Raw genomic sequence first — 43,368 nt, forward strand, 5'->3', positions numbered from 1 at the left:
GATGCCTACAAATCGCTGGCCGAGGCCTTGGCGCATGGCGGAATCGCCAATCGGGTCAGTGTCAATCTCGATTGGATCGAATCGGAGATATTCGAGGATGGTGGTGCCGTCCATCAGCTCGACGGTGTCCACGGGATCTTGGTGCCAGGTGGATTTGGTGAACGCGGCGCCGAAGGGAAGGTCGAGGCGGCCCGATTCGCGCGGGAGAAAAAGGTGCCATATTTCGGAATCTGCTTCGGCATGCAGATGGCGGTAATAGAAGCGGCACGAAACCTGGCCGGGCTTCCGGCCGCCAGTTCGACGGAATTCGGCAAGACCAACGAACCGGTCGTCGCGCTGATGACCGAGTGGATGCGCGGCAACGCGCTCGAAAAACGGTCCGCCGACGGCAATCTCGGCGGTACGATGCGGCTCGGAGCCTACGAGGCGGTTTTGACGCCGGATAGCAAGGTCAGCGAGATCTATGGCGGCGCGCCTACGATCAGCGAGCGGCACCGTCATCGCTGGGAAGTCAACAACACCTATGCCGAACGCCTCGAGCAGGCCGGACTACGGTTTTCCGGCATGTCGCCGGATGGCGAGTTGCCTGAAATCGTCGAGCTGCCCGATCATCCTTGGTATGTGGGTGTGCAATTCCATCCCGAGCTCAAATCAAAGCCGTTTGAGCCGCACCCGCTTTTTGCGTCCTTCGTCGAAGCCGCCGTCAAGCAATCTAGGCTCGTCTAGCGCCATGAGCGCACTGCACCACGTTGCCGTTGGCGGCCTCGAAATCGGTAACGATCTGCCGTTGACGTTGATCGCCGGTCCCTGTGCATTGGAGAGCCGGGCCCATGCCTTGGAAACGTCGTCTGCACTTCGCGAGATCGCCGGCAAGCTCGGCATCGGTCTGATATACAAAACCTCGTTCGACAAGGCCAATCGAACCAGTTTGCAGAGTCCTCGTGGCCTCGGCTTGGCCGAATCCCTTCCGATCCTGGCGGAAATTAGGGACAGCGTCGGCGTCCCGGTGTTGACCGATGTGCACGAGTCCGGCCAGTGCGCGGCGACCGCAGAAGCGGTCGATGTTCTGCAAATACCCGCCTTCCTCTGCCGTCAGACCGATCTTCTGGTCGCCGCCGGCGAAACCGGCAGCGCCATAAACGTCAAAAAGGGTCAGTTTCTTGCGCCCTGGGATATGACGAATGTGGTGTCGAAGATCGAAGCAACCGGAAATCGCCGCATTTTGCTGACCGAACGCGGCGCCAGTTTCGGCTACAACACGTTGGTTTCGGATCTGCGGTCGCTACCGATCATGTCGGCGACCGGCTACCCGGTCGTGTTCGACGCGACACACAGCGTGCAACAGCCAGGCGGACAAGGCGCCAGGAGCGGTGGCGAGCGTGAATTTGTACCGGTTTTGGCGCGAGCCGCGGTCGCCGTCGGCGTTGCCGCCGTTTTTCTCGAAACCCACCAAGATCCCGATGCCGCGCCAAGTGACGGGCCGAACATGATCCCGCTGTCGGCACTCCAGACGCTACTCGAGAAGTTGATCGCTTTCGATCGCGTGGCCAAGATTTAGAGAACCTCCCGCACGGGCAAGAATTGACGCGGAATACAGGGGCCGGTCATTTCTCCCGGTAAATTTACCGAATCTAAAAACTTGAACGGCAGGATCGCCTGACGACGGCGCACGCGAGCGTTCATTGTTCCGAACCTTGTGGAAGGCGCCTAGCGAGAAGGTGGATCGGGGTCGCGGCGAATCGCCGCCTCCTTACCTTCGTTGAAGGTGAGGATTCCCGGATCGACTTGATTATTGGAGGCATCGGGCGCGGACCACGCGGCGACCCGACTGCCGCCCGGCGACCTCAAGAGTTGCGGGGCCGGGTACTGACGCATGGAGCGGTCGAGTGCGGCTAAGTGATGTTCTGCTCGCAAAGGGTATTGTAACTACCGAAGAGGTCGCAAGCGCGATTGCGCGCCAGCGCAGTCATGGTGGGCCCCTTACCGATAACTTGCTGGCATTGGGATTAATCTCGATCGTCGATCTCGATGCGATCCTGAAGCAGGTGCCGATCGCGCCGTCGACGATCGCCGATACCGGCCTCAAAACAGAATATTTGATCACCTTGTTGGCGAAATCCATTCGCGTCCTCAATCTGACCGCGATTGGCGAAATCCGGGATGCGATGAAACTTCCGACCTCGGTTCTGGAGAACGTGCTGCAGGAAGGCGTCACGCGCGGACTTTGGGAAGTATCCGGACACGAGGGCGGAGACGGAAGTTCCGGTGCGCGTTACCGTCTTACACAATCGGGCAGGAAGTTCGCCGACGAGGTTTTCGACCAGAATCAGTATGTCGGGCCGGCGCCAGTTTCGCTAGGTGCGTATCATGCCCAGGTCCGCAAACAGGCCATCGGCGGCGAGCGCGTTGCGCCGGAGCGGGTGGCGAAGGTGTTTTCGGATCTTGTGGTTTCGGAAAAGTGCCTGCGACGACTTGGACCCGCGCTCAATTCCGGCAAATCATTGCTCCTCTACGGGCCGCCCGGAAACGGAAAGACCACAATCGCCCAGCAGATCGGAAAAGTGTTCGAGGACATCATCTTCATTCCCTACTGCATCGAAGTGGGCGGGGAGATCATCCGGGTGCTCGATCCCAGTCTCCACGAAATCGTGGCGACCGACGATGCCAGTGCCCACGCGACTCTGGTTCGCCGCGAGGGGATAGATGCGCGCTGGATCGCGTGTCACCGTCCTTTCATCGTCACCGGTGGCGAGTTGAGCCTGGAAATGCTCGATCTGAGCTTCAACAGCATTTCCAAGTTTTACGAGATGCCGGTGCACCTCAAGGCCCAGGGCGGCACGTTCGTCGTTGACGATTTCGGCCGCCAGTTGGTCAAGCCCGAAGAGCTTCTTAACCGTTGGATCGTGCCGCTCGAGCAGGGCGTGGATTACCTCAAATTACATACCGGTAAGACGTTGCAGGTGCCGTTCGATCAGCTGACGATTTTCTCGACCAACCTGACGCCTGAGAATCTGATGGATGCGGCGTTCTTGCGTCGGATCCCCTACAAAATGCTGATCGGAGAACCGAGCGTGGATGAGTTCAAGGAAATATTCCGCCGTGTTTGCCAAGGCCGCGATATCGCCTGGTCGGACGAGGATGCGGACAGGATTATCGCGCATATGAACGCAATCCCCGGGCATCAATTGGCCCGCTACCAGGCCAAGTTCCTCACCGATCAAATCGCGACCGCGGCACGCTTCGCTGGCGCGCCAATAGAATTCCATCCGGATATGATCGACGATGCCATTTCGAATCTGTACGCGCAGGATTCCGAGGGTTCATGAGCGTGCTGATTTCCCGGGATCGTGTTCAAATGTCTGTACTCCTGCCCGTGGTGAATTTCGGGACTCGATCCGATCGACGGGGTTTTGAAAACGATCGATCGAAGTTGACACGAAAGGTGTGATTGCGATGCCTAGAACACTGTTAGTCTATGACGACGAACCCAATGTATTGCAAATGGTGTCGATGGTCGCGCGGCAGGAGGGATTCGAGACCGTCGAAGCTCAGAACGACGAAGACTTTTGGAGCTGTTACGACGACAGGCAGCCTTCGGCAATTTTGCTCGATATCGTGGTCCCGGGGACCAGCGGCATTGAAATGCTTGGCCAGCTGGCGGGCAAAAAATGCTCCACGCCGATATTGATGATGAGCGGGTATCACCGCGAGATCCTGGGCAGCGCGCGGCGACTCGGAGGGTCTTACGGCCTCGACGTCCGGGATATCCTGGTCAAGCCCTTCTCTGTGGACGACCTCAAGTCAAAGCTGCGCGAGATCGAATAAACGGTCATCCGCGCGGTCCGCCCCGCACTGTCCAAGCCTTCGCTTGAGCCTCGCGTCGTTGAGTTTCTTGGACGTTTTTTCTTTGTCGGGGTCGCCGCATCCGGCCAAAACGACTAGCATGACCGCGACGCGGTGGGCGGATCGCCATTCACGGCGGCATAGTGATTTCGATAGGCCGGGCGACGGGCGAAGTGCTACCGGGTGAACCCCGAAGTTGTCGGCGTCTTATGCCATGTCCCGATCTGGTTCTTGCACCGCGCCCCCGGCACCGCTAAATCTCGCGACCGCAGCGAGAAGGAAACCGTCATGACCACGATCGCCGATATAAGAGCCCGCGAGATTCTGGACAGTCGCGGCAATCCGACCGTGGAGGTCGATGTCACGCTGGATACGGGCGCCTTCGGCCGCGCGGCGGTCCCCTCCGGCGCCTCGACGGGTGCCCACGAGGCGGTCGAACTCCGCGACCAAGACCCCAAGCGGTATAGCGGCAAGGGCGTGTTGAAAGCGGTCGACGCGGTCAACGGTGAGATCTTCGACACTGTCATCGGTCTGGATGCTCACGAACAGATCGCGCTCGACGGGGCACTGATCAGCCTCGATGGTACGGAGAACAAGGGCCGTCTCGGCGCCAACGCGACGCTTGGCGTCAGTCTCGCCGTGGCGCGGGCCGCTGCCGCCGATATTGGTTTGCCGTTATACCGGTACGTCGGTGGGACGCAGGCAAGGGTCATGCCGGTGCCGATGATGAACATCATCAATGGCGGCGCCCATGCCGACAATCCGATCGATTTTCAGGAATTCATGATAATGCCGGTTTCGGCGCCGACGATGGCGGATGCGGTTCGCGCCGGTGCGGAAGTGTTTCACGCGCTGCGCGGTCAATTGTCCGACGCCGGCTACAGCACTGCGGTCGGCGACGAAGGCGGATTCGCGCCGGCTCTCGGTTCGACGACGGAGGCGATCGACTTCATCGTTCGTGCTATCGAGAGCGCCGGATATGATCTGGGCGACGACATCGTCATGGCGCTTGACTCGGCGTCGACCGAGTTCTTCGCCGACGGTAGGTATGAGCTTGCCGGGGAAGGAAAGAGCCTCGACGCGGCGGGAATGGTCGCCTATTACGAAAAACTGGTTGGCGGCTATCCGATCGTCTCGATCGAAGACGGCATGGCGGAGGACGATTGGGACGGGTGGTTGGCCCTTACCGACGCGCTCGGTGATCGTGTCCAACTTGTCGGCGACGATCTTTTCGTCACCAATCCGATCCGTCTCGCCCGTGGCATTGACGCCGGCGTGGCAAATTCCATCCTCGTCAAGGTCAATCAGATCGGCACCCTGACGGAGACCCTCGATGCGGTCGAGTTGGCCCATCGTGTCGGCTACACGGCAGTAATTTCCCACCGTTCGGGGGAAACCGAGGATGCCACCATCGCCGATCTCGCCGTCGCCACCAACGCCGGCCAGATCAAGACCGGCTCGCTGTCACGGTCGGATCGGCTGGCGAAGTACAATCAGCTGATCCGCATCGAGGAATCGCTTGGACCATCGGCGGTCTATGCGGGCCGAGACGTACTTCGCCGTCCGGACAGCCCTTAGGTATCTCGGATTCAAAGTTAGGACTCATTGTTAACATACAGATTCTCAATAATTATATTGACGATCTACATATTTGGTGATTCCATCGGGCCATGACGCTTGTACGCGAAATACGGGCGCGGGGACGCCATATCGCAACGCCGGTAATTGCCGTCACGGTGTTGTTCTATTTTGCCTACCACGCCATCCAGGGCGAGCGCGGCCTGGTCACGCGGTGGCATTTGAGCCAGCAGCTGTCAGCGGCCGATGCTCAGGTTACGGCGCTCAAGGCCGAACACGATGCGCTGCAGCACAAGGTTCGCCTGTTGCGGCCCGAATCCCTCGACCGCGATCTGCTCGACGAGAGAGCGCGCGAAATGCTCGGACTGATTGGCCAGGACGAAGTTGTTATTCGCGATTGAGCGCCGAGGATCTGTTCCATCGCGAGAGTTCACCGCGATTAACCATTTTTAGGTTAATCATATAATTACGTAATCATTTCATAAGCTTATCGATGATCACGAAATGCGCAATTTTGTTGCGTGGGCCGATCATTCCGGATACATCTAACGCCTTCCGGCCACCATGGGATGCACGCACCCAGGCTTGTCAATTGCGATGGGGGAGGGAGGAGTGCCAGCCAAGAAAACCGCGACCCGGCGAAAATCGCGCCGCGCTGCCCGTTCACCCAAAATTTCACCTGAGACTTTGCTGCAACATTATCGCGACATGCTGTTGATTCGGCGTTTCGAGGAGAAGGCCGGTCAACTCTATGGCATGGGACTCATCGGCGGATTCTGCCACCTCTATATCGGCCAGGAAGCTGTTATCGTCGGCATTCAGTCCGTGCTTCGCGAGGGCGATACCGTCATAACCAGCTATCGCGATCATGGCCATATGCTGGCCGCCGGCATGGACCCGCGCGGCGTCATGGCGGAGCTGACCGGCCGCTCCGGCGGATATTCGCGGGGTAAGGGCGGTTCGATGCACATGTTCAGCAAGGAGAAGGGATTCTATGGCGGTCATGGGATCGTCGGCGCCCAAGTTCCGTTGGGCACCGGCATCGCCTTCGCCCACAAGTACAAGGGCCAGGGTGACGTCAGCGTGACGTTTCTCGGCGATGGCGCCGTAAACCAGGGCCAGGTCTACGAATCCTTCAACATGGCGTCGCTGTGGAAGTTGCCGGTGGTCTATGTCATCGAGAACAACCGTTACGGCATGGGGACATCGATCGAACGCGCCTCCGCGACGACCGACCTTCATCAGCGCGGCGCCGCCTACGGCATACCCGGCGAGCAGGTGGACGGTATGGACGTGCTCGCGGTTCAGGAGGCCGCCGGCCGCGCTATCGATCATGCGCGCGGCGGCGCAGGGCCTTACATCCTCGAAAAGAAGACCTATCGCTATCGTGGCCATTCGATGTCCGACCCGGCGAAGTACCGCACCAAGGAGGAGGTCAATCGGATGCGGCAGGAACATGATCCCATCGACCACGTCAAGGATCGCCTGATGAAGGAAAAGATCGTCGACGAGGCTCAGCTGAAGGAGATCGACCGGGAGGTCAAATCCGTCATCACCGAGGCGGCGGAATTTGCCCAGAACAGCCCCGAGCCGGATCCCTCCGAGCTTTACACCGATATCCTCATTGAAGCCTAAGGTGAGATACGCGATGGGAAACCGGTCATGACTATTCAGGTCTTGATGCCCGCGCTCTCGCCGACCATGACCGAGGGGACGGTGGCCAAATGGCTGAAGGCGGAGGGCGACGCGGTCACTGCCGGCGATGTCCTGGCCGAGATCGAGACCGATAAAGCCACCATGGAGATTGAGGCCGTCGACGAAGGCGTGCTCGGCAAGATCCTGGTCCCCGCCGGAGCCGAAAATGTGGCAATCAACACGCCGATCGCGGTCCTTCTTGAAGACGGCGAGGAGCCATCGGCCATTGCCGATGTCACCGCAGAGCCGGCGCCGTTGCCACCTTCCGCGGATCAAGCGACCGCCGCACCACCCCCTGCGGCAGCCGTGACGCCGTCCGCGCCATCCACGGTCGTTCCCGCTGCGACCTCCGTCGAGGCCTATGATGGAGAAACCCAATCGCTGACGGTGCGCGAGGCGCTGCGGGACGCCATGGCAGAAGAAATGCGCCGCGACCCGGCGGTTTTCCTGATGGGCGAGGAGGTCGCTCAGTATCAGGGCGCCTACAAGGTCAGCCAGGGCCTGTTGGACGAATTCGGTGACAAACGGGTCATCGACACCCCGATTACCGAGCACGGTTTCGCCGGTCTCGGTGTAGGTGCTGCGTTTGTCGGATTGCGGCCCATCGTCGAGTTCATGACGTTCAACTTCGCCATGCAGGCGATCGACCAGATCATCAACTCGGCCGCGAAGACGCTCTATATGTCCGGCGGCCAAATGGGCGCGCCGATCGTGTTTCGCGGACCCAACGGGGCGGCAGCCCGCGTCGCCGCTCAGCATTCTCAGTGCTACGCCAGCTGGTACGGCCATTGTCCCGGCCTGAAGGTGATATCGCCCTATACCGCCGCCGATGCGAAGGGCCTTTTGAAATCCGCCATTCGCGACCCGAATCCGGTCGTTTTTCTCGAGAATGAAATCCTCTATGGGCAAAGTTTCGATGTGCCAACCGATCCCGACTTTACGGTCTCGATCGGCCGTGCGCGTATCTGCCGGAATGGCGACGATGTCACGCTGGTGGCCTTTTCGCTGATGGTCGGTAAGGCGATTGAAGCGGCCAACCTGCTGGCGGCCGAGGGCATCGAGGCCGAAGTGATCGATCTGCGCACGATTCGCCCGCTGGACACCGCCACCATCGTCGCATCGGTAAAAAGAACCAATCGTCTCGTCAGCATCGAGGAAGGTTGGCCGTTTGCCGGCATTGGATCGGAAATGGCGGCGCTGATGATGGAGCAGGCGTTCGACTATCTTGACGCACCTGTGGCGCGGGTCAGCGGCGAGGATGTGCCGATGCCATACGCGGCCAACCTTGAGCAGTTGGCAATCCCGCAGGTTGATCGCATCGTCGCGGCCGCCAAGGCCGTCTGTTACCGGTCCTAGGGGGACGGCACATGACAATCCAGATTCTGATGCCGGCGCTGTCGCCCACGATGACCGAAGGATCGGTGTCGGCTTGGCTCAAATCGGTGGGCGATTCGGTCACCGCGGGCGACGTCATAGCTGAAATCGAGACCGACAAGGCAACGATGGAGATCGAGGCGGTCGATGAAGGTGTCCTCGGCAGGATCTTGATTCCGGCCGGAACCGAGGGCATCGCCGTCAATACGCCAATCGCTGTATTGCTGGAGGAGGGAGAGGACGAATCGGCGCTGGCCGCAAGCGCGGCACCTGCCGCACCAGTGTCACCGGGCCCGACGCCGGCCGCCGTGCCTCCAATCCCGCCCGCCGCACTCACAGCGCCACCAACCGGGGCGGCGACCACGGTTCAAAAAGCCATGCCGACTGAGGAGGGTCGTATTTTCGCCAGTCCATTGGCCCGCCGCATGGCGGCGCAAGCCGGTCTCGATCTGTCGGCGATCGCCGGATCGGGCCCCCACGGGCGCATTGTCAGGGCGGATATCGAAGCGGCGATTTCCGGTGGCGTCGCCGCGCCGGCGGCGAAATCGGCTGCCGCGCTATCCGCCGCGCCCGCGGCAACCGTTGAAATCCCTGGTTTGCCTGAATTCGAGCTGCAACCGCTCAACAATATGCGCAAGACAATCGCCCGCCGCCTCGTCGAGGCCAAGCAGACGATTCCGCATTTCTATCTTTCGATCGACTGCGAGGTGGATCGTCTGTTGCAAATCCGCGAGGACCTCAACGAACGGTCACCGGATGGCGGCGGCGCCTACAAGCTGTCGGTAAACGACTTCGTCATTCGCGCGGCGGCGCTGGCGCTGCGGCAGGTGCCCGGCGCCAATGCGTCTTTCGCGGAAGACGGAATACGGCTCTATCGATGGGTGGACATCTCGGTCGCCGTCGCGATCGATGGCGGCCTGATTACGCCCATTATTCACCGCGCCGACGGTAAGGGTTTGGCACAGATTTCGAACGAGATGAAGGATCTGGCGGCCAAGGCACGCGACGGCAAACTGATGCCAGAGGAATACCAGGGTGGAACGTTTTCCGTGTCCAACCTCGGCATGTTCGGAATCAAGCACTTCGAGGCGGTCATCAACTCGCCCCAAGGATGTATCCTCGCCGTCGGGGCCGGTGAGCAGCGACCGGTCGTCAAGGATGGCGCGCTCGCCGTCGCGACCGTAATGACCTGCACGCTGTCGGTCGATCATCGCGTGGTCGACGGTGCGCTCGGCGCACAGTTTCTCGCCGCGTTCAAGCAATTGATCGAAGATCCTGTGCGGATGCTGTTGTGATCGGATGCGGCGTCGACGAGGTCGGCGAAAAACACTTGGGGGCAAGAATGCGATGAACGCGCGCACCGGAATCATAGCAATTGCCTTGCTCGCGGTCACCGTTCTGGTCATTGCCGGCATCCTAATGCTCGGTGACAGCGAACCCCAGGTCGAACCGGGAACTGAGCTCGATCAGAGCAGCGCGTTTCGAAAAGGTGACACGATCTACACGAAAGAAACCTATATCGGCATGTATGACAGCTGCATGACGGTCGCCATCCGGACCGCGAGCGAAAAACTCGGCGAAGCCACCCTGCCGGATCAAATCACCGGCAAGATCGGCTCGTATTGCAAATGCGCGACCGACGGTGCGCGAGACAAGCTGACCGAGGTCAACCTCGCGGCCTTTTCGCGCGATCAGGCGGCGGAACCGGCGGCCTCGGTCTTGAAGCAGTTGATCGCCGATTGCACGGCCAAGTGGCTGAAATAGTGTCATCCAAACTGGGCGCACAGCGCTAGAACAAACCGGAGACCCCCGGATGGTTGAGACCAACTTCGATCTTGTCGTCATCGGCGCCGGACCCGGCGGGTATGTGGCGGCTATTCGATCGGCGCAGCTCGGCATGAAGACCGCCGTGGTCGAGGACGAGCATCTCGGCGGTATCTGCCTCAATTGGGGCTGTATCCCGACCAAGGCGTTGTTGCGGTCATCGGAAATCTACCACCTGCTCCATCACCTCGATGAATTCGGCTTCGCCGCCAAAGACATCACCATCGACATGAAGAAATTGGTCAAGCGCTCGCGCACCATTGCCGGACAATTGTCCAAAGGCGTGGCCCATTTGCTCAAGAAGAACAAGGTCACGGTGTTCGACGGACGGGGACGTCTCGCCGGTAAAGGCAACGTCCATGTCGAGAAGGATGGCGATAGCGTCGCGGACCTTGCGGCCAAGCACATCATCCTCGCCACCGGTGCACGGGCCCGGACCCTGCCCGGCCTCGAGCCTGACGGCAAATTGATCTGGACTTACAAGGAAGCCATGGTTCCGGACCTGCTGCCGAAGTCGCTTCTGGTCGTCGGATCGGGTGCCATCGGCATCGAGTTCGCCAGCTTCTATCGGACGCTCGGCGCTGAAGTTACCGTGGTCGAAGTTCTCGACCGTATCCTCCCTGTCGAGGACGAGGAGATCTCGGCGCTGGCCCAAAAGGCCTTCGAGCGCCAGGGAATGAAGATCATCACCGGTGCCCAGGTCAAGGCGTTGACCAAGGGCAAGAATGATGTCACGGCGACGATCGAACGCGACGGCAAGACTGTCAATCTCGGGGTCGAGCGTGTGATTCTTGCCGTGGGTATCGCCGGAAATGTCGAGAACCTCGGACTCGAGGGAACAAAGATCGTCGTCGATCGGACGCATGTCGCGGTCAACGAATGGCTCGAAACCGGCGAGCCCGGCGTTTACGCAATCGGAGATCTGGTCGGACCGCCGTGGCTCGCGCACAAGGCCAGTCACGAGGGCGTCATTTGCGTCGAGCGGATCGCCAAGGTCGAAGGCGTGCATCCGCTCGACACGACGAACATCCCGGGCTGCACCTATTGCACGCCGCAGGTCGCCAGTGTCGGCCTGACCGAGGCGCGGGCAAAGGAAATCGGGCACAAAGTTCGCGTCGGTCGATTCCCTTACATCGGCAATGGCAAGGCGATTGCGCTCGGTGAGCCGGAGGGCTTGGTCAAGACGGTCTTCGACGCCGATAGCGGAGAATTGCTCGGAGCCCACATGATCGGCGCCGAGGTCACAGAACTGATCCAGGGCTATATGGTGGCGCGCACCCTGGAAACGACGGAGGCGGAGTTGATGCGCGCCGTCTTCCCGCACCCGACCTTGTCCGAGATGATGCATGAATCGGTGCTTGACGCGTACGGGCGCGCCATTCACTTCTAGGGGGCCAATCAGGAACGGGCCAATGGTTGCCGCCGAGAAATCCATGACAAAATCGGGCCTGCCGCGCAAACCGAAATGGATTCGCGTCAAAGCACCGACGTCGAGCACCTATCAAGAAACCCGCAAATTGATGCGCCGGCTCGACCTCAACACCGTGTGCGAGGAGGCGGCGTGCCCCAATATCGGTGAGTGTTGGTCGAAGAAGCATGCCACCGTGATGATCATGGGCGACACCTGCACGCGGGCCTGCGCGTTCTGCAATGTGAAGACCGGACTGCCAGGCGCGCTCGATGCGCTCGAACCCGACAACGTGGCGATCGCGGTCGCTGAGATGGGGCTGAGCCATGTCGTGATCACGTCGGTGGATCGGGACGACTTGGACGACGGCGGCGGTGCTCATTTCGCCAAGGTCATTCGCGCCATTCGCCGCGAATCTCCGACCACGACGATCGAAGTTCTGACGCCGGATTTCTTGCGCAAGCCAGGGGCTGCCGAGGCGGTGATCGACGCCAAACCGGATGTCTACAATCACAACCTCGAAACCGTGCCCAGGCTCTATGCGACCATTCGGCCGGGCGCGCGATACTTCCACTCGCTTCGCCTTTTGTCCCGGGTCAAGGAGCGCGATCCGTCGAATTTCACGAAATCGGGCATCATGGTCGGTTTGGGCGAGACCAAGGAGGAGGTCTATCAGGTCATGGACGACCTGCGCGCCGCCGAAGTCGATTTCCTGACCATCGGCCAGTATTTGCAGCCGACTCCGCGCCACGCGGCGATTGACCGGTTCGTGACGCCGGAGGAATTCGAGTCCTATGCCGCCATGGCCAAGGGCAAGGGATTTCTCCTTGTTTCCGCATCGCCGTTGACGCGCTCATCCTATCATGCCGGCGACGACTTCGCCCGTCTCCGCGCGGCGCGGCAGGCGCAGTTGGCCACCGCCTAGACGAAGGTCCAATGCCGACCCATGCGGAAAAACGGATGCTGCCGTACACGCCGGAGCAGATGTTCGACCTCGTCGCCGACGTGGAAAAATATCCGGATTTCTTGCCCTGGTGTATCGGTGCGCGCATTCGAAAGCGCGACGGCAATATTATCCATGCCGATCTGATCATCGGCTTCAAGATGTTCCGCGAACGCTATACGTCGCGGATCACGCTCAATCAGCCGCGGCGGATCGACGTTCAGTATGTCCAAGGACCGCTCAAATATCTGAACAATCATTGGGTCTTCGACCCGCATCCCGACGGCTGTCAAATCGATTTCTTTGTCGATTTCGAATTTCGCTCGCGGCTCTTGGAAAAATTGATCGGGACGCTCTTCAACGAGGCGTTTCGCCGGATGGTCGGGGCATTCGAAAGGCGTGCGCAGGTCCTTTACGGCAAGACCCGATAATCACCCACCTTGCGCGCTTCAAATCGCGCGGATGTCCTCGCCGGCGGCCAGCAATCCGAACATGATCGTGAACATCGCCGTATTATGAATCGAATGAAACAGTATCGGCGCCCATAGAGATTCGCTCCATTCGCGCAGAAGCGCCATCATGATGCCGAGCGCGAGGATCGGAGCGAGAATGGCCGGATGCAGATGGAGCAGGCTGAATAGTATCGAGCTGCCGATCAGACCGGTCAGGAAGCCCCACCGTGATTTGAGCCACGGGTAGAGAAGCCCGCGAAACAAGAACTCTTCGGAAATCGGAACCAGGACACCGCCGAGGATGATGATGGTGATCACGAGCCCCGGCGTAACCGGCCCCAGCGCCTCGAAGGTATCGGCATAGGGGTTGGAACCCGGCGTGCCGAGCAGGAAATCGGATATCCATTTCAATACGCGGATAACCGGAAGAAAAAGAAGCCAGATCAGCGGTACCAATCCAACCCACCTCCACTTCATGGCGACGAAACCGAAGTCGCGCCAGTCGAGCCCCCAGAGCCGGATTGCCAACAAGTATCCGACGCCGATGAACACGATCGGTTGGGCCGCCATGAGCAAAACGAAAGTCGTTCCGGAGGTCGGATCCTCGGTGGCGCCGGGGCCTTGGGCAAGAAACGAGACAATCATCGCGCCGATGAGGATGACGACAAACAGGGCCACCGTCACCGCCAGCAACAGAACGACCCGGCCTCCGGACAAACTCGCCACACCGGTCCGGCTGGACGATCGAATTGCTACGGGCGGGGCACTTTCGCCGGGGCCCTGGGACTCAAGGTAAGGCATCTGTAGCCAGTATTTCGATCTGATTCAGCGCCGCCACCAGGGCTTGTTCACGAACCGCGTTGCGATCGCCGGCAAACCGATGGCCAATCGCCGCCGCTGTCCCGCCGCTTCGCGCTCCGCCGACAAAAACAAGGCCGACCGGCTTGGTTGGTGTCGCCCCGCCGGGACCCGCGACGCCGGTCACCGAGACGGCAATATCCGCCGCGGAATTGGCCAGTGCGCCGGCCGCCATGGCCTCTGCCACCTCGCGGCTGACAGCGCCGTGCCGACTGATGAGGTCGGCGGGCACGCCAAGCATCTCGCTCTTGGCCTCGTTGGAGTAGGTGACGAAACCTCGGTCGACGACGTCCGACGATCCGGCGATCTCGGTCAACGTCGCGGCGATCAGTCCGCCGGTGCAGGATTCCGCCGTGGCGAGGCGGAGACCGGACTGGCGGCAGGTTATCAAGGCCCCGGTTGCTTTTTCGATTAATGTATTAGAAAGAGAATATAACATAATATAAATAAACAATAAGTGCGAGTGAAATGAATGCGTAGAGACCCGCGAATACGTCGTCCAGCATCACACCCAGGCCGGCCGCGAAACGACGTTCCGCCCAATCCACCGGCCACGGTTTGAGAATGTCGAAGACGCGGAACAGCAGGAAGGCAAGGACGAATTCCCACCACGCGCCGGTATGTATCGCCATCAGGCAGAGCCACTGGCCAACGACCTCGTCGACGACGACCGGTCCCGGGTCCTCGTCGCCGGATAGCCTCACGTAAACATCGGCCGCCCATTTGCCGACGAAGAAAAGCACCACGGCGGCGGCGAACAATCCGGCGGCGCCTGTATACACCAACAGCAGGATGCCGAATGGAAGGGCGGCCAGCGACCCCCAAGTCCCTGGAATGCCCGGCAGGAGACCGGCGCCGAACCATGTCGCAATCAGCGCCGAAGGGTCACGAAATCGCATTCCCGGAGGCAGAGGGGTCAGCACCGTTCGTTATCCGCCGAGGGCAACGGTGGCGATGGCTTGTGCTGCGAGGCCTTCGCCGCGGCCGGTGAAGCCAAGCCTTTCGGTCGTCGTCGCCTTGACGCTGATACGATCGGCCGCAAGGCTCAGAATTTCACCGACTCGGGCCGCCATGGCGTCGGCGTGCGGCCGAATCCGGGGCGCTTCACAGATCAATGTAAGGTCGAGGTTGAGAATATGTCCGCCTCGCCGGCGCACCAATTCGCCGGCGTGTTGAAGAAAGATCGACGACGGCGCGTTCGCCCATTTCTCGTCGGAGGGAGGAAAATGGGCGCCGATGTCGCCGGCGCCGATGGCTCCGAGAAGAGCATCGGTCAACGCATGAAGGCCGGCATCGGCGTCGGAATGACCGACGAGGCCCTGATCGTGCGGGATTTCGACCCCGCAGAGCCAAATCCGGTCCCCGGGGCCGAAGCGGTGGACGTCGAAACCCATACCTGTCCGTATTTCCATCGAACCCGAAATCATTCGGGCGGCGCGATCAAGATCATCGTCGGTCGTTACCTTAAAATTATCGTCGACCGACTCGATAAGCGTAACGGCAAGCCCAGCGCATTCGGCTACCGCCGCGTCATCGGTCAGATCCTGACCGGCGGCGGCTTCGTGCGCGCGGAGGATCGCCTCGTAATGAAATCCCTGCGGGGTCTGGGCCCGCCACAGGGCCGAGCGATCGACGGTGTCGGCGATCGCGCCGTCCCGTTCCCGCTTCAGGGTATCGACGACCGGCACCGCGGCAATGGCGCCCGGAAACTCATCGAGACCGGCGACGACCGCTGAAATCGTCGCCGTGGAAACGAACGGGCGCGCCGCATCGTGGATCAGTACCGTATCCGGCTGGAAATCGCGGAGGCTGCGGAGTCCGAACAATACCGATTCCTGGCGGGTGCGGCCCCCCGATACCGGCGGCAGAAGATCGACCCGCCGTGTCGCCCTATGGTATCGGTCCAGATCGTCGTCGTGGATCACGACCCTGACGCCGTCTATTTCGGCATGGGTTACGAAAGCGCCGGCACTGCGCGCCAGTAACGAGCGTCCCCCGATTTCACGATATTGCTTTGGTACGTCACCGCCGAGCCGGGTCCCGCGGCCGGCCGCAACCACGATCGCAAAACACCCGCCCATGCGCTCCCACAACTGATTTTCGTGCTTCGAATTGGCGGCCAACCTAGACCGCGTGACGCGCCCTGCCAAGGCCTTTGGAAGCAATGGTTGGGCGAGGCAATGCCTGATATATAGGGCTCATGATTGTGGTTCTCGGCATCGGCTTGGCGTCCCTGGTGGCGCTGTTTCCGGCAGCGGTATATGTCGCCGGCGGAAAGGCGCGCCGAGACGACGGGCTCTATTTGCTGCTCCTCGCGGTGGCGGTAATCGGACCGGTGGGTTGGGCCTACATGTTGTTCCGCGATGGTTGGCACAGCGGCATCGCGGCCGCGCTTTGGATTACGGTCGCCGCCACCATCGTATTGTTCGCGGTTCTTGTCGTAACCACGCGGATGGCTTGGCGGCTTACGCCACTGCTTCTACCCTATCTCGCGGTCGTAGGTGTGATGGCGCTCGTTCTGCAGATGGCCCTTGGACGGCCGTTAGTGAGTTCGATCTCGGGCACTTGGCTGATCGCCCATATCGGTATTTCGGTTGCCGCCTATGGCCTCCTCACCGTCGCCGCGGTGGCCGGACTCAGTGTGATCCTGCAGGAGCGGGCGCTGAAACGTAAGCGGCCAAACGCTTTGACTCACGTTTTGCCCTCGGTGGCCGACGGCGAGGCGCTGCAGGTGGGGCTGTTGATCGGCTGCGAAGTTATTCTTTTCCTTGGCATTCTGAGCGGCATCGCCGCCGAGTACCAGGGCTCGGGCGGGCTGCTCGCGTTCGACCACAAGACCCTGCTTTCTCTCCTCGCTTTCTTTGTCGTCGGGTTGTTGCTGGCGATGCATTACCGCGCCGGAATTCACGGGCGCGGCGCGGCGCGATGGGCACTTATGGCCTACCTGCTGCTTAGCTTGGCCTATCCCGGCGTTAAATTCGTCACCGACGTTCTGTTGGTATAGAGCCCACACTTTACAGTAGCGGTAAATTGGTCTATCGCCTCGACCGCGGGCGCATTTTGATGAAATTTCGTGCAGCGAAGTTGGAGTGCCTGAACTTTGGGCATTTGTATCGGCAACATCGTTCTGGATGATCCGGTCATTCTGGCACCGATGTCGGGAGTGACGGACATGCCGTTCCGTCGCCTGGTCAAAAAGATGGGTGCCAGCTTGGTGGTTTCCGAAATGATCGCCAGCCAGGCGATGATTCGTCAGACCCGTCAATCGATGAAGATGTCGACGAATTGTGCCGAGGAATTTCCCATGTCGGTGCAGCTTGCGGGCTGCGATCCGGAGGTGATGGCGGACGCGGCACGGCTGAACGCGGACCGCGGTGCGGCGATCATCGACATCAATTTTGGCTGTCCGGTCAAGAAAGTGGTCAAAGGCTACGCCGGCTCGGCACTGATGCGGGACGAGCGCCTGGCATCGCGGATACTCGAAGCAACGGTCGAGGCGGTCGACTTGCCGGTAACCCTCAAGATGCGGACCGGCTGGGACGAAACCAACCGCAATGCGCCGCAATTGGCTCGGATCGCCGAATCCTGCGGCATCGAGATGATCACGATCCACGGCCGCACCCGCTGCCAGATGTACACTGGACGCGCCGACTGGTCATTCATCGGGGAGGTCAAGGCGGCGGTCGGGATTCCGGTTGTCGCCAACGGCGACATTACGACGCTTGACGAGGCCAGCGATGCCCTCGACCTGTCCGGCGCCGACGGTATCATGATCGGACGGGGGTGCTATGGCCGGCCATGGTTCATTAGCCAGGTTGCGGAGTTTCTCCGCAGCGGCGTGCGGCGGCCGGATCCCTCGTTGCCGGAGCAAATGGCGATCGTTCTCGCCCATCTCGACGCCTTGCTTAGCCATTATGGCGTGCGGACCGGCGTTCGCATCGGCCGGAAACATCTCGCGTGGTATTCTCGCGGGTGGCCGGGTTCGGCGGAGTTCAGGTCGTCGATCAACAAGCTCTGCGACCCCGATCAGGTGCGCGACCGGGTGCGGTGGTTCTATGAGCCGATCATCGATGATTTGGCTGCTTGATGGCGAGAGCCGCAATCAGTGAAGCGGTCACGGCGCCGATCCAAGAACAGGCCACGAGAGCTATCCTTGACGCATTACCGTTACCGGTCGTTGTCGTGGCGCCGGCGGCTGAAATCGCCTTTGTCAACATGGCGGCGGAGCAATTCTTCGGCGTTGGCGCAAACCACCTCGACGGGCGCGGCCTGAGCGAGTTCATCCCCCAAGACAGTCCCATATTCGACTTGATCGATCACGTTCGTGCAACCGGAGCCACGGTTGCCGAGTATGAAATCACCTTGGAAAGTCCGCGCATCAAAGGGCGGCCCGTGACGATACAAGTCGCGCCGATGGGAGATTCCGCCAACAATATTGTCTTCGTCATTCAAGAGCAATCGATCGCCCGGCGTATTGGCCGCCAACTCGGCCATCGCGGCGCGGCGCGGTCGATCACCGCGATGGCGGCGATGCTGGCCCACGAAGTCAAGAACCCGCTATCGGGAATTCGCGGCGCCGCGCAATTGCTGGAAGGAGAGCTCGATGAAGGCGGGCGGCGATTGACCACGTTGATCTGCAACGAGACCGACCGAATATGCGCGTTGCTCGATCGGATGGACGTTTTCGACCTGCCAATCCCCGCCGATCGTGATTCGACCAATATCTATCGCGTCCTCGAATACGCGCGCCAAGTCGCGGAATCGGGGTTCGCGCGTCACGTGCGGTTCACCGAATCGTACGATCCTTCTTTGCCGGCGGTCCTCGGCAATCGCGACCTCCTGATCCAGGTTTTCCTGAATTTGATCAAGAACGCCGCCGAAGCCGTTCCCAAAGTCGGCGGTGAAATAGGTCTGGCGACGGCCTACCGGCATGGTGTCCGGCTGGCCGTGCCGGGCCGGGGCAGTCGCGTTCATCTGCCGCTCCTGGTCACCGTAAGCGACAACGGCTCGGGTATTCCGCCCGATTTTGGCGATCATCTATTCGATCCGTTCATAACGACGAAGCCGGGTGGAACGGGCCTCGGTCTGGCTCTCGTGGGGAAGATCATCAATGACCACGGTGGTGTCGTCGAATATACGAGCGAACCGGGAAAGACCGTGTTCAAAATCATGTTGCCGGTTCATCCGGACGGAACGGTGGACGAATGAGCAATGCGACGATCTTGGTCGCCGACGACGACGGCGCGATCCGCGTGGTTCTGAATCAGGCGCTCGGACGTTCGGGCTATCACGTCCGGACAACTGGTAACGCCGCGACCCTGTGGCGTTGGATCGCCGACGGGGAGGGTGATGTCGTGATCACCGATGTCGTAATGCCCGACGAAGACGGGCTCGATCTCCTGCCCCGCATCCGCAAGCTGCGTCCGGAGCTTCGGGTGATTGTCATGAGTGCCCAAAACACGCTCCTGACGGCGCTTAAGGCGAACGAGAGAGGGGCTTTCGAATACCTGCCGAAGCCGTTCGATCTCAAGGAGCTTATCAATGTGGTGCAGCGCGCGCTCGCGACGCCCTATGAAAGTCCTTCCGGCGGACCGGCACCCCTGGACGATGCAGACGATGACCTGCCGCTGATCGGCCGGTCGCCGCCGATGCAGGATATCTATCGCATTCTGGCGCGGCTCATGGGAACCGATCTCACCGCGCTGATTGTGGGCGATTCGGGGACCGGAAAAGAACTCGTCGCGCGAGCACTTCACGATTACGGCAAGCGTCGTAAGGGGCCTTTCGTCGCGATAAACATGGCGGCGATTCCGCGGGAATTGATAGAAAGCGAATTGTTCGGGCACGAAAAAGGCGCCTTCACCGGCGCGTCGGCACGAATGGCCGGGCGTTTCGAGCAGGCCGATGGCGGAACCCTCTTTCTCGATGAAATCGGCGACATGCCGCCGGAGGCCCAGACCCGACTACTCCGGGTGCTGCAGGAGGGGGAATTTACCACTGTCGGTGGGCGCCACCCGATTCGCGCGAATGTCCGCATCATTGCCGCCACCCATCGCGACCTGCGTCAATTAATCGGCCAGGGGTTGTTCAGAGAAGACCTCTACTATCGTCTCAATGTGGTCCCGATTCGATTGCCCTCGCTACGCGAACGAACGGCCGATATTCCGGATCTGGTCCGCCATTTCCTGCATCAGGCGACGGTTCGCGGGCTCCCCCTCAAGCGCATCGATCAAGACGGCCTGACCCGCCTCATGGCTCATAGGTGGCCTGGAAATGTGCGGGAACTGGAAAACCTCGTGCAGCGTCTCGCCGCCCTCTACACCCAGGAAACGATATCGCTCGATATTATCGAGGCCGAACTGGCGGACGCCGCAATCGAGCCGGTACAGGTCGAAAATCGAGCCGACGAAAGCATGACGGCGGCGGTGGCCCGGCATTTGGCCGAGTACTTCTCCGCCCATGGCGATTCCCTCCCGCCGGCGGGGTTGTACCATCGGGTCATTCGGGAGGTCGAACGGCCATTGATCGAGCTGTGCCTACAATCGACCGGTGGCAATCAGCTGCGGGCGGCGGATTTGCTCGGCTTGAATAGGAATACACTGCGCAAGAAAATCCGCGAGTTAGACATCGATATTGGCAAAGGGGTAAAATGATACGAATCTCTAAATCCCATCCAGGAGCGCTCGCAAATTGAACCGGCACGGGATATGACCGCGGAATCGGCGTCGAGGCAGGATGGCGTGCTCCGGCAGACGCTGAGTTGGGCTACGCGGTTCGGGCTTGGCCGGCGGCTTGCATACGTTCTCGCGGGTTCGGCAATTGTCAGCGGCCTCATTACCTATGTCGCGCTGACCAGTTCGACACCGCTTGGACCCGACCCGAGGACCGTTTTCCTCCTCCTCAACATCGACCTGGTGCTGCTGCTGGCGCTCGGCGCGGTGATCGCACGCAAGGTCGCATTGATGTGGGGGGAGCGTCGCCGCGGCATCGCCGGCGCGCGACTTCAGACACGGCTGGTCGCTCTGTTTAGTCTGATTGCGGTGACGCCGGCGATCATTCTGGCGGTGTTTTCGACGCTGTTCTTCAATTTCGGCATTCAAGCCTGGTTCAGCGAGAGGGTCCAGACGGCGCTTTCGGAATCATTGGCCGTGACCGAGGCCTATCTCGACGAGCATCAGCAGAATATTCGCGCCGACGTCCTCGCGATCGCGGACGATCTCGAGCATGATTGGTCGTTGCTATTGAACAATCCCAATCTGTTAACGAAATTCCTGGCCACGCAGGCGGCGATTCGCGGCCTCCCCGAGGCCGTCGTCTTCGACCGCTTCGGCCGCGTGATGGCGAGTTCCGGCTTTACCTTTTCCCTGCAAATCGAAAACCTCCCGCAATGGGCGCTCGAACGCGCCCGGGGGGGAGAGATCCCGATCCTGACCAATGAGGACGGCGACCGCGTCCGTGCGCTGGTACTCGTCGATTCGCTCGCCGAGATTTATCTCTATGTCGGGCGGTTCGTCGACCCGAGCGTCCTGCTCCATGTGAGCCGAACCGAGCAAGCGGTCGAAGCCTATCAAAAATTGGAGGGCCAGCATTCCGGCTTGCAAATTACGTTTGCGCTCATATTCGGCATTGTCGCGCTCTTGCTGCTGATGGCGTCGGTGTGGGTTGGACTGACTTTTGCGACGCGTCTGTCGAGTCCCATCATCGGGCTCATTACGGCGGCGGAAAAGGTGCGCGAAGGAGACCTTTCGGTTCGAGTCCCAGAGGGCCCGGAGGGCGACGAGTTCGGGACCCTGGGACGGGCCTTCAATCGGATGACCGAGCGTCTCCTGTCGCAACAGCGCGAGTTGATGACCGCGAGTGAACAGATCGACGACCGGCGACGATTTACGGAGGCGGTGCTTTCCGGCGTGTCGGCCGGCGTCATCGGTCTGGATGCTCGCGGCCGAATCGATCTCCCCAATCGATCAGCGTGCAATTTGCTCAACACGCGGGCCGAGGATCTTTTTGGCAAGCCTATCGGCAAAGCAGTACCCGAAATGGCCCACCTGTTCTCGGCCGTTCGACGCAGCCCGAGCCGTCTCGCCGAGGCCCAGATCCAGATCGATCGCGGTGGTCGCCGCTGCACGCTTCTGGTGCGGATCGGAGCCGAACGGGAGGGGGGCCAAGTGCGTGGTTATGTGGCGACATTCGATGACATCTCGGCGCTTCTATCGGCGCAGCGCAAGGCGGCATGGGCGGACGTAGCCCGGCGAATCGCGCACGAAATCAGAAATCCGTTGACTCCAATTCAGCTGTCGGCGGAACGCTTGAAACGCAAATATGCGGACGAGATTACCACCGACCCGGATGTCTTCAAGACTTGCACCGATACGATCATTCGGCAGGTCGAGGATATCGGCCGTATGGTCGAGGAGTTCTCGTCCTTTGCCAAAATGCCGGCCCCGGTGATGAAAGATGAGAACGTTACCGAGCTTGTCCGCCAGCAGGTGTTTTTGCAACGGAATGCCCATCCTGAGGTTACCTATGCGTTCAATCTTCCAGATACCCCGGTGACGTTGCGTTGCGACGGCCGTCAGGTCAGCCAGGCTCTGACGAATCTCTTGCAAAACGCGGCTGAGGCCATAATGGAGCGTGGCACCGCCAATGACATGGCGCGGCAGATAAACGTCCTGTTGGATGATGGCGATGAGGCGATCGTAATCGCGGTCGAAGATAACGGACGCGGCCTGCCGAGCGAATTGAAGGGTCAGTTGACCGAGCCCTACGTGACGACGCGGGACAAAGGCACCGGTCTGGGCCTCGCCATCGTCAAGAAGATCATGGAAGATCACTCCGGTGATCTGGTAATAGAAGATCGTCCCGGCGGCGGCGCGCGAGTAGCACTTGTCTTTCGCGTGTCGGACGACGGCGAGCAGCAGCCCAACGATCGCCGCTCCGCGGCAGTCTAATCGAACGGAATAGCATGGCGCGCGACATACTCATTGTCGATGATGAAGCGGATATTCGTATGCTCGTATCCGGTATCCTTGAAGATGAAGGATACGAGGCGCGCACCGCCAGCACGGCGCGGGAGGCCCTGAAATCGGTCGCCCGGCGGCGGCCCACCCTGGTGGTCCTGGATGTATGGCTGCAAGGCAGCGACATGGACGGCCTCGAGGTCTTGGAACGGATCAAGGCCGATCATCCGGACCTGCCGGTGATTGTTGTCAGCGGTCACGGCAATATCGAAACAGCCGTCGCCGCTATTCGGAAAGGGGCCTACGACTATATCGAGAAACCTTTCAAATCCGATCGCTTGTTGCTCTGCGTCGATCGCACGATCGAGGCGGCACGGCTGAAGCGCGAAAACGACGAGCTGCGCGTGCGATCGGACAGCGACGGCGAACTGATCGGAAATTCCCAGTCCATCAGTAATCTGCGCCAGGTCGTCAAAAAGATCGCGCCAACGAGCAGTCGAATACTTGTCGAAGGCCCCCCCGGGTCGGGAAAGGAACTATTGGCCCGTCTTATTCATCGGCAATCGGCAAGATCGAATGGGCCTTTCGTAGTTCTCAACTGCGCCAACATGCAGCCCGATCGGCTGGAAGCACAATTGTTTGGATCGGAAGGAGGGGAAAAGGGTGCGCCGCGCATTGTCGGTACGCTTGAGGCCGCGCACGGGGGCACCTTACTGCTCGACGAAGTCGGCGATATGCCGATGGAAACTCAAAGCAAAATGCTGCGCGTGCTCCAGGATCACAGCTTCGACCGAGTAGGGGGCGAGGAGAACGTCGAGATCGACGTGCGAATCATTGCATCGACGAGCCGCGATTTGCCGTTCGAGATTGCCCACGGACGATTTCGCGAAGACTTGTACTATCGCCTGAATGTGGTGCCATTGCAGATTCCGCCCCTGCGCGAACGGCGAGAAGACGTGAGGGAATTGGTCGAGTATTTCATGGACGTCTGCGCGAAGAACGCCAATCTGGCGCCGTGCGCCCTGAACGAAGACGCGATCGCCGCGTTGCAAGCCTACGAGTGGCCCGGCAATGTCCGCGAGGTCAAGAACCTCGTCGAGCGACTCCTGATCATGACCCGCGGCGAAGAGGGGAACGAAATTCGCAGCGAAATGCTGCCCCCCGAGGTCAACGGCTCGTCACCGGCTGCAACGGGTTTGGATCACGGTTCCGAAGTGATGGGCTTGCCTTTGCGGGAGGCGCGCGAGGCCTTCGAGCGCCACTATCTCCTGGCGCAAATCACCCGCTTTGGCGGAAATATTTCGCGTACCGCGGGGTTTATCGGTATGGAGCGATCGGCGCTTCATCGCAAGCTGAAGATTCTCGGCGTCTACAACGTCGAGAAACGACGCGGCTACGACGCCTGACCGCGACCGAACCGTATCGCGAGATTTGATATGAGAGTCATTGTCTGTGGCGCCGGCCAAGTGGGATCGAACATCGCCCGCCAACTATCGACCGAGAACAACCATGTAACGGTGATAGATCAGTCGCCTGAACTGATCCGCAAGGTCTCCGATTCGCTCGACGTGACGGCGTTGGTGGGATTTGCGTCCTATCCCAACGTGCTCGAACGGGCAGGGGCGGCGGAAGCCGACATGTTGATCGCGGTGACGTTCGCCGACGAGGTCAATATGGTCGCTTGCCAGGTCGCCCATTCATTGTTCAACCTTCCGACCAAAATCGCCCGCGTTCGAAATCCAAGCTATCTCGAGCCGATCTGGGCCGATTTGTTTTCCCGCGACAATCTCCCGATCGACGTGATCATCTCCCCCGAGATTGAGGTCGCCCGAGCGATTCACCATAGGCTGGCGGTACCGGGTGCGTTTGACATGATTCCGCTCGCCGGCGGCCGAATACGGGTGGTCGGAGTCCGGTGCGGTGAAGACTGCCCGATATTGGATACGCCGCTCCGCCAACTGACGGAGTTGTTTCCCGAGCTGCACATGGTGATCGTCGCGATCGTGCGCGGCAATAAGCCGTTCATCCCGTCGAGCGATGAGGTGCTAATGCCCGGTGACGATGTCTATTTCGTCGCCGACAGCGAGCATGTCGGGCGCGCCCTTGCGACGATGGGGCACGAGGAAGATCAAGCCCACCGGCACGTCATTATCGGCGGCGGCAATATCGGGCTCAACTTGTCGCGCCAGATCAACGAAGACGATTCCGATGCCGCGATCAAGATCATCGAATTCAAGGCGGCGCGAGCCCGCGAAGTCGCGCAGATGGTGCCGGAGGTGACGGTCATCAACGGTGATGCGCTCGATCCTGAGATTCTCGAGGAGGCAGCGGTCGAAAAGGCGGAGACGGTGATCGCGGTGACCAACGACGATGAGGTCAATGTTTTGTCATCGTTGCTCGCCAAGCGATCGGGCGCGAAACGAATCATAACATTGGTGAACAACATCACCTATGAGCCCTTGATCAGTACGCTCGGCGTCGATGTCGTGGTCAATCCGCGCGCCATCACGGTTTCGACCATTCTTCAGCATGTGCGAAGGGGCCGAATTCGGTCGGTACATTCCCTCGGCGACGGGTTCGGCGAAATCATCGAGGCCGAAGCCCTCGAGACGTCCGGTATGGTCGGCCGGCCGCTCAAGGATATCAAGTTCGGCAAGGGCATCATCGTCGGCGCGATATTGCGAGAGGGAAACATCATAATGCCCAGACCTTCAGCGGTCATCCAGGCCGGCGACATGGTGGTCCTCCTGGCGGCGGCGGAATCCGTCAAAAGGGTCGAGAAAATGTTCTCGGTACGGCTGGAGTACTTTTGAGCCACGACACGCCGCGTGCAATCCTCTTCGATTGGGACAAGACCCTCGTCGATAATTGGGCCGCAATCCATCTGGCCGTCAACGCGACCATGGAAGCGATGGGGCAGGCGCCTTGGACTCTCGAGGAGACCCATGACAGGGTCCGCGAATCGATGGGGGACAGTTTTCCGCGAATGTTTGGCGCCGAGTGGCCCCGCGCGCGTGACGTCTTTTACAAGGCTTTTCGGAAGCATCATTTGCGAGCGCTGCGACCGTTGCCGGGCGCGGAATCGGCGCTGCAGGCACTGCGGCGGGACGGATACTATCTCGGCATCGTCAGCAACAAGCAGGGCGATCTTCTTAGGAGCGAAATCGCTCATCTCGAGTGGCGGACGCTCTTCGATGGGGTCGTTGGCGCGAGCGATGCCGCTCGCGACAAGCCGGCACGAGAACCGGTGGAGTTGGCGCTTGCAGGTGGTCCGCCGCCGGGCCCCGCCGTTTGGTTCGTTGGTGACGCCGGCATCGATATGGCGTGCGCCCGGGCCGCCGGATGCGTTCCGGTCCTGATCGGCGGGGCCGACCCCGGGACCGCGGAATTCTCATATGCGCAGCCGATTCATCACATACCTGACTTTGAGGCCTTGTTGATGCTTGTTCGAAGGCCCCAAAACACCATATTTTGTGGTGTCGCTCCGCGCGTTGGTGGGAACTGCGACAACACGGTACGGGCCCGTTCGGACAGGGTCCCAACAAATCAGCAAAAGAAAGGATAAGAAAATGCCTTCGGAAAAAAGCCAGAATGTCCAGGATGTGTTCCTGAACCATGTCCGCAAGAACAAGACCCCGGTTACGGTCTTTTTGATCAACGGCGTAAAACTTCAGGGTATCATTACGTGGTTCGATAATTTCTGCGTCCTCCTGCGCCGCGACCAACATTCGCAACTGGTCTACAAGCACGCAATTTCGACGGTGATGCCGGCATCGGCGATCCAGCTGTTCGAAGCCGACAAGGAAGCCGCCGCCGCCGGAGCCGACGGCGAATGATCGAGGCTTGACCGAGCGCAGGCCAGCCGTAGGCGCGAATGGGAGCGATATAGAATCCGCTCTAGTCCTGCACCCGCTTATTCGTTCGACCTCAGCGGAGGATAATCGGAGCGCCGAAGCTCGCCTCGACGAGGCGGTCGGTCTCGCGCAAGCGATTGAGCTTGTTGTTCCCCATGCCGAAATCGTTTCGGTGAGGCGTCCGCGTCCGGCGACATTGTTTGGTGCGGGGGCGGTGTCGGATCTTGCGTCGACGGTGACCGCCTTGGACATCGACGTGGTCATTGTCGACGCCGCCTTGAGCCCGGTTCAGCAGCGCAATTTGGAGCGCGCTTGGGAAGCAAAGGTGATCGACCGTACGGCGCTGATCCTTGAGATTTTCGGTGCCCGGGCGCGGTCCCGGGAGGGTTCGTTACAGGTCGAGCTTGCCCATCTCACCTACCAGCGCAGCAGACTGGTGCGAAGTTGGACTCATCTCGAACGGCAACGCGGCGGCCTCGGCTTCGTCGGCGGACCCGGCGAAACCCAAATCGAAATCGACCGCCGCCTGATCGGCGAACGGATCATTCGAATCAAGCGTGAATTGAAGACGGTAACGCGGACCCGCGGTATTCATCGCGCGGCGCGGCGGCGGGTCCCGTTCCCCGTAGTCGCCCTCGTCGGCTATACCAATGCCGGCAAGTCGACATTGTTCAATCGCCTCACCGGGGCCGATGTCCGCGCGCAGGATATGTTGTTTGCCACCCTCGACCCGACCATGCGGCGGATTGAATTGCGGTCGGGACGCGAGGCCATCCTGTCCGATACGGTTGGCTTCATATCCGATCTGCCGACCGATTTGATCGCGGCTTTTCGGGCAACCCTCGAGGAGGTCGTCGAGGCGGACCTGGTGGTCCATGTCCGCGACATCTCCCATCCCGATGCCGAGGCGCAGAAAGAGGACGTCCAGACGATCCTCGAGGATCTTGGTCGCAACGACCTGTCCGATGGACGGGGCATCGAAGCCCTGAACAAGGCCGATCGGCTCGATGATTCTGTTCGCTCTGCCATAATGGCGCGGCTTTTGGGCGGCAATTGGCCGGCGGTGCTGGTTTCGGCGCTGACCGGCGAAGGCTGCGTCGAGTTGATCGACCGCATCGACGCCACGTTCGACTCGGCGCGATGCGCGGTCGAGATCTCCATCGCGCCGTCCGAGGGCGCCAAGCTCGCTTGGCTGTATCAGAATGGTACCGTGCTGAGCCGTGAAGACGGGCCCGACGAAATTCGCCTGTTGGTTCGCCTCGATGAGGCGGATATCGGTCGTTTCGAGCGCCTCAAATCGGGCCCGGAAAGCACGAAAGAGGAGGCTGACGTCTCACGTTCGATGCGTTGATCGGCGGCGTCGGAACGATGGCTTGGCCGCAAATCCTCCATCATCCGGTCCGTTGTTCACCTTCTCCCTGAATTTGCTCAGGTTTTTCTTGACCGCAGCGTAATTCTGCCCACATAGGACTTGGCACTCCTGAATGGCGAGTGCTAATAGTTGGAATTTTCGAATCAGGACCAGATTTACCGTTACCTAGTGGGGGAATGCTATGAATTTCAGGCCTTTACATGACCGAGTTGTTGTCAAAGCTTTAGATGCGGAGGAAAGAACCGCAGGCGGCATTATTATCCCTGACACCGCCCAGGAGAAGCCGATGCAGGGCAAGATCGTCGCCGTGGGTCCCGGCGCCCGGGGCGATGATGGAAAGCTGGTTAAGCCGGACGTCAAGAAAGGCGATGTGATCCTCTACGGCAAATGGTCGGGAACCGAGGTCAAGATCGACGGCGACGATATGTTGATCATGAAGGAATCCGACATCATGGGAATTATCCAATAGGAGGCCGAATATGGCGGTCAAACAAGTCAAGTTTTCTGGCGACGCCCGCTCGCGCATGCTGGCCGGCGTCGACGTTCTCGCCGACGCGGTCAGGGTGACGTTGGGTCCGAAGGGCCGCAACGTCGTTCTCGACAAATCGTTTGGTGCCCCGCGGATCACCAAGGACGGCGTCACCGTCGCCAAGGAGATCGAACTCTCGGACAAATTCGAGAACATGGGCGCCCAAATGGTGCGCGAAGTCGCCTCCAAGACCAGCGATCTGGTCGGCGACGGCACGACCACGGCCACGGTTCTGGCCCAGGCGATCGTCAAGGAAGGGATCAAGGCCGTTGCGGCCGGGCATAACCCGATGGACATCAAGCGGGGTATCGACATGGCCGTCGACGCCGCCGTTGCCGACGTGATGAAACGGGCGAAAGCCGTTAAGACCAGTGCTGAAATTGCCCAGGTCGGGACGATCTCTTCGAATGGTGATCGCGAGGTCGGCGATTTCATCGCACGGGCGATGCAAACCGTCGGCAATGAAGGTGTCATCACGGTCGAGGAGGCGAAGAGCCTTGAGACCGAACTCGACATCGTCGAAGGCATGCAGTTCGACCGCGGCTATCTGTCACCGTACTTCGTCACCAACGCCGACAAGATGGTATGCGAGTTCGAGGATCCGTACATCCTTCTCCACGAGAAGAAGCTGTCCGGCCTACAGGCGATGCTGCCGTTGCTCGAAGCGGTGGTGCAGTCGAGCCGCCCGCTGCTGATCGTCGCCGAGGATGTCGAGGGTGAGGCGCTCGCCACACTCGTCGTCAACCGTCTGCGCGGCGGCCTCAAGGTCGCGGCCGTCAAGGCACCGGGCTTTGGCGATCGTCGCAAGGCGATGCTCGAGGACATGGCGATCCTGACCGGTGGCCAGGTCATCAGCGAAGATCTCGGCATCAAACTCGAGAGCGTCACCCTCAACATGCTGGGTACCGCAAAGCGGACGGTGATCACCAAGGAAGAAACGACGATCATCGACGGCGCCGGCAAGAAAAAGGATATCGAGGGCCGATGCGGGCAGATCCGCCGGCAGGTCGAGGACACGACCTCGGACTACGACCGCGAGAAGCTGCAGGAGCGGTTGGCCAAGCTGGCTGGCGGCGTCGCGATTCTGCGTGTCGGTGGTGCCACCGAGATCGAGGTCAAGGAGCGCAAGGATCGGGTCGAAGACGCGATGCATGCGACCCGGGCCGCGGTCGAGGAGGGCATTGTGCCGGGCGGCGGCGTGGCGCTGCTTTACGCCACCCGGGCGCTCGCCAAATTGGCACCGGCCAACGACGAGCAGCGGGTTGGTATTGACATCGTGCGCCGCGCGTTGGCCATGCCGTCGCGGCAAATTTCAGCCAATGCCGGGGCCGATGCGTCGATTATCGTGGGTAAGCTGCTCGAAGGCAAAGACCAGAACCGGGGCTATGATGCCCAGAGTGGCGAATTCTGCGACATGATCAAGGCCGGTATCATAGACCCGGCCAAAGTGGTTCGAACCGCTCTCCAGGACGCGGCTTCCGTCGCCGGACTGTTGGTGACAACCGAGGCGATGGTCGCCGAGAAGCCGGAAGAAAAGAAGGACATGCCCGGCATGCCACCGGGCGGCGGGATGGGCGGAATGGGTGGCATGGATTTCTAGCGCGCCGTCCACAAGCCGAATTCGAAGGGCCGCCCGACAAGGCGGCCCTTTTTTTGGCGACTAGCCAGCGGGATTAATCTGGCGGCCGCGATCATGGCAACAGGGCGACCCGAGCCCACCAATGAGAATATTTCATGCTGATCGGATGAGAATTAGTAATATAAATAAATATCAAATACTTAAAACCTATCTCTCAACTTAATCCTCGCGATGAATGCTCAGCGGCGCGAACGATTGAGTCAACGGCATCACTTCCAACCGGTTGATATTGATGCGGTTCGGAAGCGACGTGATCCAAAATATCAATTCCGCAATATCTTCTGCCGGCAGCGCCCCCGAATTCTCGTAAACCGCCGCGGCGCGCTCGGAGTCTCCCTTAAAACGGGTCTCCGAAAAATCGGTTTCACACAGTCCCGGTTCGAGGCTGGTGGCGCGAATCCCCTTGCCGAGAAGATCGGCGCGGAGCTGCAGCGAGAAGAAATTCACGAAGGCTTTCGTCGCGCCATAGATGTTTCCGCCGGGATAGGCATAGGTTCCGGCAACGGAGCCGAGGTTGACGATATGGCCATGACGGCGCGCGACCATGCCCGGAAGGACGGCATGGGTGGCATACAGCAGGCCCTTGATATTGGTGTCGATCATGACTTCCCAGTCTTCGATGTCCGCGTCTTGCACTTTGTCCAACCCGAGGGCCAGGCCGGCGTTATTGATCAGGACATCGATCTCGTCGAACGGTGCGGGGAGGGATCTGACGCCGTCGTAAACGGCGTCGCGGTCGCGGACATCGACATTGAGGACATGGACCGGGGTCTCGAGCTCTTCCTGCAACGTGGTGAGCCGGTCCATGCGCCGCGCCAGCAGCACCAGCGTAGCCCCGGCCTTGGCGTAGCGACGCGCGCTGGCGGCGCCGAATCCGGAGGTGGCGCCGGTAATGAAGACGACCTGGTCGTTCATCAAAACTCTCCTTCGGAAGAATGGGTCGCGGGCGACCTAAGACGCGCCGTTGCGGCGTTCCCGTTCCTTGGCTTCGATCCAGAGCTTTTCCATTTCCTCGAGCCCGGCATCGCCCACTGCTGTACCACGCGCCTCGAGCCCGGTTTCAATCGCTTCAAAACGGCGGACAAATTTCGCATTGGTGCGGCGCAGGGCATCCTCGGGGTCGACCCCAAGGTGACGCGCCAGGTTGGCGCAGGCAAACAAAAGGTCGCCGATTTCATCGGCCAGCCGATCGTGATCGCCTGACGAAAGTTCCGCTTTGATTTCAGCGACTTCTTCATCGATCTTGTCAAAAACCGGCTTCGCATCGGGCCAGTCGAAGCCGACCCGCGCCGCGCGCTTCTGAAGTTTGTAGGCGCGAAGCAGCGCCGGCAATGCCGCCGGAAGTCCGCCCAGGACGCCGCCGGCGCGGGATTTCTCCCCATCCGAGGCTGCCTTGACGGCGCGTTCGGCGGCCTTTTGCTCTTCCCAGGCTCGGGTTTGCGATTCGGCGTCGTCGACGGTGGCGCCACCGAAGACGTGGGGATGACGACGCACCATTTTGTCCGATATGCCGGCGGCGACGTCGTCGAAGTCGAATTCGCCTTGCTCCTCCGCCATCCGCGCATGAAACACGACCTGCAGCAAAAGATCGCCTAATTCCTCGCGCAACTCGGTCAGATCGTTGCGTTCGATGGCATCGGCAACCTCGTAGGCTTCCTCGATCGTGTAGGGTGCGATCGTTGCGAAGTTCTGCTCGACATCCCACGGACAACCAGACACCGGGTCGCGCAGGCGTGCCATGATATCGAGGAGACGGTCGATCGGGGCGGGGACAGTCGACATGACGGGCTAGCACGGTTTGAAGTGGGCTCTGAAGGCCGGCACGGTACACCAAGGTCACGGAACGTGGAAAGGTCGCGTGAGCGCCGAGACTGCGCGTGGAGCGGCCTGGAAAGGGCCGGGCCGTTTGGGGGAGTCGGTCCATGCAGCATCGCCCGAGTAGTATCAGAAAGTCGCATAATGTATATTATGGAAAATATCGATTGCGATAGGCAAGGCAGCGCTTCGGTTCCGTCAAATGGTCACGCCGCACGTTAACGCCGGTCCGCACCCAATTGATTTCACGGGATAACATCCGCTTTCCGGTACACACGCACCTAGCGATAGGCCGATCGCACGGAGGGTGCGCCGCGGAGGGCTCGGGCCATCCCCGGTACCTCGAGCAAATGGACGCCCAGTGCGACAACGGGCGTAATCGGCAACACATACCACGGCACGCGATAAGCGACGTGGAAGCGAATACAATTGATCGTGCTCTTGATCGTTCGAAAGGCGACGATCAAAGGGATCCCCGCATAACCGAGACGCAACAGCCAAGCCCGCGGTAAGGAGCGATCGATCTGCCGCGAGCGGATCGAAGCGAACCCGGTTTGGGTCCGAACTGCATACTCGAACCGCCAACCGTCATGGGAGTGCACGACATGGGCGGCCGGCTCGTGATAGAGGCGGTAGCCGGCGCTTCGCACCCTCTTTCCATGAAGGCCGGTTCCGAATGGGCCGACCTCGTTGGTCAACGGATGGCGGAAAAACACGGAGCGCTGGAAGATCGCGTTGTTGTTCGTCACATAGGTCATCTCACCAGGCGGAAAAGCTTCCAGCGGAGCACGTTGGAGGATGGCGAGAATTCGAAAGATGAAGCCCCGGTTGCCATAGGTCGTGCGACCGCACACGGCTGCGGCATCCGGTCGTGCCCGAATCGCTGCGACCAGATAACGCAGCCACGACGGGTCGGGCACCGAGTCTGCATCGAGAGTGGCGAATAGCTCCGTGTTCGCTTCGCGAGCACCGTCGAGCACCAGATCATAGGCGGTGGTCCCGTCCGAAATCAGAATCCGTAGCGCAGGAAGAATTTCGACCAGATCGTCGGGAATGCGCTCGGCATGGGCCCGGCTTTCCACGAAAAACACGTCAAAATGCTCTTCGATGTCCTGCGCCGCGATGCCCCTCAGGCTGCGCCGAAGATCGGCCCATGCCGCCGCCTGATCGACCCCATAGTCGATGACGACAACAACCGTGACCGCCGCCTCTTTCAGGGCTTCCACCAGCCATACTCCTCGATTCGAATCAACGCATGCGGCATCTTATCAAGGTTGACCGAGACACCCCACGTCCCTCCTCTTTCGGACAGCGAGATCGATTTGACGATCGAGCGTCGATCGAAATCCATGGCCAACCATCTAAAGTTCGATCACGAGCTGGTCGAAGGCCGGCTCGATGCCGTCCGGGCACATGGCGCGGACCGTTGCGTAGTCCATATTCATGCCGAGGTGCGTCAGGATCGCGCGCTCCGGGGCCACGCGACCGATCCATTCAACGGTCTTGGTAAAATGCGCATGGGTCGGATGGGGCGCCGTTTGCAGGCAGTCGACGATCCACAATTTGACCCCCGCGAGCACCCCGAACGCTGCTTCATCCAAACTCTCGACATCGGTCGAATAGGCCATGTCGCCGATGCGGTAACCGGTGGTGGTCTCGGTGCCGTGACCCTGTTCGAAGGGCTCAATTCGTAGACCCGCTATCGCCAATGGGCCGTCGACGACATGTGGGGTCAAGGTCGGCGCATAGATACCCGAGCCATCGAAAACATAGCCAAACCTGGCGCGGAGCGCATTCATCGTCGCACGCTGGCCGTAGACATCGACCGCGGCGCCGCGGTGCGCTTTCACCGCACGTAGCTCGTCGATCCCATGGATATGGTCGGCATGGGTATGGGTGTAGAGCACGGCCGTGATATCGGCGACCCCCGCGACCAACAATTGATGACGCAGGTCGGGGGCGGTGTCGACGAGGAGGTTCGTACCCTGATCCTGGACCAGGATCGACGACCGCGTTCGGCGATTGCGCTCGTCCGCGGGATCGCAAGCACCCCAGGCCCCCTTCCCGTCCACGCCGCCGATGACCGGCACGCCGCCCGATCCGCCACAGCCCAGAATCGTCACACGCATGGCCGTCGGCGCCTTAAACGAATTCGGCGGGTCGCGGAACCTTGGTAAACAGGCGAAAGAAGTTCCGCGTCGTCGCTGCGGCGAGAGCCTCGGGTTCCAGCCCTTTGAGGTCCGCCACGCAGGCGGCCGTGTATGCGACGAATGCCGGCTCGTTGCGCCTGCCCCGCTTGGGAACCGGCGCCAGATACGGGGCGTCGGTCTCAATCAACAGACGGTCGAGCGGCAGATCCTGGACCGTCGTTCGCAGATCTTCCGCCGCCTTGAAGGTCACGATGCCCGACAATGATATGTAGAAACCAAGTTCTATTGCTTTTTCAGCCAGTTGCCGACTCGTACTAAAGCAATGAATTAAACCCGGCAAAGCACCTTGGGCGACCTCCTCGGTGAGAATCTCGATTGTGTCGGCATCCGCGTCCCGGGTGTGGACAATCAACGGCATCTGGGTTTCGCGAGCGGCCTCTATGTGGGCGCGAAAGCTTGCCCTCTGGGCATCCGGCGGGCTGTGTTTGTAATAGTAATCGAGTCCGGTTTCGCCGATCCCGACGACCTTTGGGTGCGCGCTGCGATCTATCAGTTCGGCTGGGTCCCTAACGCCCTCCGGCGCCGCCTCATGCGGGTGAACGCCAACGCTGCAAAAGATGTTGCCGTAGCGCTCCGCCACCGCGAGGACCGATGGGAAGCGGCTCAGATGGGTGCAAATCGTAACCATGCAGCCGACCCCCGCCTCCCCTGCCCGACCGACCACGTCATCGAGCTCGGTCTCGAAATCGGGAAAATCGAGATGGCAGTGGCTGTCGACCAGCATCGACTCACGACTCACCGTCTTCACCTTCGACGTAGCGCGGAAAGATGCCTTCCGGTTTTGGTAAGGTCGTTCCGGGTTGAAGCGCGCCAACCGAACCGAGGGCGGCGAACGTCCACCGCTCATTCGGTACCGCGAGCTGATCCAGCAGACGGGCGCACGAACCCGGCACGAACGGTTGCAGCAAGATCGCGAGGTGGCGCAATACTTCGGCCAGAACGTAAAGCACGGTCTCCATTCGCGCCGGGTCGCTGCGTCGAAGCGCCCACGGCGCCTGTTCATCGATGTACCGGTTTGCCGCCGCAATGACCGTCCAGATCAATTCCAGGGCCCGGTGGAAGGCCTGGGCGTCGAGATGGGACCGCATTTCGGCCAGAAGCGCCTGAGCCGCCTGCATCAGCTTCTCGTCGGCCGCCTCGAAATCGCCCGGTCTCGGCACCTTCGCATCGCAGTTCTTGTTGATCATCGACAGAACGCGCTGGCACAAATTGCCGAAATCGTTGGCCAGGTCGCCGTTGATTCGTCCCACCATCGCGCTATGGGAAAAGTCGCCGTCATTGCCGAACGGAACCTCTCGGAGGAGAAAATAGCGCACCTGATCGAGACCATAGGTGTCGACCAAATGGTGCGGGTCGATGATGTTGCCGACCGTCTTGGAAATCTTTTCGCCCTCGTTGGTCCACCAACCATGGGCGTATACGCGGCGCGGCGGCGTGATATCCGCGGCCATCAAGAAGGCCGGCCAGTAGACGGCATGAAAGCGCAAGATATCCTTGCCCACCATGTGGAGATCGGCCGGCCAAAATGTCGTGAAATCGGCCTCGTCCACGTCGGGAAACCCGGCGGCGGTGATATAATTCGTCAATGCGTCGAGCCAGACGTACATGATGTGCGCCTCGTCGCCCGGCACCGGAATGCCCCATTCGAAGCTGGTCCGCGACACCGACAGATCCCGCAGGCCGCCGGAGACGAAGCTGGTGACCTCGTTGCGCCGTGTTTCGGGAGCGACGAAGCTGGGATTCTCGTCGTAGAACTCGAGCAGCCGGTCTTGCCACGCCGAAAGCCGGAAAAAATAGCTCGGCTCCTCAACCCACTCGACTTCGGCGCCGGACGGGGCACGGCGAACGCCGTCAGCGTCGGTGGTCAATTCCTCTTCGCCGTAATAGGCCTCGTCGCGAACCGCGTACCATCCGTTATAGGTGTCGAGATAGATTTGATCGTTGTCGATCAAACGCCGCCACAATGCCTGGCAGGAACGAATATGCCGTTGCTCGGTGGTGCGGATGAAATCGTCGTTGCTGAAATTCAGGGTCACGCACAGATCGCGAAAATTCTGCGACACCCGGTCGGCGAATGACTGGGCGTCCAATCCAGCCGCGCGCGCCGACTTTTCGACCTTCTGCCCGTGCTCGTCGGTCCCCGTCAGAAAGCGGACGTTGAAGCCGTCGAGCCGCTTGAACCGAGCGAGGACGTCGCAAGCCAGGGAGGTATAGGCATGGCCGATGTGGGGGGCATCGTTGACGTAGTAGATCGGCGTTGTGATGTAATAGGATCGCGTGCCGGCCATCGTTCTGCTTCTCCCTACCGAGCCACAGCGCAAACTCGCCGTCTACGCCGCCGGGTCGGTTAGGGCCGGGCCGCGGCTTCGATGATATTGAACGCGCTAATGACCGCCTGTTTTCGGTCCAGATTGGCGTATTCCGTCCGTCTGTGAAGACGGCTGATCTTGTCCCATACCTCCAACCATTGTTCAAGACTCCGGCGCTCGGCGAGGCGCCGCCAAACGGCTACCGCATCCGTGTCACAATCGGAAGCGGGCAGCCCGACGGACGTCCGGACCAATTGGGATAGCCACCATTCGAAGCACTCGAAAACGCGGTGGAACGGAATGTCGTCGCGGGCCCGCGCGACCGTATCGCCAAGGGCATCGACGGCGCCGACATCGATATCGGGCAATTTTTCAAGACCGTCCGCGACCTCGCGAAAATATGTCAGCCCCTCGCCGGAGAGCAGCCCCAGACCCCGCCCCGGGCATCCCTCGGACAGGCTGGTGGCGAGCGCAAGGTCATTCGGCGCTGCGTCGGGCATGAGCGATTCCAATACGCTTCGCGTCGCATCGGAGCTGAGGGGGGACAAGGCCAACTGCCGGCACCGCGACCGAATCGTCGGAAGCAAACTTCGTGGAGCATGACTAATAAGGACGATCAAGACGTTGCCTGGAGGTTCCTCAAGTAATTTAAGAAGTGCATTCGCCGCATTGCGGTTGAGTTCATCGGCGCTGTCGATGATCACCGCACGCCACCCGCCAGCGGCCGGCGTGAGGCGGAGAAATGCGGTCACCTTGCGGATCGCCTCGATCGGAATCTCTTTTGCTATCTTTCCGGTGTCGGGCGCCGGTTCCCGTCTTATCATCACGAGATCCGGATGGTTTCCAGGGGCCGCCTGGAACGCGCCGCGCGAGCCACCCTTGTCATCGAAAAGGCCACCGTCGTCGGAGTGGGCTCCGGAAAGCATGTAGCTCGCCATGTGAACGGCAAATGTCGCCTTGCCAATGCCCCGCGGCCCGGTCAGCAGCCAGGCATGTGCCACCCGGCCGCCGGCAACCGTCCGCCGGAATTCATCGGCGGCATTTTCGTGGCCGACCAGGTCTCCAACCGGTGCCGGTGGAGCGGCGCCATCGGTGTCGCTCATGACAGATCCACGTTCAACCGTGCACTGACAGTGGTGCGGACATCGGCAGCGACATCTTCGATGTCGCGGCCGGCATCGATGACAACGCAGCGCTCCGGTTCCGCCTCGGCGATTTCCAGGAAGGCGCGCCGAACCCGTTGATGAAATTCCGACCCCATCCGCTCGTAGCGATCCTCCGGCCCGGTGGCGCGGGCCAGTCCGATTTCGACCGGAACGTCCAGGACCACCGTCAAATCGGGGGCGAAATCTCCGATTATCAAGGCATAGAGATCGGTCACCTTCCGATCCCCCAGGCCCTGGGCAAAACCCTGATAGGCGCGAGTCGAATCCGCGAAACGATCGCTGAGCACCCAATCTCCGCGAGTGAGCGCCGGCCAGACCGTCTCGGTCAAGTGGCGCCACCTCGCGGCGAAGTGGAGGAGTGTCTCCGTCATCGGATCCCATCGATTGGGCTCGCCGTGGACGAGCAGTCCGCGAATCTCTTCGGCGCCGGGCGCGCCACCCGGCTCACGGGTCTCGACGACCCGCCGGCCGCTGGCGCGCAGAACATCGCCGAAGCGGGAAATCTGCGTCGATTTTCCGGCGCCTTCTCCGCCCTCGAAGGTGATGAAACGACCGCCGTTCATGGCCGAGGCGGCTCGGCTCTAATTCGAGCTGGCTTGGACGGAGCTGGCGGCGCCCCAGATGAGATGTTTCAGCGACGCCCCAATCCGGCCGATGAAATCGAGTTCGGCTATGTCTTGTCCGGCAAATAACGGGAATTTGGCCGGTCGCATGCCCGGCGCGGCGACGACGAGTTTGGCGACTTGATCTCCCGCCTTGATCGGTGCCTGAACCGGTTCATCGACGATGACCGACACGCTCATATCGCGCTGACCGGCGCGCGGCAAGGTCAGGGTAAGACCACGGTTGAGTACGAGCGGCAACGCCGGTTGGGCGCCCATCCAGACCTCCGCCGTTTCGATGACCTCGCCTGGTTCGAACAGTTGGTAATTTTCGAATTCGCGAAACCCCCAGGAGAGTAACCGCGCGCTCTCCTCACTTCGCGGGTTGACTCCGGACAGCCCATTGACGACCAGGACCAGGCGCCGATCGCCGCGCTTGACCGAGGCCGTCAGACCATATCCCGAAACCTCGGTATGTCCGGTCTTGAGACCGTCGGCACCGAGATCCTTGTACAGAAGCGGATTTCGGTTGCCTTGCTTTATGTCGTTGTATGTGAAGGTTTTTTCACTATAGAGATGATAAAATTCGGGATATGTCGTGATCGTATGAATGGCGAGAGTCGCCATGTCGCGCGCGGTCGTAAGATGTTCCGCATGGGGCCAACCGGTGGCATTGCGGAATGTCGTGTCGCGCATACCAATTTCCCTAGCCTTTTCGGTCATCAGGTCACCGAAGGCCGATTCGGTACCGGCAATCGACTCGGCAACCACGATCGACGCATCGTTTCCCGATTGAATGATGATGCCGCGCAACAGGTCCTCGACCGAAACCTGGGTGTTGACGTCGACGAACATCTTGGAACCGCCCATGCGCCACGCCGCTTCGCTGACCGGCAGCGTTTCGTCCAAGGACAGGCGTCCGTCCCTCAACCGTTCGAAAACGAGGTCGGCAGTCATGATCTTGGTCATCGACGCCGGCGCCATCAATTCGTCGGCGTTCTTTTCGAACAGTACCGTCCCTGTTTCGACATCGATAAGAAAGGCCTGCATCGCATTGGTTTCGATCGCCATCGCTTCCATTGGCAAGGCGGCGGTGAAAATGGTGACCGCGGCGGAAGCGATTGGGGCGGCGATCCAGCCAATGAACTTGCTACGTCGGATTTTCATAGGATTTCGTGACCACTCCATTAGTGCCAAAATCGAAACGATGGTAACGCGGCCTTTTTCCAAACCGGCCCGCGCACATCGACCGGAACGCTAAGTTGGAAATTTACCGAAAGCGTGTCACAGCACATCGCCAAGATCAATTCACGATGATCCTCGCATCGTGCTGGCCGGCGACGACGACCCTGGCAAGCAGACGATTCGCTGCCGTGGCGTCGTAAACCGGGCCAAGGAGTACGCGGTAGAAGGATTGCCCGTTCAACTGCGTTCGGGTGATCAGGGTCGGCCCCATCGTCGTCAATCGGTCGGCCAAGGCGCTGGCGTTCGAATAGTGGAGAAACGACCCGGCCTGGACATACATCTGTGTCGAATTGATCAGGTTTGGGCTCGCGGACTGTTGGGTGGGGAACGCGATTATGGCTGCCGAATCCGCCGTAGCCACCGGTGGCGCTATGGATTGGGTGTTTGCGGTATCGAGCGCCGTGGGTGGCGGCAGCGATTCCGTCGACACCGATGTGGTCGGCACCGATTCCGCCCTTTCGTTCTCGCTCAGGACGATGGTCTGGCCGGCGGAAGCCAGCGCGATACTTTCTTCGGTCAATATCTGGACCCGAACTTTCGCCGTTCCATTCTTTCGAAATCCAAGCTCCTCGGCCGCCGCTTTCGACAAATCGATAATCCGGCCCGGGATAAACGGCCCGCGATCGTTGACCCTGACAACCAGGATCCGTTCGTTTTCGAGATTGGTGACGCGAACCACACTGGGCATCGGTAGGGTGGTGTGGGCGGCACTGATCTCGTCTTTGTCAAAGATTTCGCCATTCGCTGTGGCTCGACCGTGAAACGGCTCGCCGTACCAGGAGGCAATGCCGATTTCATCATATTCGTAATCAATCTTTGGGTAATACCAGACCCCTGCCACTTGATAGGGTTTGCCAACCTTGTAGGTGGCCACGCCGTCGGGTCGTGTCAGGCCGTCCTCGGCCGTATCGGCGCAGGCCGCCAGCAGCAGCAATGTCGCTGCCGCAGCGCCCCATCGCCAATGGCGCGATAGCGGGCTGCGCCGCGATGATCCGTCGAGATTGGGGTCCATGGACATCCGGCCATTGGCGTTCATTGGACTGTCGATCCCGAATCGGCGGTGTGCAGCCGCAGGACCTGAATGATTTCGACGGTCGGGTAGCCGTCGGGCGGATGCCCGACCTGGCGCTGAAAGGCGCGCAAGGCCGCTCGGGTCTGGCGACCGACGACGCCGTCCGGTTCCCCGGTGTTGAAACCGGACCGGTTGAGGAGATCCTGAATTTCAATGACCTCGGCGCGGCTGAGTGCGCGGTCGTCGGCCGGGCGCGGAGTTCTCAGACGTGGCAAGCCGTCGAGAAGGTCCGAAAGGTAGCCGACCGACAACGCATAATTGATCGAGGCATTCCAGCGCATGATGACGCGGAAGTTCTGGTAGATCAGAAATGCCGGGCCCTTATGCCCGCCGGGGAGAATAAGGGAGGCGGTGATGTCGGCGCCCGGTAGATCGCCGCCCTCCGCCTTGCGCACGCCGAGCTGCCGCCACTCGGTCAGCGGCTTGACCACGGACATCGATGCCAGCTCCCAATCAAATCCGGGTGGCAGGCTGACTTCCCTGCCCCAGGTTTTGGTCCCGTCCCAGCCCAGGGCGTTGAGGAAATTGGCCGCAGAGGCCATGGCATCCGGTAGCGTGTTCCAAATATCCCGCCGACCGTCGCCGTCATGATCCACCGCATAACGGCGAAACGTCTCGGGCATGAATTGGACCTGGCCCATGGCGCCGGCCCAGGAGCCGACCATCCGCTCGGGCGAAATGAGGCCCTGGTCCACGATGAGCAGGGCGTCAATCAGGTGAGACCGAAAGAATGTGCTTCGCCGCTCGTCATACGCCAGCGTCGCCAGGGCGGCGATGACCGGAATGTCGCCGATATAGTCGCCGAAGTTGGTCTCCAAGGCCCAGAACGCCACCAGAAATCGCGGTTGAACGCGGTATTGCCGTTGGATGTTGCGCAGCAACGGGCCGTGCGTAGCCAGCATTTCTTGGCCCCGCACGATGCGGTCGGCGGTAACCCGTTTATCGAGATAGCTCCAAAACGTTTGGGTGAATTCGGGCTGGCGCCGGTCGAGCTCGAGTACCCGGTCGAGCGGCTCGAGTTCGCTGAACGCGCGATCGAATGTCGCCGCGGAAACGCCTTTGGAGAGTGCCTCAATTCGCAGGTCTTGGACCCAGGTCTTGAAAGCGGGGTCCGCCGCCGAAGAAGAAGCCGTCAGCAGCGAAAAGCATGCGAGGACGGTTATGACGGCATTAATCAGGCGGTGGCCAAACATCAGGCATCCCGAACCGGTGGCGAGCCATGCACATTTGCCACATTCCCCCAGCGCGGTGCAACTCACGTCAACGTAGCAAATTAGGGGCCGGGCACGAGTGCGTCCGAATATTCCGCCCACCTGTAATATGCGAGCCCCAGCATTTCGTGGACGAAGAGGTCGGCGAGGCGAAGCCCGCGCCGGACGTCGAATCGATACGAACCGGCACCCGTAGCGCGCGCCTGGAACCCCGCGGGAACGCCGATGACCGACCATCCGGCTTTGCGAAATGCGCCGATCGCACGTGGTAGATGGTTGGCCGAGGTCACAAGCAGCCAAGTTTCGTCCGCTTTTGGCTTGGCCAAATTATATGAAAAAACGGCATTCTCGCGGGTATTGCGCGAATTGCGCTCATAGATGATGCGATCGTCGACAAGTCCCATCCGTTGAAATATTTGCCGCGCCATATCGGCCTCGCGCGTGTCGGAGGTGAGACTGCCGGTGCCCCCTGAAAAGACAAGCCGTGCCTCCGGGTAGAGATTTGCCAAAGTGAAAAAGGCCGTCGATCTGCTGTTGCCGTCACCCAACAGATGCTCCGGACGGGACTGCAATAGCTCGGCGTCACCGCCGCCACCGAGTACAACGATGCCGTCGACGCGCGGTGGCAATGGGGTGGGTACCGGAACGCGGTCTTCGAGCCAGCGAACACCGATTTCCGGCAGTGGCGTAACGCCGGCGATGACAAACAGGACGGACGCCACCGCAAGGATCCGGCGCCCCCCTCGAGACCAGCGTGTAAACAGCAATCCGGTCCCGAATATGACCAGGATGAAGATCAGGTTACTGGGCGTGGCGATAAGATCGGCTATCTTGGCGATCTCGAACATGGCCTCGTTCCATCATCCCGCGCGGCAACGTGGGGCAACCGCGGTCGCTACCGTCCTGAACCTTAGGATATTCGCACGCCGCCCGACGGCACTCATAGCACCCCTCCGGAGCCGAGGATTTATCTCAAAGTATGGAAGTTCTTAACAATTTGTTTAAGGGCGTTGGCGGAGAATGCCAATCCTATGCTTCCGTTTGCGAAGCATGGGGCTCAACGAAGGTCGAAGACGGGGGTCGAATACAATGACCGAATCACAAGTCTATCAGACGGCGCAACTCGTCATGCAGGAGCACGGCGGATGGGCTACCGATTTTGCCTTGGAACGTGCCAAGGACGCCCTGATCGAAGGCAACGATCAGGCGAAAGCCATGTGGCTGCGAGTTTTGGATTCGCTCCAGGACCTCTCGCACTAGCAGGGTGCTGAAAAACTATTTCCGGCACGGATTTGAGCAAGAATGATTCCTAAATGACCCGGGGGCGATTCTTTCTTTTCGCTAGTGGCACCGTGTCGATTCTTTTATTGCGAGCCCTGCCCATCTCACCGACTTTTTCAGCACCCTGCTAG

General features: G+C 60.5%; 42 protein-coding genes (1 of these 42 cut by a window edge). 26 read left to right on the top strand and 16 right to left on the bottom strand.

The features are described 5' to 3' along the window. The 13 genes from GY791_10395 to GY791_10455 all read left to right on the top strand — a co-directional run. Nucleotides 1-726, top strand: partial view of a CTP synthase gene (locus GY791_10395; protein MCP4328830.1) — the final stretch only. 903 nt of this gene lie to the left of the window's left edge; only the last 726 of its 1,629 coding nucleotides appear in the window; its start codon lies off the left edge, out of view; it ends in the stop codon at nucleotides 724-726. A 4-nt stretch (nucleotides 727-730) separates the two neighbouring features. After that, nucleotides 731-1,558, top strand: a complete 828-nt coding sequence (kdsA, locus tag GY791_10400) for a 3-deoxy-8-phosphooctulonate synthase (protein MCP4328831.1) — start codon at nucleotides 731-733, stop codon at nucleotides 1,556-1,558. Between the two features lie 328 nt (nucleotides 1,559-1,886). After that, on the top strand, nucleotides 1,887-3,326 hold the full coding sequence (locus GY791_10405) for a hypothetical protein (GenBank protein ID MCP4328832.1): 1,440 nt from the start codon (nucleotides 1,887-1,889) through the stop codon (nucleotides 3,324-3,326). Nucleotides 3,327-3,453: 127 nt separating this feature from the next. After that, nucleotides 3,454-3,825, top strand: coding sequence for a response regulator (locus GY791_10410; protein ID MCP4328833.1), 372 nt, complete (start codon nucleotides 3,454-3,456; stop codon nucleotides 3,823-3,825). A gap of 306 nt (nucleotides 3,826-4,131) precedes the next feature. Next, on the top strand, nucleotides 4,132-5,421 hold the full coding sequence (gene eno / locus GY791_10415) for a phosphopyruvate hydratase (protein ID MCP4328834.1): 1,290 nt from the start codon (nucleotides 4,132-4,134) through the stop codon (nucleotides 5,419-5,421). A 92-nt stretch (nucleotides 5,422-5,513) separates the two neighbouring features. Then, a complete protein-coding gene (locus GY791_10420) occupies nucleotides 5,514-5,822 on the top strand; it encodes a septum formation initiator family protein (protein MCP4328835.1) in 309 nt (102 codons plus the stop codon). Nucleotides 5,823-6,018: 196 nt separating this feature from the next. Continuing rightward, nucleotides 6,019-7,056 (top strand): pyruvate dehydrogenase (acetyl-transferring) E1 component subunit alpha, encoded by a 1,038-nt coding sequence (gene pdhA, locus GY791_10425; protein MCP4328836.1) that lies wholly within the window; start codon nucleotides 6,019-6,021, stop codon nucleotides 7,054-7,056. A 27-nt stretch (nucleotides 7,057-7,083) separates the two neighbouring features. Then, nucleotides 7,084-8,472, top strand: a complete 1,389-nt coding sequence (locus GY791_10430; GenBank protein ID MCP4328837.1) for a pyruvate dehydrogenase complex E1 component subunit beta — start codon at nucleotides 7,084-7,086, stop codon at nucleotides 8,470-8,472. An 11-nt stretch (nucleotides 8,473-8,483) separates the two neighbouring features. Next, nucleotides 8,484-9,785, top strand: a complete 1,302-nt coding sequence (locus GY791_10435) for a pyruvate dehydrogenase complex dihydrolipoamide acetyltransferase (protein ID MCP4328838.1) — start codon at nucleotides 8,484-8,486, stop codon at nucleotides 9,783-9,785. 52 nt (nucleotides 9,786-9,837) lie between these two features. Next, nucleotides 9,838-10,254 carry a hypothetical protein gene (locus tag GY791_10440; protein ID MCP4328839.1) on the top strand — a complete coding sequence of 139 codons (417 nt, stop codon included), beginning with the start codon at nucleotides 9,838-9,840 and terminating at the stop codon, nucleotides 10,252-10,254. Nucleotides 10,255-10,303: 49 nt separating this feature from the next. Next, nucleotides 10,304-11,704 carry a dihydrolipoyl dehydrogenase gene (gene lpdA, locus GY791_10445; GenBank protein MCP4328840.1) on the top strand — a complete coding sequence of 467 codons (1,401 nt, stop codon included), beginning with the start codon at nucleotides 10,304-10,306 and terminating at the stop codon, nucleotides 11,702-11,704. A gap of 22 nt (nucleotides 11,705-11,726) precedes the next feature. Beyond that, entirely contained in the window at nucleotides 11,727-12,647 is a 921-nt protein-coding gene (gene lipA / locus GY791_10450; GenBank protein ID MCP4328841.1) for a lipoyl synthase, read from the top strand. An 11-nt stretch (nucleotides 12,648-12,658) separates the two neighbouring features. Then, complete coding sequence (locus GY791_10455) at nucleotides 12,659-13,096, top strand: type II toxin-antitoxin system RatA family toxin (protein ID MCP4328842.1); 438 nt, start codon at nucleotides 12,659-12,661, stop codon at nucleotides 13,094-13,096. Nucleotides 13,097-13,114: 18 nt separating this feature from the next. Here GY791_10455 and GY791_10460 read toward each other — a convergent pair whose 3' ends face one another. The 4 genes from GY791_10460 to GY791_10475 form a co-directional block, all read right to left on the bottom strand. Next, the gene (locus GY791_10460; GenBank protein MCP4328843.1) at nucleotides 13,115-13,834 is read right to left on the bottom strand and encodes a CPBP family intramembrane metalloprotease; all 720 of its coding nucleotides are present in this window, start codon (nucleotides 13,832-13,834) and stop codon (nucleotides 13,115-13,117) included. Nucleotides 13,835-13,904: 70 nt separating this feature from the next. Next, nucleotides 13,905-14,414 (bottom strand): CinA family protein, encoded by a 510-nt coding sequence (locus GY791_10465; GenBank protein ID MCP4328844.1) that lies wholly within the window; start codon nucleotides 14,412-14,414, stop codon nucleotides 13,905-13,907. After that, nucleotides 14,395-14,874: a phosphatidylglycerophosphatase A gene (locus GY791_10470; protein ID MCP4328845.1), complete on the bottom strand. Its 480-nt coding sequence runs from the start codon at nucleotides 14,872-14,874 to the stop codon at nucleotides 14,395-14,397. Before GY791_10470 ends, GY791_10465 begins: the two co-directional genes overlap by 20 nt. Nucleotides 14,875-14,904: 30 nt before the next feature. Further along, nucleotides 14,905-16,056, bottom strand: a complete 1,152-nt coding sequence (locus GY791_10475; protein ID MCP4328846.1) for a bifunctional 2-C-methyl-D-erythritol 4-phosphate cytidylyltransferase/2-C-methyl-D-erythritol 2,4-cyclodiphosphate synthase — start codon at nucleotides 16,054-16,056, stop codon at nucleotides 14,905-14,907. Nucleotides 16,057-16,175: 119 nt separating this feature from the next. On the opposite strand from GY791_10475, the gene ccsA reads away from it, so the two are divergent. The 12 genes from ccsA (at nucleotide 16,176) to groL (ending at nucleotide 30,287) form a co-directional block, all read left to right on the top strand. Continuing rightward, nucleotides 16,176-16,979 carry a cytochrome c biogenesis protein CcsA gene (gene ccsA, locus GY791_10480; protein MCP4328847.1) on the top strand — a complete coding sequence of 268 codons (804 nt, stop codon included), beginning with the start codon at nucleotides 16,176-16,178 and terminating at the stop codon, nucleotides 16,977-16,979. Between the two features lie 96 nt (nucleotides 16,980-17,075). Beyond that, a complete protein-coding gene (dusB, locus tag GY791_10485; protein MCP4328848.1) occupies nucleotides 17,076-18,062 on the top strand; it encodes a tRNA dihydrouridine synthase DusB in 987 nt (328 codons plus the stop codon). After that, nucleotides 18,062-19,183 carry a PAS domain-containing protein gene (locus GY791_10490; GenBank protein ID MCP4328849.1) on the top strand — a complete coding sequence of 374 codons (1,122 nt, stop codon included), beginning with the start codon at nucleotides 18,062-18,064 and terminating at the stop codon, nucleotides 19,181-19,183. Before dusB ends, GY791_10490 begins: the two co-directional genes overlap by 1 nt. Then, nucleotides 19,180-20,628 carry a nitrogen regulation protein NR(I) gene (gene ntrC, locus GY791_10495; protein ID MCP4328850.1) on the top strand — a complete coding sequence of 483 codons (1,449 nt, stop codon included), beginning with the start codon at nucleotides 19,180-19,182 and terminating at the stop codon, nucleotides 20,626-20,628. The genes GY791_10490 and ntrC overlap by 4 nt, the downstream gene beginning before the upstream one ends. A 54-nt stretch (nucleotides 20,629-20,682) precedes the next feature. Next, nucleotides 20,683-22,923, top strand: a complete 2,241-nt coding sequence (locus GY791_10500) for a PAS domain-containing sensor histidine kinase (GenBank protein MCP4328851.1) — start codon at nucleotides 20,683-20,685, stop codon at nucleotides 22,921-22,923. A 14-nt stretch (nucleotides 22,924-22,937) separates the two neighbouring features. Then, nucleotides 22,938-24,338 (top strand): sigma-54-dependent Fis family transcriptional regulator, encoded by a 1,401-nt coding sequence (locus tag GY791_10505; GenBank protein MCP4328852.1) that lies wholly within the window; start codon nucleotides 22,938-22,940, stop codon nucleotides 24,336-24,338. A 30-nt stretch (nucleotides 24,339-24,368) separates the two neighbouring features. Next, nucleotides 24,369-25,745, top strand: a complete 1,377-nt coding sequence (trkA, locus tag GY791_10510; GenBank protein MCP4328853.1) for a Trk system potassium transporter TrkA — start codon at nucleotides 24,369-24,371, stop codon at nucleotides 25,743-25,745. Next, nucleotides 25,742-26,497, top strand: a complete 756-nt coding sequence (locus GY791_10515) for an HAD family hydrolase (GenBank protein ID MCP4328854.1) — start codon at nucleotides 25,742-25,744, stop codon at nucleotides 26,495-26,497. Before trkA ends, GY791_10515 begins: the two co-directional genes overlap by 4 nt. Nucleotides 26,498-26,501: 4 nt before the next feature. After that, nucleotides 26,502-26,768 carry an RNA chaperone Hfq gene (gene hfq, locus GY791_10520; protein ID MCP4328855.1) on the top strand — a complete coding sequence of 89 codons (267 nt, stop codon included), beginning with the start codon at nucleotides 26,502-26,504 and terminating at the stop codon, nucleotides 26,766-26,768. Nucleotides 26,769-26,817: 49 nt separating this feature from the next. After that, nucleotides 26,818-28,137, top strand: a complete 1,320-nt coding sequence (hflX, locus tag GY791_10525) for a GTPase HflX (protein ID MCP4328856.1) — start codon at nucleotides 26,818-26,820, stop codon at nucleotides 28,135-28,137. A gap of 202 nt (nucleotides 28,138-28,339) precedes the next feature. After that, the gene (locus GY791_10530; protein ID MCP4328857.1) at nucleotides 28,340-28,627 is read left to right on the top strand and encodes a co-chaperone GroES; all 288 of its coding nucleotides are present in this window, start codon (nucleotides 28,340-28,342) and stop codon (nucleotides 28,625-28,627) included. Nucleotides 28,628-28,637: 10 nt separating this feature from the next. Then, nucleotides 28,638-30,287: a chaperonin GroEL gene (gene groL / locus GY791_10535; protein MCP4328858.1), complete on the top strand. Its 1,650-nt coding sequence runs from the start codon at nucleotides 28,638-28,640 to the stop codon at nucleotides 30,285-30,287. A gap of 198 nt (nucleotides 30,288-30,485) precedes the next feature. On the opposite strand, the gene GY791_10540 is transcribed toward groL, so the two are convergent. From GY791_10540 to GY791_10595, 12 genes are all read right to left on the bottom strand, one after another. Next, the gene (locus GY791_10540; GenBank protein ID MCP4328859.1) at nucleotides 30,486-31,241 is read right to left on the bottom strand and encodes an SDR family NAD(P)-dependent oxidoreductase; all 756 of its coding nucleotides are present in this window, start codon (nucleotides 31,239-31,241) and stop codon (nucleotides 30,486-30,488) included. A gap of 36 nt (nucleotides 31,242-31,277) precedes the next feature. Beyond that, complete coding sequence (gene mazG / locus GY791_10545; GenBank protein MCP4328860.1) at nucleotides 31,278-32,108, bottom strand: nucleoside triphosphate pyrophosphohydrolase; 831 nt, start codon at nucleotides 32,106-32,108, stop codon at nucleotides 31,278-31,280. 314 nt (nucleotides 32,109-32,422) lie between these two features. Further along, a complete protein-coding gene (locus GY791_10550) occupies nucleotides 32,423-33,367 on the bottom strand; it encodes a glycosyltransferase family 2 protein (protein ID MCP4328861.1) in 945 nt (314 codons plus the stop codon). A gap of 135 nt (nucleotides 33,368-33,502) precedes the next feature. Further along, complete coding sequence (locus GY791_10555) at nucleotides 33,503-34,270, bottom strand: MBL fold metallo-hydrolase (protein MCP4328862.1); 768 nt, start codon at nucleotides 34,268-34,270, stop codon at nucleotides 33,503-33,505. 13 nt (nucleotides 34,271-34,283) lie between these two features. After that, nucleotides 34,284-35,075: a TatD family hydrolase gene (locus GY791_10560; protein MCP4328863.1), complete on the bottom strand. Its 792-nt coding sequence runs from the start codon at nucleotides 35,073-35,075 to the stop codon at nucleotides 34,284-34,286. A 4-nt stretch (nucleotides 35,076-35,079) separates the two neighbouring features. Then, entirely contained in the window at nucleotides 35,080-36,639 is a 1,560-nt protein-coding gene (locus GY791_10565; protein MCP4328864.1) for a methionine--tRNA ligase, read from the bottom strand. Between the two features lie 59 nt (nucleotides 36,640-36,698). Next, nucleotides 36,699-37,763 carry a DNA polymerase III subunit delta' gene (locus GY791_10570; GenBank protein MCP4328865.1) on the bottom strand — a complete coding sequence of 355 codons (1,065 nt, stop codon included), beginning with the start codon at nucleotides 37,761-37,763 and terminating at the stop codon, nucleotides 36,699-36,701. After that, nucleotides 37,760-38,389: a dTMP kinase gene (locus GY791_10575; GenBank protein ID MCP4328866.1), complete on the bottom strand. Its 630-nt coding sequence runs from the start codon at nucleotides 38,387-38,389 to the stop codon at nucleotides 37,760-37,762. The genes GY791_10570 and GY791_10575 overlap by 4 nt, the downstream gene beginning before the upstream one ends. Before the next feature lie 18 nt (nucleotides 38,390-38,407). Next, on the bottom strand, nucleotides 38,408-39,595 hold the full coding sequence (locus GY791_10580; protein MCP4328867.1) for a D-alanyl-D-alanine carboxypeptidase: 1,188 nt from the start codon (nucleotides 39,593-39,595) through the stop codon (nucleotides 38,408-38,410). Between the two features lie 136 nt (nucleotides 39,596-39,731). Further along, the gene (locus GY791_10585) at nucleotides 39,732-40,709 is read right to left on the bottom strand and encodes a septal ring lytic transglycosylase RlpA family protein (protein MCP4328868.1); all 978 of its coding nucleotides are present in this window, start codon (nucleotides 40,707-40,709) and stop codon (nucleotides 39,732-39,734) included. Continuing rightward, entirely contained in the window at nucleotides 40,706-41,938 is a 1,233-nt protein-coding gene (locus GY791_10590) for a lytic murein transglycosylase (protein ID MCP4328869.1), read from the bottom strand. Before GY791_10590 ends, GY791_10585 begins: the two co-directional genes overlap by 4 nt. Before the next feature lie 80 nt (nucleotides 41,939-42,018). Further along, entirely contained in the window at nucleotides 42,019-42,804 is a 786-nt protein-coding gene (locus GY791_10595; GenBank protein MCP4328870.1) for a YdcF family protein, read from the bottom strand. A gap of 241 nt (nucleotides 42,805-43,045) precedes the next feature. Between GY791_10595 and GY791_10600 the strand changes: the two genes are divergently transcribed. After that, the gene (locus tag GY791_10600) at nucleotides 43,046-43,216 is read left to right on the top strand and encodes a hypothetical protein (protein ID MCP4328871.1); all 171 of its coding nucleotides are present in this window, start codon (nucleotides 43,046-43,048) and stop codon (nucleotides 43,214-43,216) included. Nucleotides 43,217-43,368: the final 152 nt, after the last annotated feature.

This window comes from Alphaproteobacteria bacterium (genome assembly GCA_024244705.1).
Classification (GTDB): Bacteria; Pseudomonadota; Alphaproteobacteria; order JAAEOK01; family JAAEOK01; genus JAAEOK01.

Bases quoted from the DNA above. Each gene is read 5' to 3' on its own strand.
- GY791_10565 (MCP4328864.1), bottom strand. From the start codon at position 36,639: ATGGCCGGCACGCGATCCTATTACATCACAACGCCGATCTACTACGTC.
- GY791_10475 (MCP4328846.1), bottom strand. From the start codon at position 16,056: ATGGGCGGGTGTTTTGCGATCGTGGTTGCGGCCGGCCGCGGGACCCGG.
- GY791_10420 (MCP4328835.1), top strand. From the start codon at position 5,514: ATGACGCTTGTACGCGAAATACGGGCGCGGGGACGCCATATCGCAACG.
- GY791_10590 (MCP4328869.1), bottom strand. From the start codon at position 41,938: ATGTTTGGCCACCGCCTGATTAATGCCGTCATAACCGTCCTCGCATGC.
- mazG (MCP4328860.1), bottom strand. From the start codon at position 32,108: ATGTCGACTGTCCCCGCCCCGATCGACCGTCTCCTCGATATCATGGCA.
- lpdA (MCP4328840.1), top strand. From the start codon at position 10,304: ATGGTTGAGACCAACTTCGATCTTGTCGTCATCGGCGCCGGACCCGGC.
- trkA (MCP4328853.1), top strand. From the start codon at position 24,369: ATGAGAGTCATTGTCTGTGGCGCCGGCCAAGTGGGATCGAACATCGCC.
- eno (MCP4328834.1), top strand. From the start codon at position 4,132: ATGACCACGATCGCCGATATAAGAGCCCGCGAGATTCTGGACAGTCGC.
- GY791_10570 (MCP4328865.1), bottom strand. From the start codon at position 37,763: ATGAGCGACACCGATGGCGCCGCTCCACCGGCACCGGTTGGAGACCTG.
- GY791_10500 (MCP4328851.1), top strand. From the start codon at position 20,683: ATGACCGCGGAATCGGCGTCGAGGCAGGATGGCGTGCTCCGGCAGACG.
- GY791_10560 (MCP4328863.1), bottom strand. From the start codon at position 35,075: ATGCTGGTCGACAGCCACTGCCATCTCGATTTTCCCGATTTCGAGACC.
- GY791_10505 (MCP4328852.1), top strand. From the start codon at position 22,938: ATGGCGCGCGACATACTCATTGTCGATGATGAAGCGGATATTCGTATG.
- GY791_10580 (MCP4328867.1), bottom strand. From the start codon at position 39,595: ATGAAAATCCGACGTAGCAAGTTCATTGGCTGGATCGCCGCCCCAATC.
- GY791_10440 (MCP4328839.1), top strand. From the start codon at position 9,838: ATGAACGCGCGCACCGGAATCATAGCAATTGCCTTGCTCGCGGTCACC.
- GY791_10575 (MCP4328866.1), bottom strand. From the start codon at position 38,389: ATGAACGGCGGTCGTTTCATCACCTTCGAGGGCGGAGAAGGCGCCGGA.
- GY791_10490 (MCP4328849.1), top strand. From the start codon at position 18,062: ATGGCGAGAGCCGCAATCAGTGAAGCGGTCACGGCGCCGATCCAAGAA.
- lipA (MCP4328841.1), top strand. From the start codon at position 11,727: ATGGTTGCCGCCGAGAAATCCATGACAAAATCGGGCCTGCCGCGCAAA.
- pdhA (MCP4328836.1), top strand. From the start codon at position 6,019: ATGGGGGAGGGAGGAGTGCCAGCCAAGAAAACCGCGACCCGGCGAAAA.
- kdsA (MCP4328831.1), top strand. From the start codon at position 731: ATGAGCGCACTGCACCACGTTGCCGTTGGCGGCCTCGAAATCGGTAAC.
- GY791_10465 (MCP4328844.1), bottom strand. From the start codon at position 14,414: ATGTTATATTCTCTTTCTAATACATTAATCGAAAAAGCAACCGGGGCC.
- GY791_10595 (MCP4328870.1), bottom strand. From the start codon at position 42,804: ATGTTCGAGATCGCCAAGATAGCCGATCTTATCGCCACGCCCAGTAAC.
- groL (MCP4328858.1), top strand. From the start codon at position 28,638: ATGGCGGTCAAACAAGTCAAGTTTTCTGGCGACGCCCGCTCGCGCATG.
- GY791_10600 (MCP4328871.1), top strand. From the start codon at position 43,046: ATGACCGAATCACAAGTCTATCAGACGGCGCAACTCGTCATGCAGGAG.
- GY791_10530 (MCP4328857.1), top strand. From the start codon at position 28,340: ATGAATTTCAGGCCTTTACATGACCGAGTTGTTGTCAAAGCTTTAGAT.
- GY791_10555 (MCP4328862.1), bottom strand. From the start codon at position 34,270: ATGCGTGTGACGATTCTGGGCTGTGGCGGATCGGGCGGCGTGCCGGTC.
- ntrC (MCP4328850.1), top strand. From the start codon at position 19,180: ATGAGCAATGCGACGATCTTGGTCGCCGACGACGACGGCGCGATCCGC.
- GY791_10410 (MCP4328833.1), top strand. From the start codon at position 3,454: ATGCCTAGAACACTGTTAGTCTATGACGACGAACCCAATGTATTGCAA.
- GY791_10585 (MCP4328868.1), bottom strand. From the start codon at position 40,709: ATGAACGCCAATGGCCGGATGTCCATGGACCCCAATCTCGACGGATCA.
- GY791_10470 (MCP4328845.1), bottom strand. From the start codon at position 14,874: ATGCGATTTCGTGACCCTTCGGCGCTGATTGCGACATGGTTCGGCGCC.
- GY791_10430 (MCP4328837.1), top strand. From the start codon at position 7,084: ATGACTATTCAGGTCTTGATGCCCGCGCTCTCGCCGACCATGACCGAG.
- ccsA (MCP4328847.1), top strand. From the start codon at position 16,176: ATGATTGTGGTTCTCGGCATCGGCTTGGCGTCCCTGGTGGCGCTGTTT.
- GY791_10540 (MCP4328859.1), bottom strand. From the start codon at position 31,241: ATGAACGACCAGGTCGTCTTCATTACCGGCGCCACCTCCGGATTCGGC.
- GY791_10435 (MCP4328838.1), top strand. From the start codon at position 8,484: ATGACAATCCAGATTCTGATGCCGGCGCTGTCGCCCACGATGACCGAA.
- GY791_10455 (MCP4328842.1), top strand. From the start codon at position 12,659: ATGCCGACCCATGCGGAAAAACGGATGCTGCCGTACACGCCGGAGCAG.
- hfq (MCP4328855.1), top strand. From the start codon at position 26,502: ATGCCTTCGGAAAAAAGCCAGAATGTCCAGGATGTGTTCCTGAACCAT.